Origin of the sequence: Pseudomonas gessardii (assembly GCF_001983165.1) — a bacterium.
Taxonomy (GTDB): Bacteria; Pseudomonadota; Gammaproteobacteria; order Pseudomonadales; family Pseudomonadaceae; genus Aquipseudomonas; species Aquipseudomonas gessardii.
Genome location: NZ_MNPU01000006.1, coordinates 1 through 54,689 on the forward strand (window position 1 = coordinate 1; position 54,689 = coordinate 54,689).

The following is a 54,689-nucleotide window of genomic DNA, read 5'->3' on the forward strand; positions in this document are numbered from 1 at the left end:
GCCTCGGGCTGGTCTCGATACTGGATACGATAAACCGACTTAACCGTATAACCTGAACCGCCGTATACGGAACCGTACGTACGGTGGTGTGAGAGGACGGCGGATGTGAATCCGCCTCCTACTCGATTCTGGCGTAAACCTTTTGGGAGGTCGACTGAGCATTTCCCTAATGAGCGGTGTAAGCATTCGCTTACTTTTTCGTAAGTGTTTGGTTTTTTAGCCGGCCCAGGACGACTCGAATCACTCGGACATATTTCTATGTTATTGAAATAAAAGATTTATTTATTTTTATTCGGGCGCTATGGCAAGGCGCGCTTGGGAATGGATCCCGTTGAACTTGTCCGGGAAGTCTCTACTATCAGCCCTGTGTCCACGGATTGACACGGTCATCAAGGAACGATGACTCAGGGAACTTCGCAGGATGCGATTCATCAGGACGATGAAAAGGAACACAGGGACTAGGGAAAAAATGTGGGCGGGTCAAACCGCCCCTTTTTTTTGCCTGCAGAAAAGTAAACGACCGGCCTCCAGAAACGCAAAAAGGCCCGCAAGGGGCCTTTTGGAGGGGCGCGACGCTGTTAGCGTTCGAGGTCTTTGATCTTGCCCTTCACGCCATCCCACTCTTCTGCGCCTGGCAGCGATTCTTTCTTTTCAGTGATGTTGGGCCAGATTTCCGCCAGCTCGACATTCAACTGAATAAATTCCTGCATGTCCTCCGGGACTTCATCCTCGGAGAAAATCGCAACGGCCGGGCATTCTGGTTCACACAGGGCGCAGTCAATGCACTCGTCCGGGTGGATGACCAGGAAGTTCGGGCCTTCGTAAAAGCAGTCCACCGGACACACTTCTACGCAGTCGGTGTACTTGCACTTGATGCAGTTGTCGGTGACGACGAAGGTCATTTCTAGTTTTCTCCTCAGGCGGCGGCAGCGAAACCCCTTCTGGCAGGGTTCGCGAGGTTTGGGAGCGATAGTCTGCAGGCCAGGCTAAAAGCCCGCAGCATCCCAAACCGCGCGAGAGTCTACCAGCTTGCAAGCGTCTGCGTTATATCCGAGTCTTCAGTGCATATAACATTTCGAGCGCTTTACGCGGTGTCAAGTCATCCAGGTCAAGCTTTGCCAACTCATCCAATACCGGGTGGGGCAGGCTGGCGAACATATCGCTCTGCATGGGCACCCCGGGTTTGCTGGCGGCCTTGGCTGGGCTGGCAACCACGGTCTCGTGGGGCAGGGCGGTGGTTTCCAGGCGGCTGAGGTGCTCGCGGGCGCGCAGGATCACGTCGTTCGGCACACCGGCCAACTGGGCCACGGCCAGGCCGTAACTCTGGCTGGCCGGCCCAGGCAGCACATGGTGCAGGAACACGATGCGCTCGTTGTGCTCGGTGGCATTGAGATGCACGTTGGCCACCAGCGGCTCGCTTTCCGGTAGCACGGTCAGTTCAAAGTAGTGGGTGGCAAATAGCGTATAGGCCCGCAGGTGGGCCAGGCGCTCGGCGGCGGCCCAGGCCAGGGACAGGCCGTCGAAGGTGCTGGTGCCGCGCCCCACTTCGTCCATCAGCACCAGGCTGCGGTCGCTGGCGTTGTGCAGGATATTGGCGGTTTCGCTCATTTCCACCATAAAGGTCGAACGGCCACCAGCCAGGTCATCGCTGGAGCCGATACGGGTAAAGATGCGGTCCACCAGGGACAACTCGCAACTGGCCGCCGGCACGAAACTGCCGATATGGGCCAGCAGCACGATCAATGCGGTCTGGCGCATGTAGGTGGATTTACCGCCCATGTTCGGACCGGTAATCACCAGCATGCGCGTGTCGTCGTCCAGGGACAGGTCGTTGGCCACGAACGGCGTGGTCAGTACTTGCTCCACCACCGGGTGGCGACCCTGGACGATGCGCATGCACGGCTCGCTGACAAAACGCGGGCAGTTCAGGTCAAGGTTCAGCGCACGTTCGGCAAGGTTGCTCAATACATCCAGCTCGGCCAGGGCCGCGGCGGTGTCCTGCAACGGCGCGAGCTTGCCGATCAGGTCTTCGAGCAAGGCCTCGTAGAGCATCTTTTCCCGGGCCAGGGCGCGGCTCTTGGCCGACAGCGCCTTGTCTTCAAAGGCTTTCAGCTCGGGTGTAATGAAGCGTTCGGCACCTTTGAGCGTCTGGCGGCGCTGGTAATCAATCGGGGCCTGCTCGGCCTGCTTGCTCGGCAACTCGATAAAGTAGCCGTGCACACGGTTGTAGCCGACCTTCAGGTTGGCCAGGCCGGTGCGGGCCTTTTCGCGGGCTTCCAGGTCGATCAGGAACTGCCCGGCGTTCTCGCTCAAGGCTTGCAGCTCGTCCAGCTCGCTGTCGTAACCGGTCTTGAGCACGCCGCCGTCGCGGATGATCGCGGGCGGGTTGTCGATAATGGCTTTTTCCAGCAGCGCAGCCAGTTCCGGGTAGGTACCGGCGGTGACGGCAAGTTGTTGCAGGTGCGGCGCTTCCAGCTCGGTCATCGCCTGTTGCAACTCGGGCAGTACGCCCAGGGCGTCACGCAGGCGCGCCAGGTCGCGCGGGCGGGCATTACGCAGGCCGATTCGCGCCAGGATCCGCTCGATATCGCCGATTTCCTTGAGCTGCGGTTGCAGCTTTTCAAAGCGGTAGCCGTCCAGCAGGCAGGTAATGGACGACTGGCGCGCCTGCAGCACGCTCAAGTCGCGCAGCGGGCGGTTCAACCAGCGGGTCAGCAAGCGGCTGCCCATGGCGGTCTGGCAACGGTCCACCACCGACTGCAGGGTATTGTCGCGGCCACCGGCCAGGTTGGTGTCCAGTTCCAGGTTGCGCCGGCTGGCGCCATCGAGCACCACCGTATCGTCCAGGCGTTCATGGCGCAGGCTGCGCAAATGCGGCAGGGCGGTGCGCTGGGTTTCCTTGGCGTAATTGAGCAGGCAACCGGCGGCGCCGATGGCCAGGGTCAGGGTTTCGCAACCAAAACCCTTCAGATCCTGTACGGAGAACTGCTGGCACAGACTTTTCAGCGCCGAATCGCGTTCAAAATCCCACGGCGCACGTCGCTTGGCCCCACGGCGTTTTTCCGCCGGCAAATCCTTTGGCCAATCATCCGGGATCATCAACTCCACCGGATTGATGCGCTCCAACTCCGCCAGCAGGTTCTCCCAGCCCTTGATCTCCAGGACCGTGAAATTGCCACTGGTGATATCCAGCACCGCCAGGCCGAACAGCCGCTCATCCCCCAGCACCGCCGCGATCAGATTGTCGCGCCGCTCATCCAGCAGCGCCTCATCACTGACCGTCCCCGGCGTAATGATCCGCACCACCTGGCGCTCCACCGGCCCCTTGCTGGTCGCTGGGTCGCCGATCTGCTCGCAGATCACCACCGACTCACCGAGCTTGACCAGCTTGGCCAGGTAACCTTCCAGCGAATGGTAAGGAATCCCACACATCGGAATCGCCTGCCCAGCCGACTGCCCGCGGGCGGTCAGGGTAATGTCCAGCAGCTTGGCGGCCTTCTTCGCGTCTTCATAGAAGATCTCGTAGAAGTCGCCCATGCGATAGAACATCAACTGATCAGGGTGCTGGTTTTTCAGGCGCCAGTACTGCTGCATCATCGGGGTGTGGGAGGACAGATCTGAAATTGGCTTATTCATCAGTGGCTTAGCTGTAATCTTCAAAAAGTGTGGGGCAAAAATGGGGCTATTTGCCTTGCTTTTGGATGCCTGCCCAGATGCGTTGCAGCTCGGTCGGTGACTCGTCATCCATCCACTTGGCATAGACCTCGACCAGCATGGTGAAGTCTTTGTGGCCCATTTGCTTTGCAATGAACGCAAGGTTACCACGAGCAGTCAGGCACCAGCAGGCATAGGTGTGGCGAGTCTGGTAAGGTCGGCGCGAGCGGATGCCTGAGCGCTTCTGGACCGCTGCCCATTTGGTGTTCCAGGCGGTGGGGACATACTAGAAGTTGATGATCTTCTTGCGCGCCTGGGTGATGGGTGAGAGCAGTGGGGTGACCTTTTCCTGCCGACTCTCGTGCCTGTTGTGGAACACCTCGATGGATCGGGTGGGATGATCGACAACCAGCGACATTAGAACCCGGCAGGCCTCTAATGCTGGAGGCATGAGTAGTACTGAACGTGGCTTCCCTGTTTTAGGAACCTTGAACGTACCGTTGGCGGTAATGGCCCGGGTAATGTTGATTTGTCCGCCGTCCAGGTCAATGTCCTCAACAGCAAGGGCGCAGAGCTCACCTGGTCGAAGCCCGGTATATACCGCCAATGTGATCGCCGCCGAGTCCTGGGGGTGAAGGCACCCTTTATCGATCAGTAACTGAAACTCATCGCGAGTCAGCGGATCTGGCTCCTGACCTTGCATGGCGAATCTATTGCAGGCTTCCGACAGCCCCTTACGACAGTATCCGTTGGTCTTGCACCAGCCGAGGAACCCGGCGAATGTCGCCAGGTAGTGGTTGGCGGTGGACGGTGCTCGATCTGCGATCAGCACACCTGCAGTGTTTCAGTGCCAGTCACCACCGCCAACGGCTGCGTGGTTCATGGAGCCACAAGAGCTCAACTTGACCCAGCGCATGCTCAACGAATTATCGGCATCACAGATGCCGGCGACCAAGGATTGATCGCCCTGCGGGCCTGTCAGGCCTACGCAAAAGAAGTCTCTACACCGAAGTAAAAGGAGCGGCCGGGCAGGATGCGTCAACATCCAGGTCCGGCCACCTTCCCCGCAGAACGTCCCTGCAAGTCCAGCCAAGGCTCCTGCTTCGTGTACAAAGCGGAGCGAGCCTAGAACTGTTTATCCATACAGCAAAGGTCTTGCTTTTATATGTCCACACCCATCATCCCTTGGATGGGCGGCAAACGCCGCCTGACCGACCGCCTTATCCCGCTCTTCCCACCCCACGAATGCTACGTCGAAGTCTTTGCCGGCGACGCTGCGCTCTACTTCATGCGACCCCAGGCAGCGCCGGTTGAAGTTCTCAACGACATCAACGGCGACCTGGTGACGCTCTACCGCGTCGTGCAGAACCACCTGGAAGAATTCGTGCGCCAGTTCAAATGGGCGCTCAGTTCTCGGCAGGTGTTCGAGTGGCAGAAGATGACCCGCCCTGAAACCCTTACCGACATTCAGCGTGCTGCTCGATTTTTCTACCTGCAGCATCATGCCTTCGCCGGCAAGGTGACGGGGCAGACGTTTGGGACCGCGACGACTGGTCCGGCAATCAACCTGCTGCGGATTGAGGAAAACCTATCTGCAGCGTGGCAGCGTCTGTCCGGCACCTATGTTGAAAATCTGGGCTGGCTTGAGTGTGCCGAGCGTTACGACCGCCCCCATACCTTCCACTACATGGATCCGCCCTACTGGCAGACGGCCGGCTACGGGGTGGATTTTCCTTTTGAGAATTACGAGCGAATGGCTGACTTTATGAGGCGCTGCAAGGGGAAGGTCATGGTCAGCATCAACGATCACCCGGATATTCGCCGAGTGTTTGAAGGCTTCCATTTTGAAACAGTCGACATCCGTTACAGCACCACAAACCAACGGCAGGGAAAGGCCGATGTCAGCGGAGAGTTGGTGATCATGAACTGGGAACCCTCAGCACTTGGGGGACTGTTTTAATGGTCGCTATCGTCGATCTGATGGGCTTGCTATGTGTTTACGGTAGAGCGTTACTGTGGTCACGCAAACGAAGGATTAACCCCATGGAAACCGCTGACCACTATTTGAATGTCCTGCCTTCTGAGCTTCTCGCGGCGGCCTCGCGAGGTGAGATTGACCTTAATGAATTGGCTGCTGTTGTGTTGGCTGGCCGTGGGCTTGACCACAACACGACCTGGGTAGGCTTCCGAAGATAAAGGGAGCAATAGTTCTGCGCCCTGGCTCTTCAGATTCCTCCCCGCTTTGGTCGCTGACGGCGGTGATGATCACGAATCCGTGTTGCATCCTTAAATGAGCCCTCACCAGATCGAGATGTGATGGTACTAGCTAAAGCATAAAAACAATGATAAATAAGAACGAATGTCATTCGCGAGGAGTTATGCATTGATGCATATTTTTTGCTTGAGTTTTTTTGTGTATATACATACAGTTGTTTTGTGTCTTGGTTTCACCTTCTAAAGCCCACTTTGGCAGGAGGATTATTGGCACGGAAGACCGAAAGGTCCCTGTATTGAATGTTTAGATCCGATCTTATTGTCCCTAAATGAAAAGGAAATCGTTATGGAAGAAAAGAATATTATTGTTGACAGAGGTCGTCCTATGACCCCTCCTAGCTCAGGTGGTAGTGGTGGCACTGGGAGTAAAGAGCCAGTTTTTATCTCTAGTGGATATAATCCAGGCGCGCTGCAAGAACTTCTCTCAGACCCTTCAGAACCGCCTTTTGCTAGGCACAAAGCGGCACGATCCATGGTCCAGATGAGCAAAGAAGCGAAGAAGAAAATTGAAAGTGAGTATGTATCTAGGAGTAAAAATCTTACCTCTGAAGTGGACGAGGCCCTGAGGGAGTTGAGAGCCGCTGCGAATGAAAGTAATACTTTGCCTGTACTTTCAAAATTAGCCAGTGAAAGAGCCAGGATTGACTCGCTTCTCCAGGAAAAAATTAAGCTGCTTAATACTAAGCAGGCAGAGGCTAACGCATTCTTTGGTAGTGACCCGCTGACCAAAACCGACAGCGAGCTTAACCAAGTTTTCATGAAAAGACTAACTGCTGATCTGCGCGATCCAGGGTTTGAAGAGTGGGGGAAGTCATACACGGCAGCTTATTCGGCAAAGTCTATTGCAAATGTCATAAGTCTTTTAAAAGATAAATCAAATATACTTTCCCAGCAACAAGCACAAGAATTGATGCGTGATTCTGAATCGGCACGGTTAGCTCTCATTAATGCAAAGGAGTTGGCTTGGTTGAAATATTATCCTTACGCTCCACCAGATGTGTCTTTGGATAAAAACATGGAGGAAGCTAAAAGCCAAAGTAAGCTACCGTCAGCACTTCTTTTTTATGGTTGGTTTTATCTCAAGGTTCGAAATAAAGGTGATTGGGATTTCAAACAAGGCCAGTCACAGTACGAGAGTTTTGGGAATTTCCACTATGGTGCAGTTGGTACAGCAGCAGGAATTCCCGCAGAGGTGCTACTGAGGGCTGCTGGTGCAGCGCAGCGCGTAGCCGGCACGACATCGGAAAACTTCAATAATTGGTGGTCGGAGTCACCCTATGGTGATGATCCTGTTGACCAGGTGTGGATTACAGCGGGTATAGAGTATGCAAAGTCAAAAGGGTATTAAGTGGTCTGTCTGGGGGCTTTTGATTATATGTCTTGCGCAGATGTTATACATCTATATTTCGTCCCCGAGCAGGCCGGATCCGGAAAAAATCATGTCAACCACAAATGTTGGTGAAGGTGGGGCTATCTATGAGGTGTTGTATAACTCAGGTGGAGCAACCGTTCCGTACATTTATCGTTACTTTCTCATGCCCTTGCAGTCGAGCGATGAGGACGCACTTCAAAAATCAAAGGAGAGTTCTCCATTCCTTGTTACTAAAAGTCCTCAAGCGGTCCGTGAGGTTTTAGATGGTAAGGTAAGGCTAAAGACTGAAAGTACTATATATGAATTTCGTAATGTTTCTATATTTAAAGTGGATGGAGAGATTCATATTGTTTCGTTTGATCTAGATTCTACTGGTCCTTAGTGTACTTCAGTAAAAACACCGGCCAAGTGCCGGTGTTTTTACTTGGTGCGTCAGTCATTTTTTAGGCGCTCCACGAACCCCATATTCAAAGTCACGATTTGATACCTGATGCTGTGCTCTCGGTTTTTTCAGAAGTTAGCGGCCATGATGCGTCCCGATACCCGACTTGAAAAGGGTACCTCTTCCTAAAGCCGTAGATTTTTGAAAACTCATTGATGACCTAGTCGCACTGGTGGCGTTGGATATCAAAGTGATGGTGTTCGATCTGGTGTTTTCGGCTTCCCCAGCAAATCTTACAATCGAGTGAAGATTGGCCTCTACCTTTGGCTCAACTGAGGCTTACACCTTCAACGGGAGCCGGTATCGTTATCATGATCAATTCCATGAGGCTACCGATCGTGACAATCCACTATCACTTATACTGTTTTTAACCGCAGGTATTGAACTGCTCGGTGATGTTTCACACAGGCTGTGCCGAACGCAGTCCATCAGAAAAATTCATATTGCCATCATCAGGCTTGCCTAACGCGACCGTGAACTCTGGGCGTAGAGGCAGGTTGGCTGCGAGGTGATTGCTTAGGTCATCGTACTGCTTGGGCTGGCGGGAATCCTAGACCCTCGCATGGGGCAAAAATGGGGCAAACCATGCGCCAATCTATGCCATTCAATGCAAATTATGCATTTATGCAACCTGCTATGAATGAGTGCCGCAGCCAGCAACCACGGGCCTATCTCTCAAAATCTCCCACATATCCCTACACAATTGGGGTGTGGGAGGACAGATCGGACGTATTTTTACTCATTGGATAGTAGGCAATTTCGTTGAAAGTGATGGGGCAAAGGGGGCGCTTGGCCCAGTATTTTTGCGATGGGCGCAAGGTTAACACGCGAGGTCAGTGCTTCGCAGTTCACAAACGGGCAGGTACAACCGCAGACCCCATGCACAAAATATGCAAATTAGCATTTGCCAACCCCCAAAACTCCCGTCACTATCCCCGTTATGCAAAAACGCAACGTTTCAATCGTCTTAAGAGAGCTGCTCGATCGCGACGGGATCTCCCCCACGGAGCTTCACCGGCGTACCGGCGTGCCTCAATCCACTCTGTCCCGGATTCTCAGCGGCAAGATCGTTGATCCGTCGGACAAGCACATCTCGCGTATCGCCGATTATTTCCGCGTAAGCACCGACCAGTTGCGCGGGCGCGCGGGGGCGGCGTGGCAGGATGAGCGCGATCCGATGCATTCGGAGCTCAAGGATATAAGCCTGTGGGACGACGACACGCCCGTTAATGATGACGAGGTGTCGATCCCCTTTTTGCGCGAGGTTGAATTGGCTGCTGGATCAGGAAGATTCGTCATCGAGGAAAGCGAGAAGGCCAGCCTGCGTTTTGGTAAGCGCAGCCTGCGGCATAACGGTGTGCAGTTCGACCAGGCCAAGTGTGTGACGGTACGCGGCAACAGCATGCTGCCGGTGCTGCGCGATGGGGCGACGGTAGGGGTGAATGCCGGCAAGAGCGGGATCGGCGATATCGTGGATGGTGACTTGTATGCCATCAATCACAACGGTCAATTGCGGGTCAAACAGCTCTATCGCCTGCCTTCGGGGATCCGCCTGCGCAGCTTCAACCGGGATGAGCATCCCGATGAGGACTACAGCTTCCAGGAGATCCAGGAAGAGCAGATCAGCATCCTCGGTCACGTTTTTTGGTGGGGCATGTACGCCCGCTAACCCTTCTTTGTAAGAAGCAGCCCGCCCAAGAGCGGGCTTTTTTTCGTCTGTAGAAAACCGCCAAGTACCCACCCCGCAAGGCTTTTATGCGAATTCGCATAAGTTTTGCAAAATAAAATGCATTTATGCATTGACTGTATATGCATACATGCATATTCTCCATCTCAAGCCAGCCAACAAGGCCTGGTGGAGGCGGCAAGGATGCTGCCAAGGAAGACAAGGAAGGCACGTAACACTGGCATGGACGCCACCGAGTGATGGCAAGGACGCCAGGCAACACCGGCAAGGATGCCGACGCTCTTTAGTTTCACGGTTTTACAACAGGCAGCGATGAACCGGCCTTGACGGTTCAGAGGGTTGGCAACTGACCCGGGTGTGCAGCGTAAAGCACCAGAAGCAGTTATCCGGCAGACAGGGATCGTGGTCGGAAAAACATCAAGGAAGAATCCGTAACGCGCCAGTAGCGCCTAAGGACAGCATTACTGAAAAGCCTGGGCCACCGGGCTTTTTGGAATGCCTACCGACAACCCCATCCATCTATTGACCCAAGCACCGGCCACCTGCCGGTTTTACGCATTCCAGGAGGCGTGACATGACAAACGAGCAGCAAGCGTTGGCAGAAATGCCTATCTGGCTGGTGATTATTCTGGCCCTGATCGGCGGCGTGTCCGGGGAGATGTGGCGCGCCGACAAGGAGGGCGCCCGCGGTTGGTCGCTGGTCCGCCGCCTGGCCCTGCGTTCCGGGGCCTGCATGGTGTGCGGGGTTTCAGCGTTGATGTTGCTGTACGCCGCTGGCATGTCGATCTGGACGGCCGGCGCGCTCGGGTGCTTGACCGCCATGGCCGGCGCCGATGTTGCCATCGGCCTTTATGAGCGCTGGGCTGCCAGGCGCATCGGGGTCAACCCGCCCCCGGATTCAAAGTGATTGTTGCAAGGAAGCCACCCATGACCCTTATTGAAAAACCTTCACAGCTGCCGATTGCCGTCGGCCAGGCCCTGCGTGCAGCGTTCCCCGAGCTACGGGTGGGCAGCCCGCCGGGCATTCTGGCGGCGGATGAAACCGCCGTGGCGATCACGGTCGAGCGCAATGGCCCGGGCGTACGCTCCCTTGAAGGGCGCAAGGCCCATGTCTTGTCGATTTCGCTCAAGGTCATGGCCGCCCAGGGCGCGCAGCCCTTTGACGCCTGCGACCTGGCAAGCCGGCTGATGGACCTGGTGCTGGATAACCGTTGGCAGTTGCCGCCGGCCCAGTGCGATGTGCCGGTGAATATCGTTGCGCTGCCGTCGACCCCGGTGGGGGCCGAACCCAACTACGACAGTTGGACCGTGTCCTTCAGCCAGACCCTTTACCTCGGCCCGCCGCTGCTCGACGACCCCATCGGCAAGCCGCTGTTTGCCCGGACCTGGGAAGTGTCGGATATCGACGACCCCGATCAATACCGGCCATTGCAGGAGTAGCCCATGTTCGATGCATTGTTACGCCTGCAATTGGCGCCCATCGTCGAGCGCCTGGCACAGATGGAAACCCAGCTGGAAGACCTCTATCGGCGGGCCGAGAGCTTTTGCCGGATCGGCGTGTGCCAGGAAGTTGATGCGGCCAGCAACACCTGCAAGGTCAGCCATGGCGAGTTGCTGACCCCGGCGATTCGCTTTTTCAACCCCAGCGCCGGGGCGCAGACGGAAACGCGGATCCCCACAGTGGGTGAGCAATGCCTGTTGCTCAACTACGGCGGCGGCGAGGGTGGGGGGCAGTCGGTGGCGCTGTTTGGCCTGAACAGTGATCGCTTCCCACCGCTGTCCAGCGTGGCCAGCCTGACGAGCCGGCGTTACCCGGACGGGACGCAAAGTGCTTATGACGCCGCAGGCCATGTCATGAATTGGAGCAATGGCCCCACGGTCTTCAGCGGTTCTCGCGAGCAGGTGGAAATAAGCCTGGGCGCCGCCCGTTTGGTCATGACCGCCGCCGCCATCAGTGTGCAGGTCGGTGCAGTCGGCATGCTGCTGGATGCGTCCGGCGTTCACTTGAGTGGCCCGGTGGTGGATCACCAGGGCCGAGTTATCAGCACGGCATAAGGATTTGCCATGATCGGAATTGAGAGAAACACCGGGGCCGTGGTGGACGACTGGCCGCAATTTGTCCAGCGCGCCACCCGGGCCCTGACCACGCCGTTGGGCACACGGCAGAAACGCCCGCTGTACGGTTCGCTGATCCCGCAACTGCTGGGGCAGAACCTGGGCGACGATCTGCTGATCCTCGCCCAAAGCCACGCCGCCCAGGCTTTTTACAACCCGCAGAACGGCATCGGCGATTTTGTGCCGCAAGTCATCGTCGCCAATCGCCAGGGCGCAGGCCTGTTACTGCGGTTTGCCGGCACCTGGAAAAACCGCAAGCAATCCTTCGAGGTGGTGACATGAGCATGTTGATCCCCGGGCAGAACCAATTGGCACCGCCCGACCTGATTGCCGTCGACGAATTCGAGCCGCTGCTGGCGCAGTTCAAGGCGTTTGTCGTCGACTATGTGGCCGCCCGCGCCCCGCAAAGCGCGGCCAAGCTCAAGGTCAGCCTGGACAACGAAAGCGAGTTGCTGACCCTGGCCCTGGAGGCGTTTTGTGTGCGCCTGCAAACCCATGAGCGCAAGTACAACGCGCGGATCCAGCAGATGCTGGCGTGGTGGGCCACCGGCAGCAACCTGGACGCGCGCCTGGCCGATATGGGCCTGGAGCGCCAGGTGCTCGACCCCGGCGACCCGGCGGCGTTCCCGCCGGTGCCGCCGACCCTCGAAAGCGATGATGATGCCCGGCTGCGTTACTACCTGGCACCCCACGCGCCGGCCGCCGGTTCACGCATGCAGTATCGGCGCGAGGTGTTTACCCTCGGCGAGCGACCGGCGGTCAAAGTCCACAGTACCGCTGCGGGCGTGGTTACGGTTAGCTACACCTTCGACCCGGATGGTTATGCCGCCCAGGTCAAGGATGGCAACGCCCGGCGCACCGCGCCAGGAGAGGTGATGGTCACCGTGCTGTCCCGTGCCGGCAATGGCACACCGTCGGCAGATTTGCTTGACGGGGTGCGGCGCCATTTCGCCCGGCCCGATGTCCGCCCGGAAACCGATTGGGTGACGGTGCAGGGCGCGCAGATCGTGCCGTACAAGATCCGCGTAGTGGCCAAGATCAACGCCGGCCCCGACTCGGGGCTGACGCAAGTGGCGGCCCAGCAGTTACTGCAGACCTATGCTGAGTCCTGTCACTGCCTGGAAGGGCGCGTGGACCCGAGCTGGATCGACTACACCATCCACACCGCCGGGGCCGCGCAACTGGAGATTCTCGAACCGCTGGCGCCGATTATCACCACGGCGTTCCAGGCGCCGTATTGCACGGGTGTCGAGGTACAGGTGCGCAGCTTATGAATGAACAATCACCCAGCCTGTTGCCCGCCAACAGCTCACCGCTGGAGAAGGCGCTGGACCTGGGCTTTGGCCGCCTGCTCGAACGGGTCGTCCCGCCATTCCCGGCGCTGATGAACCCGCTGCAAACGCCAGCGCCATTCCTGCCTTACCTGGCCGCCGACCGTGGCGTCAGCGAATGGGATGCCTCTGCCGGCGAAACCGAAAAACGCCTGACGGTGGCACTGTCCTGGCAGATCCAGCGCCAGGCCGGGACGCCCAAGGCCTTGAGCCACGCGGTCGAGTCCCTGGGGTTCACCCCCAATATCCTGGCCTGGTACCAACAGCGCCCGCCGGCCCAGCCCTACACCTTTGACGTGCAGGCGATCATCGGCCGCAGTTGGTCCAGTGGCGACCACAACCGCCTGATCCGCCGCATCAACGCGGCCAAGAGCGAGCGCGACCTGGCCACCATCACCCTGGTGCACGAAGTGTTCGGTGGGCTGCCGATGACCGGCGCCGTCCACCGGGCGCTGAACGACGGCGAGCTGTCGCTGTGGGGCGCCTTGCCGGAACTTGCGTTGAGTTCAAGGCTTAACAGTGCGGGCGTGGCCCAGCACTACACCATTAACGACTACGACCTCAGGGCGCAGCCATGACCGATGACATTACGCGCCTGGTGCGCTTCACCTCCAAGGGTTTGGATGAAGTGCTGCAGGCAAAGAACCAAGGCTTGAAAGGCGAAATCACCCACATCGCCGCCGGCACCGGCCGCTACCACCCCACCGGCAACGAAACCGCCCTGCGCGATGAGCGCCAGCGCGTGGCAATTGTGGATTACGAAGACCTGGGCCAGCACCAACTGCGCATGGCCGCGCTGTTTGATGGCGATGGCGAGTACGAGATTGGCGAGTTTGGGTTTTATCTCGCCAGTGGCACGTTGTTGGCCGTGTATTCGGTGGCGGGGCAGTTGCTGACGTATAAGGCGGCGGCTGCGCGGGTGCTGCAGAAGTTTACGTTGGATATTTCGCCGTTGCCGGTCGATAGCGTCACCGTGATCGTGGGCTCGGAAAACCTCAACATCCTGATGGTGGATGAGTTGGCGTCGCTCTCGACGGCCAGCATCGACAACATGGCGCGGGGAGTCGGAGTTTTATTTCGATTGATGGCGCTTGAAGCGAAGGCTTAACACAAGATCAATGCACTACAAGGAGTTTAAACATTGAGTACTGAACAGCAATTGGCCGCGGTTGTCAGCGCGGCAAATAATCTGACGGGTGTTGTAACGGGCAAGATCGGTGAGATTGATCGAGCGCTTGAAGCGGCACAACGAACCTACCGCGAACAGCTTGCGAGTTTGGATCAGCGTTTGCCCAGGCTGGCGCTTACGCAAAATTTTAGTATGGCGCCGGATGCCACAGGCAATCTGATTGAGGGGTGGGATATCCATCAGCAGGTAACTACAACGAAGCTGCGGACGGTTACCAATACTTCTCAAAAAACTGGCCGACCCTCGGCAGATGTTGATTTTATGCGACAAGTTCAAGCTGATGTTCGGGAGCAGTTTCCTGACTTTGATATTAGGGCGTCTGAATATTGGAGAAATGGTATTCACGTCTGGCAAATGAAATGGACGGATAATGCCGTAAGTGCCTGGCTCGCTTATCCAAAGTCTGTCGATGACGGAAAGTTAAGTGGTGGTCGCCCGTTACTTATGAACTCGACCGTGACTATAGGTGCTTTTGTTCGGCTAGTTGACGGGGAGATCGGTGGTGCGTGGAGTACAGGGGCCGAGAAGGGCAAGTGGCGCTGGTGTTCAGTGGTCATGCAACCGACTCGTATGTTTGGTCATTACTGGGTGATCCACCCAATGTGTGTTACAGCAAATGGGGTGGTGGAAGTCATGCTTGCCGGTGCGTGCACAGGTGTAGTCACTCATCCTGCTGATTGGTCATGCATGTTGGCATTGGATTAAGGAGAACGTTAATGAAACCTATTTTTGCACTTGCTGAACTGCATCCTCTGATTAAGTGGGCGGAAATCCGAGCATCCCGCGACGCCGATCTGGCCGCCAGCGATTACGCAGCAATGCCCGATTACCCCATGGCCGATAAAGACCGCCCGGTATTCGTCGCCTACCGCAAGGCACTGCGCGATATCCCCGACCAGGGCGCCGACCCGGACACCGTGATCTGGCCTGAAAAACCGGCCTTCCTGAAGTAACTCACCCCACCGCGACAGCGGTTTTTTTTCGCCCGCCCAAAGCCCCTCCCGCAGGGGCTTTGCGCTTTTTGCACCCGGAGAATTCTCCCCATGGCCAACCGCCAAACCTACACCGTCCTCATCCCATTCCCCACCGGAGCCGGCCACTGGTCCGCCGTCGGCGAGGAGTTGGACCTGCTGGACGTCGAAGCAACCGCCCTGCGTACCGCCGGCCGCCTGGAACTGACCAGCGTGCTGGCTGCCGCCCAAGACACCCCACCGGCCAAGAAGGCCGTTACCAAGAAGGCTGAATAATCATGGCTGAGGTTTTGAACTTCGAGCATAACGGCATCACCGTCAATGCCAGCGAATCCCCCGAGGCCATGGGTGGCCTGGGTGACAACGTGATCGGCCTGGTCGGCACCGCGCCCAATGCGCACTTGTCGATCCCGAAAAACGCCCCGTTTCGCATCAACAGCTTCACCGCCCAGGCGCTGCTGGACCCGACCGGCGCCGAGTCGGGTACGTTGTTTCATGCGGTGTACCAGATCCTCAAAGTGGTCAAGGTGCCGGTCTATGTAGTGATCGTCGAAGAAGGCGCCACCCCGGCCGATACCCTCAATAACGTGATCGGCGGCAATGAGCCGGTGACCGGTCGCAAACTGGGCCTCGCGGCGCTTGGCAGCGTCCCCGAAGACCTGACCATTATTGGTGCCCCGGGCTTTACCGGGACCAAGGCGGTGGCCGGTGAGTTTGCCGCGTTCGGCAAGCGCATCAAGGCCCGTGTAGTGCTGGACGGCAAAGACGCCAGCGTCGCCGACCAAGTGACCTACAGCGGCGAGCTGGGTGGCGCCGACCTGGGTTTCGACCGCTGCCTGCTGGTGCACAACATGCCGTCGGTGTACTCCAAGGCCGCGAAGAAAAACGTGTTCCTTGCGCCGTCGTCCCTGGCCATCGCCGCATTGGCCAAGGTCAAGCAATGGGAAAGCCCGGGCAACCAGGTGACCTTTGCCGAAGACGTGTCCCGCGTGGTCGAGTACAACATCCTCGACACCTCCACCGAAGGCGACCTGCTCAACCGCTACGGCGTGAGCTACTACGCGCGCACCATCCTCGGCGGTTTCTCGCTGCTGGGTAACCGCTCTGTCACCGGCAAATTCATCAGCTATGTCGGCCTGGAAGATGCCATCAGCCGCAAGCTGGTCAAGGCCGGGCAGAAAGCCATGGCGCACAACCTGACCAAGTCGTTCATGGACCAGGAGGTCAAGCGCATCAACGACTGGCTGCAAACCCTGGTGGCCGACGAAACCATCCCGGGCGGCAGTGTGTACCTGCACCCGGAACTCAACAGTGTCGAGAAGTACAAGAACGGCACCTGGTTCATCGTGATCGACTATGGCCGCTACGCGCCGAACGAACACATGGTTTATCAACTCAATGCCCGCGATGAAATCATCGAGCAGTTCCTGGAGGACGTTCTCTAATGTTTACCAACCGAGTCAGACAGGCCATTGCGGCCACCCTCCAGGGCCTGCCGCTGTCGGCGACCGTCGAGGAGTTCACCCCGCCGAAGATCGAGTTCGACATGGAAGCCATGTCCGGCGGGCGCTTTATCGCCGAGGAAATGGCCAAGAGCGCCAAGGTGCTGAGCGCCAAGCTGGTGCTGCAAGGCGCCGGTCCCGAAATCATGCTGGCCCTGGGTGTGCGCCTGGGCGAAGACATTCTGCTCAATGTGCGCGAAGCGGGCCAGGACCAGGACGGCAAGACCTACTTCACCTACCACACCGTCGGCGGCAAGCTTAAATCCCTGGAGGAAGCCAAGCTGAAGATGGGCGACAAGGCCATCACCACCCTGGAACTGTCCTGCCGCACCTACCATCGCCTGGACAACGGCGTGCCGGTGATCGACATCGACGTGCGTACCCAGAAGTTCGTGCTCAACGGCGTCGACATCCTCGGCGATGCCCGGCGTGCGGTGCTGATGCCGTAAGCCTTTCCACGGATCGAAAATAGGCACTGTCAGTGTGGGAGCTGGCTTGCCTGCGATAGCGGTCTAGCAGTGACAAATGAGGCTGCTGACACTGCGCGATCGCAGGCAAGCCAGCTCCCACATTGACCGTGCCCACGGCGGGTCCGTAGTGCCTTCAATATTTTTACTCAAGGAATTTCGCCCATGGCCTGGAAGCCACCCCTGCACATTCTGCTGGCGCCGATCACCGCCGACAGCGGTGCGAGCATCGAGCAGATCCAACTCAAACCCTTGTTCTACGCCGCGCAAAAACAGGCCCTGGCCCGTGCGGGCGACGACGAGGACGACCAGTTCTTCGAGCTGGCCAAACTGGCCACCGGCCTTTCGGAAAAGGAACTCGACCAACTCAAGCGCCCAGACTACGTGAGCATTGCCCAACACGTACACGACATGTCGACGCGCCCGGCCTCGTTCTTCCTGGAAGGTTCCGCCGAGCCGGGCGAGCAGGTGCAACTGCTGCTGCCGCTGGAAGTGGCCGGCCGCGTGTTGACCAGCGTCACCCTGGAAATGCCCGCCCTGCGCGCCACCAAAGTGATGAAAAAACTCTCCACCAACAAAGAGCGCGCCGAGTTCATCACCTCGCACTGCACCGGCCTGATGATCCCCGACCTGGATGGCCTGACCGTGCCCGACTGGACGGAATTGCAGGAGCGTATCGACGATTTTTTAAACAAACCGGCGGACTTCTTTCGCAGCGCGACATCGAAGTAATCCTCGACGTTGTACCGCTGGTTTATTCGGTAAACGAAGCGGAAATTCTCGAATGGAATGCCGCCAAAGCATTGCGCCGCTACGACATCGCGATCACTCGCCTTGGCGTCAAATAGGAGGAGAGCGAGATGCAAGACGCTCGATATACGCTCAAGCTCGCGGACGAAGACAAACGCTGGATGAGCTTTCCCGGGCTCGCCGAAAGCGGTGCCTCGCAACTGTCGGGCCTGCTAGGCGCGCAGGATGAACGCCTGGTTGGCCCATCCAGTGTGGATGTGGCGACAGCGCCACCGTCTGAACTGGGCCTGGCACTGGCACTGGCCAACGCCAGCCTGCACATCCATGTGTTGACCGAGGAACAGGTGCGGTTGCGCGAGAGTCTGGAAACCCTCAACAGCAGCCTGTTTATCGCCGGTGGCTCCCCGCTCGGTAGCGTCGCTGCAAGCCCCGCGCCTGTGGCTCAAGAGGCCGCCAAAGACAAGGAACCGACAGCGGATCCCTGGTACATCAAGGGGGCCAAGTGGTTGGGGGAGGGGTATCTTGATACGGCCAGGGGCCGGTTAACTGGCAAGGCTGTCGATGTGACGCTTGGCAAATTGCCCGGCGTGGGCAAACTGTTCCGCGACGATAGCAAGGACTGCTGCTGCCCAGGGGCCACCGAAACCTTGCAGGGGCGTGCGCGTTTTCTGCCGAAAAAAACGCTGCGTCAGAGACCCACGAAGCGGTCGTCGTCGAAAAAAACCACCCGCAGCGGTAGCCGCCTTGTTGGATCCATGGCAACGCTGCAGGGTGTTTTGGGGCGTGCCGGCCAGGTGTTTGACGGGCCCAAAATGGGTTTTCAGGGCGCGCCGCTTCAAGCTGATCGGCCCGCTCCGCGCCTGGGCGAACGTTCATCCGAGGCGCTTGTTTCACCCGTTCGTGGGCCAGTGTTGCTCAGCACTCCAGCGCCCGCTTTGCCCAAGGCTATCCCCTCCAGCCTGGTTTCAACGATGAGCAAGCTGGAGTCCGTCGGTACTCGATCCCTTGCGCCGCTGCGCTACGCCGACACCGCCATCAACCTCGTCCAGGGTGTGCGCAACGGCGACCTGCAAGCGGTCGGCAGTAGCCTCGGCACTGCCGGCGGTGCGTGGGCCGGCGCCACTGCCGGCGCGGCCCTCGGCACCCTGGTTTTGCCAGGCGTTGGCACTGCCGTCGGTGGCGTTATCGGCGGCCTGTTGGGTGGCGAGGCGGGCACCTGGTTGGGTGAAAAACTCTTCCCTTCCAGCAATCGCCTGCCAGCGCCCGAGGCCCTGAGCAAAGACCTCAACAGTGCCCGCTCGGACAACGTCCAGGTCACCCTGGCCCCGAGCATCCAGATCACCGGCGTCAACCCCGCAGACGCCCAGCAGGTGGTCGACCGGGTCCTGCAAACCCTGCAAAACCAATGCGTGCCGATGCTCACCGACTCTTTGGCGGTTCGGCGCAACGCGGCACTGACCGATGGAGGTGATTAATGCGACAGCAGATGGTACTGGGCGCCTTTATTTTCGGGCTGTCCCGAGGGTTCGCCTATTCCACGCTCCAGCGCAGCAGTGATGGCGGCTGGGGCGACCTGGAGATTATGGCCAGCAAGCCCCAGTCGCGGCAGAACGGCCAGAAGCTGGAAAAACTGACCTTCGCCGGTACCGCCACGGCGGCCGTTGGCATGCAGCGCCTGGACCAATTGCGCGCCCTGCAGGATGCACGGGCGCCGCTGCCGCTGGTCGATGGTATCGGCCGCAACTGGGGCCTGTGGCGCATTACGGCAGTCACGGAAAACCAGGCCAATGTGATCGATGACGGCACCGCCATGGTGATCAAGTGGTCGCTGGTGCTGGAGGAGTTCGTCAATGCGTAGAGTACGAAGTATTGCCGGCGATTCGGTCAACCTGCTGCTCTACCGCGAGCTGGGGCGTTGCGATGATGCGGCTGAAGAAACCCTGTGGCGCTTGAACCCCGGGCTTGCCGAACATGGCCCGGTGTTGCCGGCGGGCGTAGGGGTGATCGTGCCCGAGATGGACGCGCAACCGGGTGTTGCAACGCCGGTTTCGGCCTGGGATTAAGGAGGCAGCATGGTAATGGGATTTACCCCGGTCGTGGAGATCTATGGCGCCAACGCGGCCCTGATCAACCCACGGCTGATGCAGTGGAAACACACCGATGCGGCGGGGATCGAGTCTGACCGCCTGGAACTGACCATCAATATCGAGGGCCTGGAAGGCCTGCCGAGCCTGGGCGCGAAGATCGGTTTGCGTGTGGGTTATCGCGAGTCGGGGCTGGTGGAAAAAGGCGAGTTTGTGATTACCCAGCGCACGCCATACCTGTTCCCCATGCGCCTGGCGCTTGTGGCCACGGCGGCACCGTTCAGCGTGGCCGACCAGAGCGGCTACCGCCAGCGCCGCTCCGCCAGCCATGGCCCTACGACCCTTGGCGCGCTGTTTCGTCAACTGGCCACGCGGCATGGGTTTTCCCCCCGGGTGGCGCCGGCACTGGATGGGATTGCGATTGAGCATATCGACCAGTCCAACGAGACCGACATGGGCTTTATCACCCGCCTGGCCGGGCGCTACAACGCGGTGACCAAGCCGGTCAACGAGCTGTATGTACTGGCGCAAAGCGGCCAGGTCAAATCGCTCTCGGGCCAGCAACTGCCGGATGTGCGGTTGTCGGTGACCCATGACAACCGTCCCGGCGAGCAGGCCTTTATCAGCGCCCGGGTTGATGACAGCGCACGGGCCAAATACCAGGGATGTCGTGTCAGTTGGTGGGATGCCGCGGCCTCTCGCCAGCGGGTGGTCGAGGTGGGGATTGCGCCGTTCAAGACCTTGCGCCAGCGCTGCCAGAGTGAAACCGAAGCGCGCTCGGTGGCCGAGGGCGAGTTGCGCCGGGTGGGGCGGGAAGGGCTGAGCATCGCCATCGACTGCCCTGGTAACCCGTTGCTGTCTGCCGAAGGCCTGTTGTTGCTGGATGAAACCTGGCCGGGTTATATGCAGGGGCGCTGGTCGATTGACAAGGTGACCCACGCAGGCGACACGACGACCGGGTATCGCAGCTCGATCATAGCCAGTGGATTGGCGTCTTAGACGGTTGGAGATCAAGGATGATGACACTTACGCAACTGCAACAGATCCTGCCCAACGCCCGCGCCCAAGCGGGCGTTTTTATTTCGGCGCTGAACGCCGCCATGCTCCACCGCAACATCACCACCCCCAAACGCATGGCGGCCTTTATCGCCCAGGTCGGTCACGAGTCTGGTGAACTGCGTTACGTGCGTGAACTGGGCGGTGAGCGCTACCTGGGCAAATACGACACCGGCACCTTGGCCGCACGCCTGGGCAACACCCCCGCAGCCGACGGTGACGGCCAGAAGTATCGTGGCCGTGGCCTGATCCAGATTACCGGGCGGCGCAATTACCTGGCCTGTAGCCGGGCGCTGTTTGGCGATGAGCGCCTGCTGCATTTCCCCGAACTGCTGGAGCAGCCACAATGGGCGGCCGAATCCGCCGCCTGGTTCTGGCACAGCAATGGCTTGAATGAGTTGGCGGACCAGGACCAATTCACCACCATCACCCGCCGGATCAATGGTGGCTTCAATGGGTTGGAGCATCGCCAGCAATTGTGGGCGAAGGCGAGGGCGGTGTTATGCCGTTGAGCGGGCGCCTGTTGGCGGTTGCCCTGCTGATGGCTATCTCGGCGGCAGCCAGCTGGCAGGTCCAGGCCTGGCGTCATGGCCTGGCCTTTGAACGCCAGGCCGCACGGCATTCAGCACTGCTCAACCGGCAAAGCCAGGAAGCACTGGGCCAATACCGGGCCGAACAGGACAGGCGCCGGGCGTTGGAGCAACAGCTTCACGCCAGCGATCAACAACATACACGGGAGTTGAGCGATGCACAGCGTTACCAGGGTTCTCTGCGCGACCGGCTGGCCACTGCTGATGTGCGCTTGTCAGTCCTTCTCGACGCCGCCGACCCCGCCAATGGCCACGCAATGCCATCCGCCGCCACCGGCAGCGTGGTTCATGGAGCCCCGCGAGGCCGACTTGACCCGGCGCATGCTCAACGAATTATCGGCATCACCGATGCCGGCGATCATGGATTGATCGCGTTGCGGGCCTGCCAGGCCTATGTTCGGGCCATCACCCGGTAATCTGTTGAAGCCCTCTGTCACTTGCGTGGTCGATGGGCTCCTGTAGGGTAGGCAGACCCCCGCACTTTCCTGGAGACGATCGTGAAGGAAATTACCCAGCTCGCCGCCGAACTTGGCCGACGCTTGCAGGCGCTCAATGCCCACGTCACTACCGCCGAATCCTGCACCGGTGGCGGCATCGCCGAAGCCATTACACGGATTCCCGGGAGTTCGGCCTGGTTCGAGGCCGGGTATGTGACCTATTCCAATCGGCAGAAGACCCGCCAGCTCAATGTGCCGCAAGACTTGTTCCCCAAAGTCGGCGCGGTGAGCCGTGAAGTGGTCGAGGCCATGGCCCGGGGCGCCCAGGAACAAAGCCGGGCGCGGTTTGCCGTGGCGGTCAGCGGCGTGGCAGGCCCCGATGGCGGCTCGCCGGACAAACCGGTGGGCACCGTATGGCTGGCCTGGGGCGTAGGTGATGACATTACGGCCGAGCGCCAGCATTTCCCCGGCAACCGCGACGAGGTCCGCCGACAAACGGTAAAGGCCGCGCTAGAGGGGCTATTACGACGAGCTGCAGCAGAAATAGAAAATCAGGGGTAGGCGATCCCCGATCTTTATGGAACAATACTGTCTACTTATACAGGTGTTGGCCGTCAGGCCTTATTGATTACGTGAGGACTTTAATGGACGACAACAAGAAGAAAGCCTTGGCTGCGGCCCTGGGTCAGATCGAACGTCAATTCGGCAAGGGTGCCGTAATGCGTATGGGCGATCACGACCGTCAGGCGATCCCGGCTATTTCCACGGGCTCTCTGGGTCTGGACATCGCGCTCGGCATTGGCGGCCTGCCAAAAGGCCGTATCGTTGAAATCTACGGTCCGGAGTCTTCTGGTAAAACCACCCTGACCCTGTCGGTGATTGCCCAGGCCCAAAAAATGGGCGCCACCTGCGCGTTCGTCGATGCCGAGCACGCCCTGGATCCTGAATACGCGGGCAAGCTGGGCGTCAATGTAGACGACTTGCTGGTTTCGCAGCCGGACACTGGCGAACAAGCCCTGGAAATCACCGACATGCTGGTGCGCTCCAACGCCATCGACGTGATCGTGGTCGACTCCGTGGCGGCCCTGGTGCCCAAGGCCGAGATCGAAGGCGAAATGGGCGACATGCACGTCGGCCTGCAAGCCCGCCTGATGTCCCAGGCCCTGCGTAAAATCACCGGTAACATCAAGAACGCCAACTGCCTGGTGATCTTCATCAACCAGATCCGCATGAAGATCGGCGTGATGTTCGGCAGCCCGGAAACCACCACCGGTGGTAACGCGCTGAAATTCTACGCTTCGGTCCGTCTGGACATCCGTCGTACTGGCGCGGTGAAGGAAGGTGACGAGGTTGTCGGTAGCGAAACCCGCGTCAAGGTTGTGAAGAACAAAGTGGCCCCGCCATTCCGTCAAGCCGAGTTCCAGATTCTCTACGGCAAGGGTATCTACCTGAATGGCGAGATGATCGACCTGGGCGTGCTGCACGGTTTTGTCGAGAAGTCCGGTGCCTGGTATGCCTACAACGGCAGCAAGATCGGTCAGGGCAAGGCCAATTCGGCCAAGTTCCTGCAGGACAACCCGGATATCGCGGCGACCCTTGAGAAGCAGATCCGCGACAAGCTGCTGACCCCGGCGCCAGACGTCAAGGCTGCGGCCAACCGTGAACCTGTTGATGACCTGGCAGAAGCCGACGCCGATATCTGAGTCCAACGATGACAGTTGTACTCGATACTCTGGTTGCCGTACGGCGTACGGCAATGGACCTGCTCGCACGACGCGAGCATGGTCGTGTCGAGCTGACGCGTAAACTGCGTCAGCGTGGCGCCCCTCCCGAAATGATCGAAACAGCCCTCGACCGCCTGATGGAAGAGGGGCTACTTTGCGAAGCCCGTTATCTTGAAAGTTTTGTTTCCTACCGGGCACGCTCGGGCTACGGCCCTGCGCGGATTCGTGAGGAGCTGAGCCAGCGGGGCTTGCAGCGCGCCGATATTGAACTGGCGTTGCGTGAGTGTGGTATCAGTTGGCAAACGCAACTGGAAGACACCTGGCGCCGCAAGTTTGCCGGCCATCTGCCGATTGATGCGCGTGAGCGTGCCAAGCAAGGGCGCTTTTTGAGCTATCGCGGGTTTTCAATGGAGATGATCAGCCGCTTGTTGAGCGGTCGAGAATTGGATGACTGATTCTTAGGCGAGTGACGATCAAAAGTGGGAGCTGTCGAGCCCCTGCGAGGCTGCGATGGCGGCGGGTCTGGCAATACAGTATTCGCTGTGAGGCTACGATCGTGGCCCCGCTGGGCTCGACAACTCCCACAAAAAACAGCCCCAAAACAAAAGGCCCGCTATGAAAATAGCGGGCCTTTTTTGCGTTTTACGGTATCACGCCAGTTCCGGTGCCACCCGTTGCTGTGCTTTACCCTGGGCTTGGGCCCAGTTCTCCGGCAGGTTGATGTAGTCCACCAGCTCCCGCAGCCGCCCCTGGTTGCGCCCGGTGAAGTTGAACACCAGTCGCGTCAGGTGGCTGAAGCGTGCTTCATCGTGCTCTTCACCCCCATAGGCCAGTTGCTGGAAGTCCTCACTCAGCCGCAGGTCAGCGAACGCCGTCTGCATATGTGCCAAGGCATGCTCGCTGAGCGGGTGGTTCATGCGTACCACAAACTGGCGCTTCAGCCAGCGGGTGGAGTGGAAGTTGGCATAGAACTGGTTGATTTCATGCACCGCCTCTTCGGCACTGTGTACCAGGCGCACGAGCTTGAGGTCGGTGGGCAAGATGTAGCGGTTGGCCTCCAGCTGGTTGCGGATAAAGTCCAGGGCCCCTTGCCAGAAACCACCACCGGGCTCGTCCAGCAGCACCACTGGCACCAGCGGGCTCTTGCCGGTCTGGATCAGGGTCAAGACTTCCAAGGCTTCATCCAGGGTGCCGAAGCCGCCTGGGCACAGCACCAGCCCATCGGCTTCCTTGACGAAAAACAGTTTGCGGGTAAAGAAGAAGTGGAACGACAGCAGGTTGTCCGTGCCATCAATGGTCGGGTTGGCATGCTGTTCAAAAGGCAGGGTGATATTGAACCCCAGGCTGTGCGCCAGGCCGGCGCCTTCGTGGGCGGCGGCCATGATACCGCCACCGCCGCCGGTGATGACCATCAGGTCTGAGCGGGCCAGGGCCGCGCCCACTTCCCGGGCCAAGGCATACAGCGGGCTTTCGACTGGGGTGCGGGCCGAGCCGAAGACGGTGACCTTGCGCCGGCCCTTGAACTGTTCGAGCACGCGAAACGCATGGTCCAGCTCATTTATCGCCTTCAAGGTGATCTTGGCGTTCCAGCGGTCGCGGTCGTCCTGGGCCATGCGCAGCACGGTGAAGATCATGTCGCGATACAGCGCAATATTCGGGCTGCTGGGGGCAATCAGGTTGAGTTGCGCTTCGACCTGCTGTGTGAGGTCGGGACGGACCGGCAGGTCGTTCGGTTGATCAGGCATTCAGCTTCTCCTTCGTTACAGAGCCCCGGCGTCTTATTGCAGGCTGCTGACGGCGACGAAACAGGCTCTGTCTGTTCCTTGTGATTAAAAACCTTTGCACTGCAAGTCACGCGAGGGCAACCTTTTTTGCCCTGTAAATGTTACCGGATCGCTCGATCATGAGCCCCTAAAGTCTTGTCTGGCAATAACTTAATAGGCGTTGATGAAGGTTTTGCAGAAGGGGGCTGTCGCGCCGTTGACGAACGGCGCGTGGAGAGGGGCCTTACTTTTTCTTCTTGGCCGGGGCCGGGCAATCAGCCTCGACAAACTTGACCGACGCCACTGGGCGGTTGGTCTTGTTTTCGGTGATTTCGTAGCGCATCACGGCACCCTTGGCCATCAATTCGCGATAGCCTTTGTTCAGGCAAACGCTTTGTCCCAGCTGGAAATACACGGCCTTGGGGTTGGCGCGCATTTGCTCGGCACGGTCGGGCATCACGCTCAGGTGGTCAATCAGCTGCATGCCTTCGACGGTGTAGGCCACTTCCAGGGTTTTTTCATCAATCTCCCTGGGCAGGTCCTTGTTGCTTTCCGCCGCGACGCTTTGCAGCTTCTTGTTCATTTGCAGCTCCACCAGGGAGGCTGCCTGGGCACCCAGGGGCAATACCAGCGCCAGGGCGATGGTCGGGGCGGCAAGACGCAACATAAGACGCAGCATGAAACTCTCCTGATTCGGTTACTGGTCCATAGACCTGTCACTGCGCTGTGCGTTCAGTGGCGCGGGATTATAGGTGACCTGTAGTCGCGACGGCCAGGCGTATTGGCTGGGCGGCTCTGGTAAACTGCCGGCACTTTTGCCTGCCCCCGAGTTTTGTCCGTGTCGATTTTCATCGCTTCACAGCGGCACCCGCTATGAGCCACGCGGTGTTCCGCCTGCGTACCCAGCGCCTGGCCCGTGCCGTCAGCCCCTTTGTTGCGCGGGGCTCGCGTGCCGAACGTTGCCCCAGGTGCCGGGTCATCCCCGAATACTGCCTATGTGCCTGGCGCCCAAAAGTTGCGGCCAGGTCGGCCATGTGCCTGTTGATGCATGACGTGGAGCCGATGAAACCGAGCAATACCGGTTGGCTGATAGCCGATGTCATCGACGACACCAGTGCCTTCCCCTGGGCGCGCACGGCCGTCGAGCCTGAGCTGCTGGCGCTGCTGGCCGACCCGCAATGGCAGCCCTATATCGTCTTCCCTGGCGAGTTTGTGGCGCCGCAGCGGGTGGTCAACGAGGTCAAGGTGGCGGATGGCAAGCGCCCGTTGTTTGTCCTGCTGGACGGCACCTGGAGCGAGGCACGCAAGATGTTCCGCAAGAGTCCTTACCTGGAACACCTGCCGGTACTGAGCCTGGAGCCGGAGCAGCTCTCGCGCTACAAATTGCGCCGCTCCAAGCGCGATGATCACTTCTGCACCGCCGAAGTGGCCGCCTTGTGCCTGGAGCTGGCCGAGGACCAGCAGGCCAGCGAAGTGCTGGATGCCTACCTGGATGTGTTCAGTACCCATTACCTGGCGGCCAAGTTCCAGTTGGCGCTGGACCCGACGGACAGCGTCCATATGCGCCTTGCACCTTATCTGTAGGCGTTCGAGGCCAGATGCCCTTTGCATGATGGCACTGCAACGCCTGAGCCGGCTAAAATGCCATCAAGCGTAACTGTTCGTGACAGCCGCTGGCTGGCACCTTGTACGTTGGTGAGCACCGAACCCATCGGCGCTCCCATAAAAAACAGGATCATTTAACCAATGGCCACATACGAAATCCTGATTGCCGATGACCACCCGCTTTTCCGCAGCGCACTGCACCAGGCGGTCACACTGGGCCTGGGCCCGGATGTACGCCTGGTGGAAGTGGGCAGCATCGCTGAACTGGAAACCCGCCTGACGGACAAGACCGATTGGGACCTGGTGCTGCTGGACCTGAATATGCCCGGCGCCTATGGGTTTTCCGGCCTGGTGCTGTTGCGCGGGCAATATCCGCAGATCCCGGTGGTGATGGTGTCGGCCCAGGAAGAAGCAGACGTGGTGGTGCGTTCCCGCGAGTTCGGGGCCAGTGGCTTTATCCCCAAGTCCAGCTCCATGGAGCAGATTCAAGCGGCGGTGCGGACGGTGCTGGACGGTGATGTCTCATGGCCGCCCCAGGCATTTGAAGAGATCAACGTGTCCGCCGAAGCCAAGGCTGCCCAGGCAGGGCTTGCCAGCCTGACGCCCCAGCAGTTTCGCGTGTTGACCATGGTCTGCGAAGGCTTGCTGAACAAGCAGATCGCCTATGAGTTGAGTGTGTCCGAGGCGACCATCAAGGCCCACGTTACCGCGATTTTCCGTAAGCTGGGCGTGCGCACCCGTACCCAGGCGGCGCTGCTCTTGCAACAACTTGAGTCAATTTCCCACCCATAGGTCGGCTCGATTCACGCTTTTTTGACTTGGCGTGTTCTAGCTTCCTCCCATCTTTTTTGCTCAGTTGCCTACCTATGTCGCCGTTCAAGGGTCAAACCGGTATCAAACGTATCTTCAACGCAGGGGGCTATTCCCTCGATGGCCTGCGGGCGGCTTTCACCGGCGAGGCGGCTTTTCGCCAGTTGGTGTTGCTCAACGTGATCCTGATTCCGTTGAGCTTCTTCCTCAACGTCAGCCGCGTAGAGCGCGCACTGCTGATTGCCGTCTGCCTGCTGGCGTTGATTGTCGAGTTGCTCAACTCGGCCGTGGAAGCGGCGATCGACCGGATTTCCCTGGACCGCCACCCCTTGTCGAAAAACGCCAAGGACATGGGCAGCGCCGCGCAATTCGTGGCATTGACCATGATTACCGCGGTGTGGGCCGTGATCCTGATCTAGGCGATATTCGGCAACACGATCTCGTCGCTGCGCTGCACCCCGGCGGTAAAGGCGCGGCACAGTTCGAGGAACTCGCGCATGGCCGAGGTCTGGTACTTCTGTTTATGCCAGATAAAGTAGAACTGCCGGGCCAGGTCCAGGTCCGGGGTCTCTACCGGCACCAGGCTGCCGCGCCGGAACGCATCCCGCAGCGCCAGGCGCGAAATACAACCAATCCCCAACCCCGACTCCACAGCGCGCTTGATCGCCTCGGTGTGCTCCAGTTCCAGGCGGATGTTCAACGCACTGCGATGATGGCGCATGGCCTGGTCAAAGGTCAGGCGCGTTCCCGAGCCCTGTTCCCGCAAGATCCAGGCCTCATGGGTCAACTGCTCCATGGTCGCCTGGCCGCGCTGGGCCAGGGGGTGCTGCGGCGCGCAGAACACCACCAATTCGTCCTCGACCCAGGTTTGTACTTCGATATCCGGGTGGCTGCAGTCACCTTCGATTAGACCCAGATCAATTTCGTAATGCGCAACCTGATGCACGATATGCGCAGTGTTCTGTACATGCAGCTTCACCTGGCTCTCGGGATGCTGCTGCATGAAACTGCCGATCAGCAGCGTGGCCAGGTAATTGCCGATGGTCAGGGTCGCGCCGACTGCCAGGGAACCGAAGCCGGACTTGCCGTTGAGCAGGTCTTCGATTTCCTTGGCCTGGTCCAGCAGCGCCACCGCCTGGGGCAGCAACTGATGGCCGAGGGCGTTGAGGCTCAGGCGTTTACCGGCGCGGTCGAACAATTGGCAGCTGGATTGGCGCTCCAGCTCGGTGATCGAGGTGCTGGCGGCGGATTGAGATAAGGCCAGAAGGCCAGCAGCGCGTGACACACTTTCCTGCTGGGCGACGGCGACGAAGACTTGCAGTTGACGGAGAGTAAATCGCATATCGATATAACCGATAACCCTTATCTTAATAATCCAGTTAACAGATATTGTCGCCGCCATTAGAATACTGTGCAATTGCGCACCTATCATTTTGGCGTAGACCCATTTCCAGGAGTTCCCCGTACATGAGCAACATGAACCACGAGCGTGTCCTCAGTGTTCATCACTGGAACGACACTCTGTTCAGCTTCAAGTGCACCCGCGACCCGGGCTTGCGCTTCGAGAACGGTCAGTTCGTGATGATCGGCCTGCAGCAGCCCAACGGCCGCCCGCTCATGCGCGCTTACTCCATTGCCAGCCCGAACTGGGAAGAGCATCTGGAGTTCTTCAGCATCAAGGTCCCGGATGGCCCGCTGACTTCCCAATTGCAGCATTTGAAGGAAGGCGACGAGATCATCATCAGCAAAAAACCGACAGGCACCCTGGTGCTCGACGATTTGAAGCCGGGCAAGCACCTGTACCTGCTTAGCACGGGCACTGGCCTCGCCCCCTTCATGAGCGTGATCCAGGACCCGGAAACCTACGAGCGCTTTGAAAAAGTGATCCTGTGCCACGGCGTGCGTTACGTCAACGAAGTCGCCTATCGCGAGTTCATCACCGAGCACCTGCCGCAGAACGAGTTCTTCGGCGAGGCGCTGCGTGAAAAGTTGATTTACTACCCAACCGTGACTCGCGAGCCGTTTGAAAACGAAGGCCGCCTCACCGACCTGATGCGCAGTGGCAAACTGTTCAGCGATATCGGCCTGCCGCCGATCAATCCTGAAGACGACCGCGCCATGCTGTGTGGCAGCCCAAGCATGCTCGACGAGACCAGCGAAGTGCTGAACAGCTTCGGCCTGAAGGTTTCGCCACGCATGCGTGAGCCGGGTGATTACCTGATCGAGCGTGCCTTCGTCGAGAAGTAAGCACGACTCTAAAAATGTGGGGGCCTGCTTGTGTGGGAGCTGGCTTGCCTGCGATACAGGCACCGCGGTGTATCAGCTACATCACGGTGATGCCATCGCAGGCAAGCCAGCTCCCACACAAGCCCCCTCCCACATTTGGTTTCCGGTTTAGCCAGCCGCAACCACTTCAAGCACACAAATCACCCCAGCCTCTGGATAGTGCCAGTGCACATCCACATCCCAGAACCGCACACCATATTCGCGCTCCGGCCCAGGCGTCTGATACGCCGGCCGTGGATCCTGCGCCAGGCATTGCTCAATCAGCTCCACCAGCGGCTCGCCCAGGCGCTGGGCGTGGGTGTGGGCCTGGTGCAGGGCGGTCTTGAGCCATTGCACGGGAATCAGCGGCGGCGCGCTGCTTGCGATGCTGTTGGTGGCCGTGTCGATGATATCGGCATAAGGCACATACGGTTTGATATCCAAGACCGGCGTGCCATCGAGCAAGTCGATCCCGGAAATCCACAGCCGGCCCGGTTCTACCTTGTCCAGCTTTACCACTGACTGGCCAATGCCATTGGGGCGATGGGTCGCGCGGGTGGCGAATACGCCCATGGACGTATTGCCGCCCAGGCGCGGCGGGCGCACTTTCAGGCGTGGCTTGTCTTCCAGGGCATGATGAAACAGGAACAGCAGCCATATATGGCTGACCTGCTCCAGGCCCTGCACGGCCTCACCCTGGTCGAACGGCGCCACCAGTTCCAGCACACCCCGGGCGGCAGGTGCCAGTTGCGGCTGGCGTGGGATGGCGAACTTCTCCTTGAAGCAGGAGCGTACGAAGCCCACGGGCGAGACGTTGTAACTCATGGCTTACGCGCGAACCCGCAGCGTCAGGCCCTTGAGGAAATTGCGCAGCAACTGGTCGCCACATGTGCGGTAGTTGGTGTGGCCGAACTTGCGGAACAGCGCGCTCAACTCAGGCTTGGATACCGGGAACTCGGCGGCCTTGAGGATGGCGTGCATGTCGTCTTCCTTGAGCTCGAAGGCCACGCGCAGCTTCTTGAGGATGATGTTGTTGGTCACCGGGGTTTCGATCGGCTGCGGTGGACGACTTTCGTCCTTGCCGCGCTTGAAGATCACCAGGCCATCGAGGAAATGCGCCATGACCTCGTCCGGGCAGAACACAAAGCCTTCTTCCTCATCTTTCTTGAGGTACGTCAGCAGGTCTTCCTTGGTCACGTCCATGCCGCCGAGCTTGGTGATCTCGACCATCTTGTTGTCGCTGATGTCGAGCATGTAGCGCACGCTGCGCAGTACGTCGTTGTGAATCATGGTGGGCAATCCTGGTCTTCGACTGTAGACATCGCCCGGGCGGGCGATGTCGAGAGATAGGGCGGCTTAGAACTTTTCTTTGCCGGACATATAGCGCCATTGGCCGACCGGCACCTTGCCGATGGACACGCCGCCAATGCGGATGCGACGAATGGCGACAACTTTCAAGCCAATGGCTTCGCAGAACAGGGCGATGACGCCGGGCTGCGGGTTTTTCAGGGCAAAGCGCAGACGGTTCTCGTTCTGCCAGCTGGCTTTGACCGCAGGCAATTCCTTGCCTTTGTACATCAGACCGTGGGCGAGACGGTTCAGGCCGTGCTCTGCCACGTCGCCTGCAACTTCAACCACATATTCCTGCTCGATCTTGGCGGCGTCGGCCGTCAGCTTGCGCAGGATCTTCCAGTCCTGGGTAAACACCAACAGGCCGCTGGCCTTGGCTTGCAGGTCGGCGCTGGCGGTCAGGCGCAGGAAGTGGCCTTTGAGCGGGCGCTTGCTGAAGCGGTGTTCTTCGGACAGGGTCTCGGCGCTCAGGGACTGCATCGCGCTGTCGACATCCACGCCGGCCGGTGCATGAAACAGGATAGTCACAGGCTCTGGAGCCGTGGCCTTGGCCTCGGGATCAAGTTCGACTTTTTGTGTCGTGACCTTGAACTGCGGCTCATCGATCACTTCGCCATCCACCGAGACCCAGCCGCCTTCGATGAACAGCTCGGCCTCCCGACGGGAGCAACCGACCAGTTCGATAAGGCGTTTGGAGAGGCGTATGGGGTCAGTCATGACAAGAGCCGTAACAAAAGGGGGCCGCTATTGTACCTGCCTGGAGCCGGTTAATCCCGGCCCCATTTCAGTGCCGGGGCTTTTTGTGGGAGCAGGCTTGCCTGCGATGGCATCACCTCGGCATAGCTGATGCGCCAAGTTGCCAGTATCGCAGGCAAGCCAGCGTCTACAGGGTCAGCCGCTGCGTGTTTGCTGGACCTGGCGCAAACGCATATGCAGCAAAGGGTAGGGCTGCCCCATACCGTCATGCTCGGTGCGCCCGATCACTTCAAAACCCTGCTTGAGGTAGAAGCCCAGGGCCTGGGGGTTTTGTTCGTTGACGTCCAGTTTATCGGCATTCATCGACGCAACCGCATAGTGCAGCAATTGCCGCCCCAGGCCCTGGCCCCGGTGTTGCGGGTCGATGAACAGCATCTCTACCTTGCCTGCCGCGACGCCGGCAAACCCGGTGATCCGTTGGCGCGCGTCCTTGGTACAGATCAGCATCACCGCGTCGAGGTAGCGCGTCAGCACCAGGTGTCCCAGGCGCTGGATGTAACTTTCCGGCAAAAAGTCATGGGTGGCCCGCACCGATGCCTCCCAGATCCGGGCCAGCTCCGGGTAGTCGCTGGTTTTCGGGGTGTGGATAACCGAGTGCTGGCCCATGCCCGCTGCTCCTTGCTGCTTGTTGGCGGTGATGGGGCAAACGATAGACCTAAAAAAGCCCCGCATCTTGTCCAGAAGCAGGGCTTTTTCAATTTTTTACAGCTTAGTCGCGTTTTTGCGCCCAGAGGTCGTACTCGTCGGCGTCGGTGACCGTGCACCAGACTTTGTCGCCAGGCTTGAGCCCGCTGGCATCGTCGATAAATACATTACCGTCGATTTCCGGTGCGTCGAAGAAGCAGCGGCCGACCGCGCCTTGCTCGTCCACTTCGTCGATCAGCACTTCGATTTCCTTGCCGATGCGCAGTTGCAGGCGGGCCGAGCTGATGGCCTGTTGATGGGCCATGAAGCGCTCCCAACGGTCCTGCTTGACGTCATCCGGGACCACTGCCAGGTCCAGCAGGTTGGCCGGGGCACCTTCCACCGGCGAGTACTGGAAGCAGCCGACGCGGTCCAGCTGGGCTTCGGTCAGCCAGTCCAGCAGGTACTGGAAGTCTTCTTCGGTTTCGCCGGGGAAGCCGACGATAAAGGTCGAGCGGATGATCAGCTCGGGGCAGATCTGGCGCCAGTTCTTGATGCGTGCCAGGGTCTTGTCTTCAAAGGCTGGGCGTTTCATGGCCTTGAGCACTTTGGGGCTGGCGTGTTGGAACGGGATGTCCAGGTACGGCAGGATCTTGCCGGCGGCCATCAAGGGGATCAGCTCGTCAACGTGCGGGTACGGGTACACGTAGTGCAGGCGCACCCACACCCCCAGGCTGCTCAAGGCTTCGCACAGTTCGGTCATGCGGGTTTTCACCGGCGCGCCGTTCCAGAAGCCGGTGCGGTATTTCACGTCGACACCGTAGGCGCTGGTGTCCTGGGAGATCACCAGCAGCTCTTTGACGCCGGACTTGACCAGGCGCTGGGCCTCGTCCAGTACATCGCCCACCGGGCGGCTGACCAGCTTGCCGCGCATCGACGGGATGATGCAGAAGCTGCAGCTATGGTTGCAGCCTTCGGAAATCTTCAGGTACGCATAGTGGCGTGGGGTCAGCTTGATGCCCTGGGGTGGCACCAGGTCGATCAGCGGGTTGTGGTCCTGGCGCGGCGGCACCACGTCGTGCACGGCGTTGACTACCTGCTCGTACTGCTGCGGACCGGTCACGGCCAGCACGCTGGGGTGCACGTTGCGGATATTGCCTTCTTCCACACCCATGCAGCCGGTGACGATGACCTTGCCGTTTTCCTTGATGGCTTCGCCGATCACTTCCAGGGACTCTGCCTTGGCCGAGTCAATAAAGCCGCAGGTGTTGACCACCACCACGTCGGCGTCCTGGTAGGTGGACACGACGTCGTAGCCTTCCATGCGCAGTTGCGTGAGGATGCGCTCGGAGTCGACGAGCGCCTTCGGGCAACCCAGGGAAACAAAGCCAACCTTGGGGTTGGCTTTTGCGATGGTGGTGGACATGTCTAACCTCGGTATTGAATGACGCCGCCAGTCGGGTACGACAGGGCAGCGGATGGGCACTTGATGTGCCTCTGATCAAAAAGTGCGCAATTCTAGCGACGGGAAACGCGCTTGACCAGCTTTATGCAGGGAAATACGACGAGTGCTGCGCGCCGTTGCGCCTTGGTAAACCCAGTGATCAACAAAGTATCTGTTACTAAGAGGGATAGTGGCGGTTGGCTATCTTTCTGTCTTAAAAATAGCTACGCCGCCGACAGCTCAGCTATAGAGGATCTTTCTGTCTTCGGTCGCACGTAAGACTGCCCGGCAACACAGGCAAGGGGGCACAAGGGCTTCAAACCCAAAACCCTGATGGTCACGCTGATGATTCCATTTTTTGACCTGGTGCAACTCGCGACCTGATGTGCCAGGTGATGTTCACCGAAGGCGTGAGGCCCGGGAGGACGACAGCCTGCGCGCCTGGCTAATCCAGTTCACCCTGACCCAAAAGCTGTCCAACCCTGAGAAAGTCGAAGGTCGGTGCTCGGCTAACAAGGTGACAGCCTGGCCCGGGTATTCAACATCCCCGACTTCATCTGGCAGCAGCAGGGTGATGGGGAGGTGTTCGTGGGCCGTTGGGCTGACAGCTTCTTTGGCGCTCGCCCGCTGCTGCAGCTGCTGGCGGAACTGTTCGACGACTACCAGGGCAACCAAAGCGCGATGATTGCAGCCCTTCCCGGGTTGCGACCAGATGCAACGATCAACCACGGCGAGCGCATCACCAGTGTGGCCCTCGTCGATAACCAGATGGCCATCCGATGGACGACGCAATCAAGCGCAGCGTAGAACGACAATTCCCCGAACTGACCGGCGGATATCACCTACCGCGCTTCGCCCGGGTTGTAGGCGTGGCCGACGCCCCGGCCGGCGCCGGGATCTGTGACGACTTCCGGCCGCGCTATGCGGTTGATATCGAGGTCCTGGGGCCAGATGGCGAGCCAGACAGCAAGTTGCCGATCCTGGCCGGCGTGCCGTTGCCGCTGCCTACCGGAGGCGAGGAGATGGGTATCTATGCCTTTCCCGAGGAAGGCACCCAGGTGGTGGTGTGCTTTGCCTACGGCCTGCCGCACAAGCCCTATATCCAAACTTCCTGCCCCACGGACCGAGCATGCCCTGCGTGCCGAAGGGGATCAGGTGTGGCAGCAAAGCGAAGCCTGTCAGCAGCGTGTCGACGCGGACGGCAACTGGCTGCGCCAGACTGACGGCAAGATCCGCGATATTGTGATTGAGCGGGAAGTGGAGGCGATGGGGAACAAGGAGACGTTTCAGAACCACACCAGGACGGTGGACGACCACTCCACCGAGTCGGTGGGGGGCATCAAGACGCTTGAAGCCCTGGGCGCACTCAAGCTGCTGTCGGGTGGTTCTGCCAGCCTGGCGGCGATGGATGACCTGCACCAGGCGACCGGACGCGACTTGAACCTGGTGGTGGGGCAGAAGCACAACGCCACGGTGGGTGGCGATATGCAGGAAAGGATCGAGGGGCTGCGCCAGAGCGTGGCGGGGGGTCAGTCAGCGGATCGTGGCTCCCAAGACATGGTTGGGATCCGAGGGGGTTAACGTGCTGCAGGTTCTGTGTGATCTCATAGACTTGGTCGACCAGATGAATATCAATCTGGCCACCCATGTCCACGCCTCAAGTCCGCCGCCGAACAATGCAGCTATCTTTGCTTCTGCGCATATAAAAGCAAACCTACTATCAACTATAACCAAAGGTATAATGATTTAGTCAAGTGTTGGTTGGCCTTTTTCAGATGGGTCACAACTAACACTTATAAGCGGTCTATATTTGATGGTCTTCGTCTCCGCATCATGGTACGCCTGATAGAACTGAAATCCATCTCTCTTGTTTTTATCGCAAAGAGCTTCAACTGTTTTAAGGACTTTATACTTGTCTTCGGGGGACGTTTTAATGCCAAATATAATTCCCTCCAGGCTACTAAACTCGTATTTCAAACACCTATCTTTTTCACTATCAAAAATAGAAAGGCTGCTATCTAAAATGAGTCTATATTCATTTTCATTTATCCAGTCAGGCATTTTAGTTGTAATGCTTTCTTGACGTCTATCCCAGTAATTTTTCCTCCAGTTTACGTCATCACGAAGCACGTCAGCGCACGAACTCAAATTGCCATTGCCATCGGAATACCAATTTTTTTCTAGCTCTGGTCGTGAAAAAATACCTATTGTTCTGAAAAAGTCTAGTTCAGGGGCATTGCCCTCATACTTTACCTTGTGAAAATGAAGAACGCTGTCACCCCATAATTTCCCATTGTTTCCGATGCCAATGGGTATGTGAAAGGGCAATAGTTTCATTTCATTACTTGTGCTCGGTTTGAATTTCATGCATACGCCTGCATGATTGTCCCCGTATGAGCCCCATATAGAAGAATTGGAGCAGGAGTCCATAAAACAAGCCGTATACCATTTCTCGTGAGTAAGTTCTTTAAGCCCTTCTATAAAATCATCAGCAAAATTCAAACTTATCTTATGCCAGTTCGAGCTGTCTCCGCTTTTATAGATTGCGTAATTTCGCAGAAACTGCTTGCCATCGGCGGCATATACTGCAAGTTCATATTCAGAACCATCGAGATTTTTTGTTGCTGCAAGAAGGCCGGTAGAGGATCGTAAGCACTCTTCTTCAGTTAGCTCCAAAATTTTGGTGTCATGTGGGACTAGACCAATTTCCGCGAAAATCTTCGTGACCAAGTGAAAAGCATATAAGTGCAGAGATCTAAGGTGAACAAGAAGCTCGTGTTTTGTTACTCGTCTTTCCGAGCTAGACAAATTGTCTATAAATTTAATTACGTTTTCATTGTTCAGAAATATTTCTATGGTTTTATCTAGTTTCTCGGGGATTTCAGCTGGCACGTTCTCCTGTGCACGAATAATTGGAAAAGGAATTGCTGAAATATCTTGGCCCGTAAGATACTGAACGCTCCTGAATGCCAAGCAACGAATATAATACTTAAAAAGACTCGACCATACGATGTTGTCTCCTGAGAAAAAAAGCTCGCGATAACCTTCAAGTGGGTCATTTAACTGCTCTGGGGAAGCAAAGTAAATATATTGACCTTCGAGTTCTCCGGTACGCTCGTTGTCGCCTAGAAGCCGCTCCACTGATCTGAAACGGTATAGAAAATCTGTCATGTCATCTTTCCATAGAACATGTAAATATTGACTAGTTAATTAGGGTTTCAAATGACAAAGGACGCAAATATGCGCCCTTTGTATTGCATATTTTAAACTATCTAGCGTTGCTCAAGAGCCGCTAACACATGCTGGGGGTCATTGTTGATAGCGCGCAGGAGTGCCCGTGCTGGACCTTCCGGCTCCCGTCGGCCCTGCTCCCAGTTCTGGAGTGTGCCCACCGCGACATCAATCGCTTTGGCAAAACGTGCCTGGGAAAGTCCTGTGGCCTTGCGGATCATTTTGACCTTCACCGCATCCACATGGAACTCACGGGACGGCGGGCGTTCGCCACGGTCAATCTCGTCCATCTGGGTCATGCTTTCGACCAGGCGGTTGAACAGATTCTTTTCCATCATTTCCACCCTTTGTTTAACTCTGCCAGTACTTTCTTTTCCGCTGGGGATAGATCGTCTTTTATCCCCTTACGGTAGATCAGGATCAGCCTGATCTGGTAAGCCGCCGATAGGTGGAAGTAGATCACCCGAACCCCACCGCTCTTACCTTTCCCGTTCGCGCTCCAGCGGACCTTCCTCAGTCCGTTGGTGCCTTGGATCACATCACCAGCCGTTGGGTTTTCGGCTAGGTATTCCTGAAATTCGCGGTAGCTTTCATCGCTCAGAAGCTCGCCAAGATCTTCCGTGAAGATGGGGGACTCAATGAATATCATCTTAATGCGCTATCCGTCATTGGCGTACTGCTGAGAGTAGCGGCTCATGATCCGCGATGCAACATCTGTTCGCGAATGGAGGGCCGGGGGCCATTAGTCCCGTGGAGCATCCCTAAGATGCTCAGGGAGCTTTGCTTGAGCGACGAGACGTTTGTGCTCTTTGGTAACCAACGGGAGTAGCAGATCGCTGAGGATACTAGCCAACCTAATGGCCGTGGCCTCGTCCAGCCTGTTAACTGTTCCTGTCCGGCCGGAAGCGCAACTGACCTGTTTTTCTGTGATGCCCATTCCGACCAGAACGCCGTCAATGAACGTGGTTAAGTGGTCGTTTTCACGGAGTAACACCCTGCTTTCGGGCGCTTCCTGAAAGTCCCAATCGACTTTAAAACGCTTGCCTACTTTGATGACTTCAATTTTAGGGAGTGCCGGCTTGCTCTTCATGTTTTGCCCATGACCTGGTGATGGTTGTGTCCGAACCTTACACCTGGTGCTGGCCAGGGTGAAATTCTCGGCGATACAAGCGGTCGCCGAAAAAAATCGTCACAACAAGAAAAAAACAGATGAAAAAGCACTTATCCCCCTCCCGCCGACGGGCTTCGTGTCGTTTTTTTGTGCAAACGGGAGGGGGGGTAATCAGTGTTGCCGACTAGGCCCGTTGCGGGCTCTAGGGGCCGTTACACGTTTTCACGGTGTGTAAGGCTGTGCAACAAAATGCAATGGCTTCGCACTGCGTCAGATAAAAGAGGTGAATCGGATAGATCGCTGAGGCGCCCGGAATACGGGGGCAATCGTTAGAAAAAGTCCATAGTGGAGGCGTTTTGTGATTTTGAATGGCTCTGTCCGCCTTTTTTCAAACGGATCAGAGTCTATGAAACTGTCAGTCCCTGAGAAATTTCCTGAATGCAGCGACTGACTCCGGCGAGCAGCGAAGTATGAGACGATCTGCCGCAGTACTCGCGATAGGAAGACTCTTAATCTTGACTGCCATAACTGATTTTAAGGAATTGGGTCGTATGTAAATGTACCTGATTCGATTGTTATGCCCTCGAATTTTTTCCACTTTTCTAATTGTCGTTCATAGTAGTCAGTCCCCGGGATTAGTGTTGAACCCATGGAGTTCAATTCAAGATCCCTTATTTTTACGGCTCTTGAGGATCTGCAAATTTCGGTCTCTTGAAAAAGAAAATCGAAAACGTAGTTTTTTTGTCGGAGGTACCAAGTTTGGAAAAGCGTTTTCGTAGTTTGGCATTGATGATATCTCGAATTTTTTGTTTTTCGCTCTCTGCCATCCTTGCGCCGAATATAATCCCTACAACTTGGCTGAAGTCGTAGTGAAAAAGTCTTTGCAGGCTGCTGTAGTCTGAAACCCCAGATATAAATCTAGTTGGTTGCGGCAGTAGTAAGCGACACTCTTTTTCATATTCCCAGCACTTGTTTTTAGTTAGAAGTTGTCTTTGGATATTGGAGTGATGCAGCAGTCTTGTGCTCTCGGGAAAAAAACTCATGCCCAGTTTTCTGTCAGGGGAGCAACGTGAAAGCGTCAATTGCTTCAAGTTGATCGTCGTAATGTATATCTTCGATTTTAAATTTTGGCCCGATACTGCATGAATGTCCCTGCGAGACGTCTAATGAATCCTTTTTACGATCAGGACATTGATAAAGATATCCATCAATGGGGCGATAGACTAGGCAGTAGCCTTCATGGCTGCTTGCATAGTGGGACCACATGAGCATGTCCGTGTGGGATTTCGATAAAGAAATTGTGTAGCCAGAACCTGGCGCATGAAGTGAAAGAAGTGAATGTAGCGCGTCTAGTTTTTCACGAAAGGCGACTATCTCGCTCATCGTTATCGATTTGTCGTTGAAGACAAGTCTCAATATTTTCTGTTTGTGCTCTTCGAAGCAAAACAGTAAATGTTCATACGATATTGGCCCCAGGTCCGACAGATAGGTGGAGATTATGCTGATTTGCTCGTCGTCATTCCAAAATGATAGTGATATCTGACGCCAAATCTCAGCTGACTGATCTGAAAATTCAAATTTCGACTGCATGTCAATAGGGTCATTCAACTCCTCACGTGACGCAAAGTACCACTCATCGTAGAGCAAGCCTTTTTGTGATAGGAGTCCGGAGGATCTATATCGATAAACATGCATGCTGAGCTTTCCCTGTCGCGTGTAGGTGTGGTGGCTTCACGCCAGTTAGCCATCATAAATCCAACGCGCATCCACGAGCGAGGGCTGTTCATCCTCAATCATGGGGAGGGTGGATTCCTAGCAATTGTGACTGAAACTGCCACCAGTCGCGATTGGGCGTCCTTAGACTACGCTGGAGGCCTTGAGGCCTTGAAAATAGTGGAGCGGGTGAAGAATCAACCCTTATTTTCAGCTTGGGAAGCTCTTCAATGTCCACTCTTGTTTAGTATATTTTCATAATCGCTAGGGCAACCCAGGGGGTTGGCTTTTGCGATGGTGGTGGACATGTCTAACCTCGGTATTGAATGACGCCGCCAGTCGGGCACGACAGGGCAGCGGATGGGCACTTGATGTGCCTCTGATCAAAAAGTGCGCAATTCTAGCGACGGGAAACGCGCTTGACCAGCTTTATGCAGGGAAATACGACGAGTGCTGCGCTATGCTTCGCGCCAGTTGCACTGGGGCTAAGCCAGCAGTCAACAAATAATCTGTTACTAAAAGTACAGCGGCACATGCTGTGTATAGCTTAGCGTCGGGCTTAAGTGTATAGCTGTGCGGTTTATATAAGACCTCAGGTCAAAAGGGCAGGAGTGGTTGATGGGTCAGGCAAATAGTCAGGCGGCAAGTGCAGGGCATTCCAGCGCAAAGCCAATCGGCATGTTGGTGGCGGCAGTCGGGGTGGTCTACGGCGATATCGGCACCAGCCCGCTCTACACCCTTAAAGAGGTGTTTTCCGGCAGCTACGGGGTGCAGGTCAATCATGACGGGGTGCTGGGGATTCTGGCGCTGATTTTCTGGTCGCTGATTTGGGTGGTGTCCATCAAGTACATGCTGTTTGTGCTGCGCGCCGACAACCAGGGCGAGGGCGGCATCATGGCCCTGACGGCGCTGGCCCGACGGGCGGCAGGCAATCACCCGCGGCTGCGCAGTTTCCTGGTGGTGTGCGGGCTGTGTGGCGCGGCGCTGTTCTATGGCGACAGCATGATCACCCCGGCGATTTCCGTGTTGTCGGCCATCGAGGGCCTGGAGTTGGCGTTCGACGGCCTGGAGCATTGGGTTGTGCCTGTGTCGCTGGTGGTGCTGGTGGCTTTGTTCCTGATCCAGAAGCATGGCACCGATCGCATCGGCAAGCTGTTCGGGCCGGTGATGGTCACCTGGTTTTTAGTGCTGGGCGGCCTGGGTATCTATGGCATCGTCCAGCACCCCGAAGTGCTTAATGCGATGAACCCGGTGTGGGGCGTGCGCTTCTTCATGGTCCATCCGGGCATCGGCGTGGCGATCCTCGGCGCCGTGGTGCTGGCCTTGACCGGGGCCGAGGCGTTGTATGCCGACATGGGGCATTTCGGCCGCAAACCCATTGCCCGCGCCTGGTTTATCCTGGTGCTGCCGGCCCTGGTGCTCAACTATTTCGGCCAGGGTGCGATACTGCTGGGCGACCCCGAGGCCGCGCGCAACCCGTTCTATCTGCTGGCGCCAAGCTGGGCGCTGCTGCCCCTGGTGGGCTTGTCCACCCTGGCCACGGTGATTGCTTCCCAGGCGGTGATTTCCGGTGCGTTCTCGTTGACGCGCCAGGCGATCCAGCTCGGCTACATCCCGCGCATGCATATCCAGCACACCTCCAGCGCCGAGCAGGGCCAGATCTATATTGGCGCGGTGAACTGGTCGCTGATGGTCGGCGTGATCCTGCTGGTGCTGGGCTTCGAGTCCTCGGGCGCCCTGGCCTCGGCTTACGGGGTGGCGGTGACCGGGACCATGCTGATGACCACCATCCTTGTCTCCGCCGTGATGCTGTTGCTGTGGAAATGGCCGCCGGTCCTGGCTGTGCCGGTGTTGCTGGGCTTTTTGCTGGTGGATGGCCTGTTCTTTGCGGCCAACGTGCCGAAGGTGGTGCAGGGCGGTGCGTTCCCGGTATTGGCGGGGATCGTGCTGTTTGTGCTGATGACCACCTGGAAGCGTGGCAAGCAATTGCTGGTCGAGCGCCTGGACGAGGGCGGGTTGCCGCTGCCGATCTTTATCGGCAGCATCCGCGTGCAGCCGCCCCATCGCGTGCAGGGCACGGCGGTGTTCCTGACTGCCCGCCCGGACGCGGTGCCCCACGCCTTGCTGCATAACCTGTTGCATAACCAGGTGCTGCACGAGCAGGTGGTGCTGCTGACGGTGGTCTATGAAGACATCCCGCGCGTGCCGGCCCAGCGCCGCTTCGAGGTGGACTCTTATGGCGACGGCTTCTTCCGGGTGATCCTGCACTTCGGCTTTACCGATGAGCCAGACGTGCCCGAGGCGCTGAAGCTGTGCCATTTGGACGACCTGGACTTCAGCCCCATGCGCACCACCTACTTCCTCAGCCGCGAGACGGTCATCGCCTCCAAGCTCGAAGGCATGGCGCGCTGGCGCGAAGGGCTGTTTGCTTTCATGCTCAAGAATGCCAACGGCAACCTGCGTTTCTTCAAGCTGCCGGTGAACCGGGTGATTGAGCTGGGGACCCAGGTAGAAATGTAGGCCCTGTTAAACATAAAACCGCGATGGGCTGTATGCCATCGCGGTTTTTTTTGGCCTGCCGATCTGTGGCGGACTCATTGCCTTTTAAAGCCCGGGGGTGTGCTAACGTCTTTTTATCCAAGTTTGTCGTCTGGCCCATGAGGATCCACTGTTAGGGAAAACCAAAGATGAAACGCGCACTCTCAGGATTGCTGTCAGGCATCACGCTTTTAGTCGTAGGTTGTTCGTCCAGCACCATGGAGACACCGCCTGTCGTCCCCCAGGCACTGCAGTTCGCCGACTCACACTTCCATCCTTCCAACTACGCCTATCAGGGCATTTCACTGAAGTCATTGTTGTCGGATTATTTATCGGCCAGCGTGGTCCGTTCGGTGGTGATGCCGCTGCCGTTGCAGCAGCGCTGGGACAGTTTTGAAAATTATCAGGTGACGGACCCTTCCGGCCGTTTGTATGGCGCCAATTACTACATCGGTCCCAGGGCGGACTTGTACTACTACGCCTTCGCGGACGCGATGTATGCCAGGGAGTACCTGCAGCTGTCCCCGGCGGAGCAGGGTCGGCTGGACCTTATGATTACCGGCTTCAACCCCATGGATCGCTATGGGGCCCAGCACATCAAGCGGGTGCTGCTGACCTTCCCGGGGGCGTTTGCCGGTATTGGGGAGTTCACGGTGCATAAGGAGCTGGTGTCACGCAAGATCGCCGGCGAGACCATCCGCAGCACAGCCACCGTGCCGCTGCCCCCCGACCTCGATAAGAAAGGCACGATGTCGCTGTATGCGCAGTCCCTGGCCGACCTGCTGAAGGTGGCCGAAGAGACCGGCCTGGTGGTGACGCTGCACAACGACTTGTACCAGACCGAAGTCAACTACGACGGCACTGTGGAAGCGATTTACCCTGACAGGACCTACGAGGCGGCTCTCAAGCATTTGTGCAGCACCGCGCCCCAGGCCTCGGTGATCTGGGCGCACACCGGGCTGGGCCGTTATGTAAAGCCGACGTCCAGCCACTTGAAGACCGTTGCCCGCATCCTGGACAGCTGCCCGGCATGGGTGGTGGATATTTCCTGGGATCTGGTCCAGGAGAGCATCATCCACCCGGGGCCTGGCATGCCGCCGGTCAATGAGTGGATCGGTTTTTTCAATCAATACAGCAGTCGGGTGTTATGGGGCTCCGATACGGTGATGTTCAGCAAAAACACACTGGAACTGCCGGATAAGGTGGTGCCTGGCCAGCGCCTCACGGTCGAACAGTACCTGGCGCTTCCCGAGCTGATTCGGCCACTGTTCAGTCGACTGCCGCCTGATGTTGCAGAAAAAATCAGCCATGGCAACTACGTGCGCCTGTTTGATGAGGCGCGGCGCAAGGTGCGAGCCTGGGAGGCCAGTCACGCGCAGGATGATGTATGGGATCTTGCCGGGCCGTCGGCAGCGGTGCGCTGAGGCCTGCAAAAAAGCCCCCGTTGCCGGTGGCAGCGGGGGCTTTTTTATGGGTGACCGATTACATCAGGCGTTACTCAGCCTTGGCCTGGCGCTTCTCGATGATCTCTACCAGGCGCTTGGCCAGCGCCGGATAGTTCTCGTCGAAGTGATGGCCACCCGGGAGCTTCATGGCTTGGCCCACAGCGCTCTTGTCGGTACAGCCGCTCTCGTCCACCTCTTCCTCGCCATAGATGCACACCACCTTGGCGGCAGGCAGCCGGGCCATTTCCGGGCCGGTGGCGGCTTCCTTGCCGGCATTGCCCAGCCAGCCTTCCACTTCGATCTCGAAGCTGCCGGTGCGGGCAAAGGCCAGCAGGATTATGGCGTCTACCCGCTGCTGCTCGGCTTCCGGCAGGCGGTTATAGATGGCTGGCAATACATCGGCGCCGAACGAATACCCGGTCAGCACAAAACGCTTGGAGCCCCATTTCTGCCGATAGTGCTGCATCAGCTCGGTCAGGTCCTTGGCGCTCTGTTCCGGGCTTTTGTGCTGCCAGTAGTAGCGCAGGGTATCGATGCCTACCACCGGGTAGCCGATCTTCGCCATCTCGCCGGCCACGTCGCGGTCCAGGTCGCGCCAGCCGCCGTCGCCGGAGAGGAACAGGGTCACGGTGTCCTTGGCCTGGCCGGCTGGCACTTCGACCACCGGGATCGCCAGGCCGCCATTGTCCGAACCCACCAGCTGCTTGCGCAGTTCGTTGTTCAGCACCTGTGGGTAGTTGATGTCGTAGTCGCTGATGCTGGTGGTGGCGCGCGGGGTGTCGCGTACGAAGCTGGCGCTTTCGTCGTCAGGGTTATCGTTCCAGGCCACCAGCCAGTTGCCGTGCGCAGCGGTCTTGGGCAGCGGGTCCTTGCAGCCTTCCTGGACCAGGGCAAAGCCTACGGAGATGGCGTTGGCCTTGTCGTCGTTCTGCGTTGCCAGCCAGCGCCAGGCCAGTGCCGCGCCAGGGCCGATGCCGCTGACCAGGGTGGCCGGGCCCTTGAGCTGGCCCAGGGCCGCTTGCAGGGCTTGCTCCTGCAGTTTGCAGTCGTCCTTGGGCAGGATCACTTGCACGATCTGTGCGCCGCCGCCCTGGCTCAAGGCAATCAGCTGGTTGTCGGTAAGGCTGGCGTCGGCCAGCACGGCGACCGCTACGCGGGCCTTGATCGTGGTGCCAGGGGTCACCCGGGTCAGGGTCGAACCGTCGGCCTGGGGCAGTTGCTCCAGGGTCGGTAGGGGAGCGGGGCGGTTCCAGTACCAGTAGCCGCCACCCAGGATCAGGGCCAGCGCCACCAGACTTACCAATACATATCGCCAGGAGCGTCGAATCATCAGCGTTTCACCAATCCAGTCAAGCCGCCCGCGATCAGGGCGGCGGTATCGGCCAGTGCCACCAGCGGATCAAGTCCTGCGGGCACGGCCATGTAACGAGGTTCCCAGTCAGGCTGGAACTTGTCTTTGAAGCGGCGCAAACCTTGGAAGTTATACAGTTGCTCGCCACGGCGGAACACCATCGAGCCCAGGCGCTGGGTCAGCGGTGCGCCACGGCGTGGCTGCAGGCCCGACAACGGCACCATGCCGAGGCTAAAGCGTGCATAGTTGTGGCTCTTATAGTGCTGGATCAAGCCGATCATCATGAACTCCATGGTCAGCTTTGGCGCCTCGGGGTGCGCGCGCATCAGGTCGAGGCTGGCCAGGTCATGGCTGTAGGTCTCCAGCAGGTTGGCGAAGGCCACCGGCTGCCCCTCAAAGCGAATCACCGCAATGCGAAAATGCTTGAGGTACTCGTCGCTGAAACGCCCCAGGGAGAAGCCCTTTTCCCGCACGTTCTTGCCGGTCAGCCAGGCATCGGAAATGACTTTCAATGCCGCCATCGGCGCCTGGCCCGGCTCGAAGATTTCCAGGGACAGGCCGTCCCGGGTCCCGCGGTTCCAGGTGTAGCGCAAATCCTTCATCTCTTTGCCCTTGGCTTCCAGGTCAAAGCGCTTGAGATCGACCCGGGCTTCTTCGCCCAGCTTGATCGCGGTCAGGCCGATGTCCATATAGAAGGGCAGGTTCTCGGCGCGCACCTGGTAGAACACCGGGCGGGCGTGATGAATGTCGCACAGGTCGCGGAACTGCCAGATCATTTCGGCCCGTGGCTGGGTCGGGCCGATCGGGTCGTACAGCGCCACCAGGCTGCGGCCGCGCCGGGCGTACATCAGGAAGGCTTCGTCGTTGGGGTGGAACAGCAGGGCCTTGTCGCCGGTCAGGGCCAGGCCGCCATCGGGCTGCGACGAAGCCATCAGGATCTTGGTGGCGCGCTCCAGCTCATCGGCGGTCGGCAGGTGGATCACCGGGCGAGCGGTGCGCAACAGCCAGGTCAGCGACACAATCACCAGCAGGATGGCGGCGCCCAGCAGCGAGCGCAGGCCACGCGGGGCGTTGGCGTCGAGGGTGAACTGCCACCACAGTTGATGGCTATAAGGCACGTCCTGATAGGCAAATAGCAGCAGCCAGATCGACGCGCCGAGCACGCAGACGCTGGCGACCAGGTACAGCGGCGAGAAGGGCAGCTCGGTCAGGCGGCTGGCGCGGTAGAACGAGCGGCGGAAGATCGCCAGCAGCACGGCGGTTGTGGTCATCAGGCTGGCTTCTTCCCAGTCGAAGCCTTTGAGCAGTGAAAGCAGGGCGCCTACCAGCAATAGCACCATGGTCAGCATCCAGGCTGCCGACAGGCGCCGACGCAGGCCCTGGGCCAGTAGCAGGCACAGCACGCCGATCAGGCTGGCGCCAAAGTGCGAGGCGTCAATCAGGCGGTGGGGAATCAGGAAGCCGATGTTTTCCAGGCGCGAGTCGATTTCCGGGGTGGCGCCGGAGAACAGCAGCACCACCCCGGACAAAAAAACCAGCACGGCCAACACCGGTGCCGCGAGGCCCGATGCCACCCGCAGGCTCTGTTGGGTCTGGAACAGACGCTGGGCTTCGCTGATCAGCAGGAAGATGCACGCGATCAACAGCGGCAACACCACGTAAATCATGCGGTACAGCAGCAAGGCGGCGGCCAGCGGCGCGGCGCCGAGTTTGTCGGCAAACGCGGCCAGCAGGATCGCCTCGAACACACCGACCCCGCCAGGCACATGGCTGAGCACACCCGCCGCGAGCGCCAGCAGGTACACCAGCAGGAACGGGCCAAACGGCGGGGCTTCCGGCAGCAACAGATAGAGAACGGTAGCAGCGGCGGCGACGTCCAGCGCGGTGATGATCAGTTGCAGGAAGGTCAGGCGGCGCCCGGGCAGGCGCAAGGTGCGGCGGCCGACCCTGACCAGCAGGTTGTCAGGGTAGGGCTGTTCTGGCAGGCGGCGGCGATAAATCCCGATGCACAGCACGGTCGAGAGCAGCAGCACCGCCCCCGCGATCCCACCGAGCAGCGCGGCGGGCAGATGCAGGGCGTTGGAGGCGGCCGGCAGGTTGCTCAAGGTCGCCAGGGCGGCGAGCGGCGGCAGGGCGCAACCCAGGGCCAGGCTGGCAAACACGGTCATATGGGCCACTTCCGAGGCCCCGATGCCATGCCGTGCATAGAGACGGTAGCGCACCGAGCCGCCGGACAGCATCGACAGGCCAATCGCATTGCCAATGGCGAACGCGGTAAAGCCGCCGTAGGCCAGGGTCTTGGCCGGCAGTTTTACCCCGGCGTAGCGTGCGCCGGAAAATTCGTAGCCCAATAGAATGATGAAGCCGGCGATCGCGGCGGCAAAGGCGCCCAGCAGGGAGGGCTTCGGCACTTCCAGGATCGAGTCGTGGAGGGCGTACAGATCCAGCTCAAGCAGCAAGTGGCGGCAGGCGATCAAGGCAATGGCAAACAGCAGCAGGGTGACCGCCAGCCCAATGGGTTGGCGATACTTGCTCAACAGATCCAGCCAGCGCAGGCGGGTGGGGGCGATCGGTTGAGTGGCTGTGACGGTGTCTTGTGGTTCAGACGAATTGGCGCGCATCAATCACCTCGTGGATTGTGCGCGACAGGATGGGGGTATCCAGCCAAGTTACCAATCCCTATGTACAAAATAATTACAAATAGTAACGCGGATCGCCAGGGTCGGCGACAGCATCTATTGGTCGCGCAAAGATGGGCTCGACACTTGAGCATAGCCTGCAAACGGATGGACTCCGAAACCCATGAGCGGTTTCATGAAAGATGCCATGCCATTGTTTCAAAAGAACTTTTTCTTCAGACACAAAAAAGGCCACTCTTTCGAGTAGCCTTTTTTGATGTTTGGTTGCGGGAGCCGGATTTGAACCGACGACCTTCGGGTTATGAGCCCGACGAGCTACCAGACTGCTCCATCCCGCGTCTGTGGGCGGCATTCTACAGTGCAGCGACGAGGTGTCAACCGTTAATGACATAAAGGGCAAAATAACTGCCAATTAGCCTAAGTGCTCGATTGAAAACGACTTTTCACGCCACCGGCACATCGCCAGGGGCCGCAGGGCAAAAACCTGCGTGCACAAAAAAGGCCACTCTTTCGAGTAGCCTTTCTTGATGTTTGGTTGCGGGAGCCGGATTTGAACCGACGACCTTCGGGTTATGAGCCCGACGAGCTACCAGACTGCTCCATCCCGCGTCTGTGTGTCGGCATTCTACAGAGGAATGCCGGGGTGTCAACCGCTGATTTCAAGAAAAGCGCTTGTGCTTCAATCGCTTAGCTCTCCAAGTCGGTGGCTGAAAGGGGTTGGGGCCAGTCTGGCCGTGGCCTCCAGCTCTATTGGGGCGTAGTCTTCGATTGAAAAAATGAATTCATCCAGGGTTTTTCCTAGCGCTTTGTCAGATGATTCAAAGTACTGGTGCTATATACAGGTGTGAGTGCGATACTGGCGATCTGTCCACTTTATCTCCTGATCACGCCTCTCTTTATATGACGCAGCGCAAAATCATCCATGTCGACTGTGATTGCTTCTACGCTGCCATCGAAATGCGGGATAACCCGAGCCTGGCGCAAAAGCCCCTGGCGGTAGGAGGCTCGGCGGACCGGCGCGGGGTGATCGCCACCTGCAACTACGAGGCGCGGGCCTACGGTGTGCGTTCGGCCATGTCTTCGCGCCATGCATTGAAGCTGTGTCCCGACCTGACCATCGTCAAGCCGCGCATGGATGCCTATAAAGAAGCGTCGAAGGAAATCCAGACGATTTTCCGTGACTACACCGACCTGATCGAGCCGCTGTCGCTGGATGAAGCCTATTTGGATGTTTCTGATTGCGCACATTTCGGCGGCAGTGCCACGCGCATTGCCCAGGATATCCGCCGGCGGGTCTCCAACCAGTTACACATCACCGTTTCGGCGGGGGTGGCGCCCAACAAGTTTTTGGCCAAGATCGCCAGCGACTGGAAAAAGCCCAATGGGCTGTTTGTGGTCACCCCGGACCAGGTGGAAGACTTCGTATCGCAGCTGCCGGTGAGCAAGTTGCATGGCGTCGGCAAGGTCACCGCCGACAAGCTGGCACGGCTGGGGATCGAGGACTGCCTGCAATTGCGCGAGTGGAGCAAGCTGGCGCTGGTGCGGGAGTTCGGCAGTTTCGGCGAGCGGTTATGGAGTTTGGCGCGTGGGATTGATGAACGTGCGGTGCACAACGACAGCCGCCGGCAATCGATCAGTGTAGAGAACACCTACGATGTCGATTTGCCGGACCTGCCCAGTTGCCTGGCAAAACTCCCGGAACTGATGGAGACCCTGGCCGGGCGCATGCAGCGTATCGACAGCAGCTATCGGCCGGGCAAGCCCTTTGTCAAAGTGAAGTTCCATGACTTTACCCAGACCACCCTGGAACAGGCGGGGGCGGGGCGGGACCTGGAGAGTTACCAGCAGTTGTTGACCCAGGCGTTCAATCGGGGGGGCAAACCAGTGCGGTTGCTGGGGATTGGTGTGCGCTTGCTCGACTTGAGCGGGGGGAATGAACAGCTGGAGCTGTCCTGGTAGACGGCTGGAGGTGGGCTTTATGTGGGCGCGGGCTTGCCCTAATGCCGTTCAGTTAAGTGAACGCAATGCTCAAAGCAACGAAGATCAAATGTGGGAGCGGGCTTGCTCGCGATGACGGTGTGTCAGTCAGAGTTGCATTAACTGACCCGCCGCTATCGCGAGCAAGCCCGCTCCCACACAAGCCCGCTCTCATATTTTGATATTTGCCAGAGCTCAGCGGGTACCGGGATCCGCCACCAGCCGGCCGCCATCCTGGGTCAGCGCCTTGAGAAATTCCTGCTGCAACTCGGGGTCGTTGCGGGTCAGTTCAATCAGGCTCTGTTCCAGTTCGCTGGCTTCTTCTTCCAGGCCCAGCTCCGACAAGCGCTTGACCCGATGCACCCATTGGCTGACTTCGTCATCCTCCAGGTCGTCGTAGATCAAGGCATGGGCTTCCAGCAGCTTGCCGCGCAGGGTGCTGCTGATGGCCAGGGATGAGTCCGAATGCACATCGTCCTGGGCATCTTCAATGCTGATTCGCAACGTACGCACCTGGCTCAGGTCCTGCTCGGCAAACGGGCTGTCCAACAGGTTCAGGCGCAGGACGCCGTTGCGGTCGGTGGTCATCTCGTGGGTCTGCTTGCCGGCCTTTACCTGCACCGGTCGCTCGCTCCACGGCAGGCTGGTGTATTCCAGGCGGCGGTCGCGCTGGATTTCATCAATGCCTGCCAGGTTCTGTTGCGCCCGGCCATGGGACTGCACGTTCATGAACGGGTTGAGCCCGGCCACGCCGTAACTGATCCAGTCATGGGTCATGCTGTCGGGCAGGTTGCCCAGGGCAAAGATGTTGGCCACGTTGGCCCCGGCGCCCGCCACGACAGCCACGGCGCCCAGCGGGATCTCATAGAGTTCGCGCCAGGGTTGGTAGGGCGTGTAGCGATCATAGCGGCGCGTGACTTCAAACTCAGTGACTTCAAAAGTCCGCTGTTCATGAATACGCACACGGCGTTGCGGCAGCTCAAGCACTTTGGGTTCGCCGACATCGATCTGCAGGCTGTGGTCGAGCAATTTGCGCTCGATCCGTTCCTCGTGCTCGCTACGCTGCGACATGTGATTGGCGCAGCCGCTGACCAGTAGGGCGCCGCACAAGGCGACGCCCCCCAGGGCTTTGGTGTTTCGCTTGAACATGACTTCTCTTGATCTGGTTTTCAGCGACGAATACGCGCCTGAAGGAAGGGCAGCACGTCAGCCACCGGCAACGGTTGGGCCTGCGCTTCGGTCCGGCTCTTGTATTCCAGATTGCCATCGGCCAGGCCGCGGTCACTGACCACGATCCGGTGGGGGATGCCAATCAGTTCCATGTCGGCAAACTTGATGCCTGGGCTGGTCTTCTTGTCACGATCATCGAGCAGCACTTCAAAACCGGCGGCCGTCAGTTCGGCATACAGTTTGTCGGTGGCTTCGCGAACCTGCTCGGTTTCGTAGCGCAGCGGCACCAGGGCGATCTGGAACGGCGCCAGGGTGTCGCTCCAGATAATGCCTTTGTCGTCGTGGTTCTGCTCGATGGCAGCTGCCACCACGCGGGAAACGCCAATGCCATAGCAGCCCATTTCCAGGGTCACCGGCTTGCCGTTTTCGCCCAGCACTTCGCACTTCATCGCCTGGCTGTACTTGTTGCCCAGCTGGAAGATGTGCCCCACTTCGATGCCGCGCTTGATTTCCAGGGTGCCTTTGCCATCCGGGCTTGGATCACCGGCCACCACGTTGCGCAGGTCGGCCACGGTTGGCACCGGCAGGTCACGCTCCCAGTTGACGCCAAAGTAGTGCTTGTCGTCGATATTGGCACCGATGCCGAAGTCGCTCATCAGCTCGACCGAACGGTCGATGATGATCGGCAATGGCAGGTTCAGCGGGCCCAGGGAGCCGGCGCCGGCGCCAATGGCGTCACGCAGTTCGGCGTCCGAGGCCATGACCAGCGGGCTGGCCACGCCAGGTTGCTGGGCTGCCTTGATTTCGTTGAGTTCGTGGTCGCCACGGATAACCAGTGCGATCAACTTGCCTTCTTCCTCGGCATGCACGATCAGGGTCTTGATGGTCTTTTCAATCGGCAGATTGAATTTCTCGACCAGGGCCGCGATGGTCTTGGTGTCTGGGGTGTCGACCAGGCGCAGCTCTTCAGCCGGCGCCGCACGGGACGTTTCCCGTGGCACGGCTTCGGCCTTCTCGATGTTGGCCGCGTAGTCGGAGCCGTTGCTGAAGACAATGTCGTCTTCGCCGGACTCGGCCAGCACGTGGAACTCATGGGAGCCCGCGCCGCCGATGGAGCCGTTGTCCGCCTCAACCGGGCGGAACTTCAGGCCCAGGCGGGTGAACACGTTGCAATAGGCCTGGTGCATGCGGTCATAGGTGACCTGCAACGAAGGCTGGTCGGCGTGGAACGAATAGGCGTCCTTCATGATGAATTCGCGGCCACGCATCAAGCCGAAGCGCGGGCGGATTTCGTCACGGAATTTGGTCTGGATCTGAAACAGGTTGAGGGGCAGCTGTTTGTAGCTGCTCAACTCGTTGCGCATCAGGTCGGTGATCACTTCTTCATGGGTCGGGCCTGCGCAGAAGTCGCGGCCATGACGATCCTTGAAGCGCAGCAATTCGGGGCCGTACTCTTCCCAGCGCCCGGATTCTTGCCACAGTTCAGCCGGCTGAGTGCTCGGCATCAATACTTCCAGAGAGCCGGCGGCGTTCATTTCTTCACGAACGATCGCTTCGACCTTGCGCATCACCTTCAAGCCCATGGGCAGCCAGGTGTACAGGCCAGAGGCCAGTTTGCGGATCATGCCGGCGCGCAGCATCAGCTGGTGGCTGATCACGACCGCGTCGGAAGGCGTTTCTTTCTGTGTGGCGAGCAAATATTGACTGGTGCGCATGGTAGGCCGTTGTCGGTTGCTTGGACTTGAAGTGACCTGGGATTGTACGGGCGGTCGCCGCCAGAGTACAGGCATCAGGTGCTGACTGGATTTCTGTGGGGAGCTGGCTTTATGTGGGAGCGGGCTTGCCCGCGATGGCATCACTGCGGTTTGCCTGATACACCGAGGCGCTAGCATCGCGGGCAAGCCCGCTCCCACACAAGCCCGCTCCCACAGGGATCAGCTTTCTTCGGGTGGGCTCAAACGGATCCGCCGGCTTTCCTGGTACCAATGCAAGGCAATCAGCAGCAACGTCGGCACGCCGAGCAGCGCGGTGATCAGGAAGAAGTTGTGATAGCCGAACTTTTCCACCATGACCCCCGAGTAACCGCCGATCAGCCGTGGCAACAGCAACATGATCGAGCTGAGCAGGGCGTACTGGGTGGCGGAGAACTTCAGGTTGGTCAGGCTCGACAGATAGGCGACGAACGCCGAGGTCGCCAGGCCCGAGCTGAAGTTATCCAGGGAGATGGTAAAGATCAGCATCTGCAGGTCGGCGCCCATGTCGGCGAGCATCAGGAACAGCAGGTTGGTGCCGGCCGAGGTGATGCCACCGATAAACAGGATCGGCAGGATGCCGAACCGCACGATCAGCAGGCCACCCATGCCGGCGCCGACCAGGGTCATGATCAGGCCGAAGATCTTGCTGACACTGGCGATCTGGTCCTTGGTGAACCCCTGGTCGATATAGAACACGTTGGCCATCACGCCCATCACCGTGTCCGACATACGGTAGGTGGCAATCAGCCCCAGCAGCAACAGGGCCTGCCAGCGGTAGCGCAGGATAAAGTCGTTGACCGGCGTGAGCACCGGCGCCAGGCCCCGGCGGCCCATGGCCGAGAGGCACAGGGCGGTGAGGGTGATATAGAGGATGGCGCGCAGGAACGCGCGGTCTTCCAGCAGCAGGTCGAGCAGGCTTACGCCCTCGAACAGCACACTGGCAAAGTCGGTGTTGTACAGCTGGGTGAACATGGCCGGGACCGACACCAGCAGGATGATCAGCACGAATACCGACATCAGTTGGTGGGCAAACGTGTAGCGCCCGGCCTGCAACTGGGTGCGCAATGGCACATCGGGTTCACGCATGAAAAAGCTAGTGAGCAGGGCGGGGATCATCAGCACGCCGAACAGCACGTAGGTGCCGGTCCATGCCGAGTGCTTATAGTTGAACCCGGTGGAGCCAAAGCCTTCGGCAAAAAACAGCGCGCCGGCGGTGGCCAGCAGGGCGGCGATACGGTAGCCAGACATATAACTGGCGGCCAGGGCGGCCTGGCGGCTGTCTTCGGCGATTTCCAGGCGATAGGCATCCACCGCGATATCCTGGGTTGCCGAGGCAAACGCCACGATCACGGCAATGGCGATCAGCCAGGACAGGTGCTTCTGCGGGTCGCAGAAGCCCATGCCGATCAAGCCGAGAATCACCAGGGATTGGGACAGCACCAGCCAGGAACGACGCCGCCCCAGCTTGCCCAACAGCGGCAGGCGCCATTGGTCCAGC

Annotated in this window: 58 protein-coding genes, 2 tRNA genes and 4 pseudogenes (1 of these 64 running past the window's edge); 39 read left to right on the forward strand and 25 right to left on the reverse strand. The window is 58.6% G+C overall.

What is annotated here, in order from left to right; translation table 11 throughout:
• Positions 1-578 precede the first annotated feature (578 nt).
• The 4 genes from fdxA to BLL38_RS31830 all read right to left on the reverse strand — a co-directional run bounded on the left by fdxA (position 579) and on the right by BLL38_RS31830 (position 4,486).
• Positions 579-902 carry a ferredoxin FdxA gene (gene fdxA / locus BLL38_RS06390; protein WP_076961792.1) on the reverse strand — a complete coding sequence of 108 codons (324 nt, stop codon included), beginning with the start codon at positions 900-902 and terminating at the stop codon, positions 579-581.
• Positions 903-1,044: 142 nt separating this feature from the next.
• The gene (mutS, locus tag BLL38_RS06395) at positions 1,045-3,624 is read right to left on the reverse strand and encodes a DNA mismatch repair protein MutS (RefSeq protein ID WP_162493912.1); all 2,580 of its coding nucleotides are present in this window, start codon (positions 3,622-3,624) and stop codon (positions 1,045-1,047) included.
• A 58-nt stretch (positions 3,625-3,682) separates the two neighbouring features.
• Positions 3,683-3,775, reverse strand: a complete 93-nt coding sequence (locus BLL38_RS31825; RefSeq protein ID WP_242627605.1) for an integrase — start codon at positions 3,773-3,775, stop codon at positions 3,683-3,685.
• A 165-nt stretch (positions 3,776-3,940) separates the two neighbouring features.
• Positions 3,941-4,486 carry a tyrosine-type recombinase/integrase gene (locus tag BLL38_RS31830; protein ID WP_415640238.1) on the reverse strand — a complete coding sequence of 182 codons (546 nt, stop codon included), beginning with the start codon at positions 4,484-4,486 and terminating at the stop codon, positions 3,941-3,943.
• A 6-nt stretch (positions 4,487-4,492) separates the two neighbouring features.
• Here BLL38_RS31830 and BLL38_RS31365 point away from each other — a divergent pair.
• The 28 genes and pseudogenes from BLL38_RS31365 to recX form a co-directional block, all read left to right on the forward strand.
• Positions 4,493-4,669 (forward strand): annotated as a pseudogene (locus tag BLL38_RS31365) (lysis protein); the annotation flags it as partial.
• A gap of 150 nt (positions 4,670-4,819) precedes the next feature.
• Positions 4,820-5,614, forward strand: coding sequence for a DNA adenine methylase (locus BLL38_RS06410; protein ID WP_076961794.1), 795 nt, complete (start codon positions 4,820-4,822; stop codon positions 5,612-5,614).
• A gap of 83 nt (positions 5,615-5,697) precedes the next feature.
• Entirely contained in the window at positions 5,698-5,850 is a 153-nt protein-coding gene (locus tag BLL38_RS31085) for a hypothetical protein (RefSeq protein WP_154220438.1), read from the forward strand.
• Between the two features lie 364 nt (positions 5,851-6,214).
• Positions 6,215-7,276: a polymorphic toxin type 44 domain-containing protein gene (locus BLL38_RS31730; RefSeq protein WP_338124490.1), complete on the forward strand. Its 1,062-nt coding sequence runs from the start codon at positions 6,215-6,217 to the stop codon at positions 7,274-7,276.
• Between the two features lie 91 nt (positions 7,277-7,367).
• Positions 7,368-7,682, forward strand: coding sequence for a hypothetical protein (locus BLL38_RS30370; RefSeq protein WP_130898200.1), 315 nt, complete (start codon positions 7,368-7,370; stop codon positions 7,680-7,682).
• Positions 7,683-8,682: 1,000 nt separating this feature from the next.
• On the forward strand, positions 8,683-9,411 hold the full coding sequence (locus tag BLL38_RS06425) for a LexA family transcriptional regulator (RefSeq protein WP_076961796.1): 729 nt from the start codon (positions 8,683-8,685) through the stop codon (positions 9,409-9,411).
• A 592-nt stretch (positions 9,412-10,003) separates the two neighbouring features.
• On the forward strand, positions 10,004-10,336 hold the full coding sequence (locus BLL38_RS06430) for a phage holin family protein (protein ID WP_076961797.1): 333 nt from the start codon (positions 10,004-10,006) through the stop codon (positions 10,334-10,336).
• A gap of 20 nt (positions 10,337-10,356) precedes the next feature.
• Positions 10,357-10,869, forward strand: coding sequence for a hypothetical protein (locus BLL38_RS06435; protein WP_076961798.1), 513 nt, complete (start codon positions 10,357-10,359; stop codon positions 10,867-10,869).
• A gap of 3 nt (positions 10,870-10,872) precedes the next feature.
• A complete protein-coding gene (locus BLL38_RS06440; RefSeq protein ID WP_076961799.1) occupies positions 10,873-11,484 on the forward strand; it encodes a phage baseplate assembly protein V in 612 nt (203 codons plus the stop codon).
• 9 nt (positions 11,485-11,493) lie between these two features.
• Complete coding sequence (locus BLL38_RS06445; RefSeq protein ID WP_029295280.1) at positions 11,494-11,826, forward strand: phage baseplate protein; 333 nt, start codon at positions 11,494-11,496, stop codon at positions 11,824-11,826.
• Positions 11,823-12,818 carry a baseplate J/gp47 family protein gene (locus tag BLL38_RS06450; RefSeq protein WP_076961800.1) on the forward strand — a complete coding sequence of 332 codons (996 nt, stop codon included), beginning with the start codon at positions 11,823-11,825 and terminating at the stop codon, positions 12,816-12,818. The genes BLL38_RS06445 and BLL38_RS06450 overlap by 4 nt, the downstream gene beginning before the upstream one ends.
• The gene (locus tag BLL38_RS06455; RefSeq protein ID WP_076961801.1) at positions 12,815-13,453 is read left to right on the forward strand and encodes a phage tail protein I; all 639 of its coding nucleotides are present in this window, start codon (positions 12,815-12,817) and stop codon (positions 13,451-13,453) included. The genes BLL38_RS06450 and BLL38_RS06455 overlap by 4 nt, the downstream gene beginning before the upstream one ends.
• Positions 13,450-13,983: a phage tail-collar fiber domain-containing protein gene (locus BLL38_RS06460; protein WP_076961802.1), complete on the forward strand. Its 534-nt coding sequence runs from the start codon at positions 13,450-13,452 to the stop codon at positions 13,981-13,983. Before BLL38_RS06455 ends, BLL38_RS06460 begins: the two co-directional genes overlap by 4 nt.
• A 33-nt stretch (positions 13,984-14,016) precedes the next feature.
• A complete protein-coding gene (locus tag BLL38_RS06465; RefSeq protein WP_076961803.1) occupies positions 14,017-14,769 on the forward strand; it encodes a hypothetical protein in 753 nt (250 codons plus the stop codon).
• 11 nt (positions 14,770-14,780) lie between these two features.
• On the forward strand, positions 14,781-15,017 hold the full coding sequence (locus BLL38_RS06470; RefSeq protein ID WP_076961804.1) for a tail fiber assembly protein: 237 nt from the start codon (positions 14,781-14,783) through the stop codon (positions 15,015-15,017).
• Between the two features lie 90 nt (positions 15,018-15,107).
• A complete protein-coding gene (locus BLL38_RS06475; protein WP_076961805.1) occupies positions 15,108-15,311 on the forward strand; it encodes a hypothetical protein in 204 nt (67 codons plus the stop codon).
• Between the two features lie 2 nt (positions 15,312-15,313).
• Positions 15,314-16,480: a phage tail sheath protein gene (locus BLL38_RS06480; protein ID WP_076961806.1), complete on the forward strand. Its 1,167-nt coding sequence runs from the start codon at positions 15,314-15,316 to the stop codon at positions 16,478-16,480.
• Positions 16,480-16,986, forward strand: a complete 507-nt coding sequence (locus BLL38_RS06485; RefSeq protein ID WP_076961807.1) for a phage major tail tube protein — start codon at positions 16,480-16,482, stop codon at positions 16,984-16,986. The genes BLL38_RS06480 and BLL38_RS06485 overlap by 1 nt, the downstream gene beginning before the upstream one ends.
• Positions 16,987-17,169: 183 nt before the next feature.
• Positions 17,170-17,736: a phage tail assembly protein gene (locus BLL38_RS06490; RefSeq protein ID WP_076961808.1), complete on the forward strand. Its 567-nt coding sequence runs from the start codon at positions 17,170-17,172 to the stop codon at positions 17,734-17,736.
• Between the two features lie 128 nt (positions 17,737-17,864).
• Positions 17,865-19,229 carry a hypothetical protein gene (locus BLL38_RS06495; RefSeq protein ID WP_090412934.1) on the forward strand — a complete coding sequence of 455 codons (1,365 nt, stop codon included), beginning with the start codon at positions 17,865-17,867 and terminating at the stop codon, positions 19,227-19,229.
• On the forward strand, positions 19,229-19,612 hold the full coding sequence (locus BLL38_RS06500) for a phage tail protein (RefSeq protein ID WP_076961809.1): 384 nt from the start codon (positions 19,229-19,231) through the stop codon (positions 19,610-19,612). The genes BLL38_RS06495 and BLL38_RS06500 overlap by 1 nt, the downstream gene beginning before the upstream one ends.
• The gene (locus BLL38_RS06505) at positions 19,605-19,817 is read left to right on the forward strand and encodes a tail protein X (protein WP_076961810.1); all 213 of its coding nucleotides are present in this window, start codon (positions 19,605-19,607) and stop codon (positions 19,815-19,817) included. The genes BLL38_RS06500 and BLL38_RS06505 overlap by 8 nt, the downstream gene beginning before the upstream one ends.
• Positions 19,818-19,826: 9 nt before the next feature.
• On the forward strand, positions 19,827-20,837 hold the full coding sequence (locus tag BLL38_RS06510; protein ID WP_076961811.1) for a contractile injection system protein, VgrG/Pvc8 family: 1,011 nt from the start codon (positions 19,827-19,829) through the stop codon (positions 20,835-20,837).
• 20 nt (positions 20,838-20,857) lie between these two features.
• Positions 20,858-21,406 (forward strand): glycoside hydrolase family 19 protein, encoded by a 549-nt coding sequence (locus BLL38_RS06515; protein ID WP_076961949.1) that lies wholly within the window; start codon positions 20,858-20,860, stop codon positions 21,404-21,406.
• Positions 21,397-21,900 (forward strand): lysis system i-spanin subunit Rz, encoded by a 504-nt coding sequence (locus tag BLL38_RS06520; protein WP_076961812.1) that lies wholly within the window; start codon positions 21,397-21,399, stop codon positions 21,898-21,900. Before BLL38_RS06515 ends, BLL38_RS06520 begins: the two co-directional genes overlap by 10 nt.
• An 81-nt stretch (positions 21,901-21,981) precedes the next feature.
• Positions 21,982-22,482 carry a CinA family protein gene (locus tag BLL38_RS06525; protein ID WP_076961813.1) on the forward strand — a complete coding sequence of 167 codons (501 nt, stop codon included), beginning with the start codon at positions 21,982-21,984 and terminating at the stop codon, positions 22,480-22,482.
• Positions 22,483-22,565: 83 nt separating this feature from the next.
• A complete protein-coding gene (gene recA / locus BLL38_RS06530; RefSeq protein ID WP_076961814.1) occupies positions 22,566-23,624 on the forward strand; it encodes a recombinase RecA in 1,059 nt (352 codons plus the stop codon).
• Between the two features lie 8 nt (positions 23,625-23,632).
• Positions 23,633-24,100 (forward strand): recombination regulator RecX, encoded by a 468-nt coding sequence (recX, locus tag BLL38_RS06535; protein WP_076961815.1) that lies wholly within the window; start codon positions 23,633-23,635, stop codon positions 24,098-24,100.
• Positions 24,101-24,295: 195 nt separating this feature from the next.
• On the opposite strand, the gene BLL38_RS06540 is transcribed toward recX, so the two are convergent.
• Positions 24,296-25,390: an LOG family protein gene (locus tag BLL38_RS06540; RefSeq protein ID WP_076961816.1), complete on the reverse strand. Its 1,095-nt coding sequence runs from the start codon at positions 25,388-25,390 to the stop codon at positions 24,296-24,298.
• A 262-nt stretch (positions 25,391-25,652) separates the two neighbouring features.
• Positions 25,653-26,087 (reverse strand): PA3611 family quorum-sensing-regulated virulence factor, encoded by a 435-nt coding sequence (locus tag BLL38_RS06545; RefSeq protein WP_076961817.1) that lies wholly within the window; start codon positions 26,085-26,087, stop codon positions 25,653-25,655.
• Between the two features lie 194 nt (positions 26,088-26,281).
• Here BLL38_RS06545 and BLL38_RS06550 point away from each other — a divergent pair, with 194 nt between their 5' ends.
• From BLL38_RS06550 to BLL38_RS06560, 3 genes are all read left to right on the forward strand, one after another.
• Positions 26,282-26,992, forward strand: a complete 711-nt coding sequence (locus BLL38_RS06550; RefSeq protein WP_076961818.1) for a tRNA-uridine aminocarboxypropyltransferase — start codon at positions 26,282-26,284, stop codon at positions 26,990-26,992.
• Positions 26,993-27,154: 162 nt separating this feature from the next.
• Positions 27,155-27,805, forward strand: a complete 651-nt coding sequence (gene erdR, locus BLL38_RS06555) for a response regulator transcription factor ErdR (protein ID WP_076961819.1) — start codon at positions 27,155-27,157, stop codon at positions 27,803-27,805.
• 74 nt (positions 27,806-27,879) lie between these two features.
• A complete protein-coding gene (locus tag BLL38_RS06560; RefSeq protein WP_038442940.1) occupies positions 27,880-28,242 on the forward strand; it encodes a diacylglycerol kinase in 363 nt (120 codons plus the stop codon).
• Here the strand turns inward: BLL38_RS06560 and BLL38_RS06565 are convergent.
• Positions 28,239-29,165, reverse strand: coding sequence for a LysR family transcriptional regulator (locus BLL38_RS06565; protein ID WP_029295328.1), 927 nt, complete (start codon positions 29,163-29,165; stop codon positions 28,239-28,241). The two genes, BLL38_RS06560 and BLL38_RS06565, sit on opposite strands and share 4 nt — an antisense overlap.
• A 125-nt stretch (positions 29,166-29,290) precedes the next feature.
• On the opposite strand from BLL38_RS06565, the gene fpr reads away from it, so the two are divergent.
• Positions 29,291-30,070: a ferredoxin-NADP reductase gene (gene fpr / locus BLL38_RS06570; RefSeq protein WP_003172178.1), complete on the forward strand. Its 780-nt coding sequence runs from the start codon at positions 29,291-29,293 to the stop codon at positions 30,068-30,070.
• 147 nt (positions 30,071-30,217) lie between these two features.
• Here fpr and tsaA read toward each other — a convergent pair whose 3' ends face one another.
• From tsaA to rimO, 5 genes are all read right to left on the reverse strand, one after another.
• Positions 30,218-30,913, reverse strand: a complete 696-nt coding sequence (gene tsaA / locus BLL38_RS06575) for a tRNA (N6-threonylcarbamoyladenosine(37)-N6)-methyltransferase TrmO (RefSeq protein ID WP_076961820.1) — start codon at positions 30,911-30,913, stop codon at positions 30,218-30,220.
• 3 nt (positions 30,914-30,916) lie between these two features.
• Positions 30,917-31,378 carry a YehS family protein gene (locus tag BLL38_RS06580; RefSeq protein ID WP_076961821.1) on the reverse strand — a complete coding sequence of 154 codons (462 nt, stop codon included), beginning with the start codon at positions 31,376-31,378 and terminating at the stop codon, positions 30,917-30,919.
• Positions 31,379-31,444: 66 nt separating this feature from the next.
• Positions 31,445-32,155, reverse strand: coding sequence for an rRNA pseudouridine synthase (locus BLL38_RS06585; RefSeq protein ID WP_076961822.1), 711 nt, complete (start codon positions 32,153-32,155; stop codon positions 31,445-31,447).
• Between the two features lie 174 nt (positions 32,156-32,329).
• Positions 32,330-32,800 carry a GNAT family N-acetyltransferase gene (locus tag BLL38_RS06590; protein ID WP_076961823.1) on the reverse strand — a complete coding sequence of 157 codons (471 nt, stop codon included), beginning with the start codon at positions 32,798-32,800 and terminating at the stop codon, positions 32,330-32,332.
• A 103-nt stretch (positions 32,801-32,903) separates the two neighbouring features.
• Positions 32,904-34,244: a 30S ribosomal protein S12 methylthiotransferase RimO gene (gene rimO / locus BLL38_RS06595; protein ID WP_076961824.1), complete on the reverse strand. Its 1,341-nt coding sequence runs from the start codon at positions 34,242-34,244 to the stop codon at positions 32,904-32,906.
• Positions 34,245-34,595: 351 nt separating this feature from the next.
• Between rimO and BLL38_RS32100 the strand changes: the two genes are divergently transcribed.
• The 4 genes and pseudogenes from BLL38_RS32100 (at position 34,596) to BLL38_RS30100 (ending at position 36,012) form a co-directional block, all read left to right on the forward strand.
• A complete protein-coding gene (locus tag BLL38_RS32100; protein ID WP_461505524.1) occupies positions 34,596-34,646 on the forward strand; it encodes a hypothetical protein in 51 nt (16 codons plus the stop codon).
• 1 nt (position 34,647) lies between these two features.
• A pseudogene (locus BLL38_RS32105) lies at positions 34,648-34,734 on the forward strand (hypothetical protein); the annotation flags it as partial.
• A gap of 47 nt (positions 34,735-34,781) precedes the next feature.
• A pseudogene (locus BLL38_RS06605) lies at positions 34,782-35,069 on the forward strand (hypothetical protein); the annotation flags it as partial.
• A pseudogene (locus BLL38_RS30100) lies at positions 35,042-36,012 on the forward strand (hypothetical protein). The pseudogenes BLL38_RS06605 and BLL38_RS30100, both read left to right, overlap by 28 nt.
• On the opposite strand, the gene BLL38_RS06615 reads toward BLL38_RS30100, so the two are convergent.
• From BLL38_RS06615 to BLL38_RS06635, 6 genes are all read right to left on the reverse strand, one after another.
• Entirely contained in the window at positions 36,009-37,433 is a 1,425-nt protein-coding gene (locus BLL38_RS06615; protein WP_076961826.1) for a DUF2971 domain-containing protein, read from the reverse strand. The pseudogene BLL38_RS30100 and the gene BLL38_RS06615 overlap by 4 nt on opposite strands.
• Positions 37,434-37,534: 101 nt before the next feature.
• Positions 37,535-37,828: a helix-turn-helix domain-containing protein gene (locus BLL38_RS06620; protein WP_076961827.1), complete on the reverse strand. Its 294-nt coding sequence runs from the start codon at positions 37,826-37,828 to the stop codon at positions 37,535-37,537.
• Entirely contained in the window at positions 37,828-38,142 is a 315-nt protein-coding gene (locus BLL38_RS06625; RefSeq protein WP_076961828.1) for a hypothetical protein, read from the reverse strand. Before BLL38_RS06625 ends, BLL38_RS06620 begins: the two co-directional genes overlap by 1 nt.
• A 93-nt stretch (positions 38,143-38,235) precedes the next feature.
• A complete protein-coding gene (locus BLL38_RS06630) occupies positions 38,236-38,583 on the reverse strand; it encodes a hypothetical protein (protein WP_076961829.1) in 348 nt (115 codons plus the stop codon).
• A 698-nt stretch (positions 38,584-39,281) separates the two neighbouring features.
• On the reverse strand, positions 39,282-39,647 hold the full coding sequence (locus tag BLL38_RS30380) for a DUF2971 domain-containing protein (RefSeq protein ID WP_130898201.1): 366 nt from the start codon (positions 39,645-39,647) through the stop codon (positions 39,282-39,284).
• 13 nt (positions 39,648-39,660) lie between these two features.
• Positions 39,661-40,299 (reverse strand): hypothetical protein, encoded by a 639-nt coding sequence (locus tag BLL38_RS06635; RefSeq protein ID WP_076961830.1) that lies wholly within the window; start codon positions 40,297-40,299, stop codon positions 39,661-39,663.
• A gap of 636 nt (positions 40,300-40,935) precedes the next feature.
• On the opposite strand from BLL38_RS06635, the gene BLL38_RS06645 reads away from it, so the two are divergent.
• Both BLL38_RS06645 and BLL38_RS06650 read left to right on the forward strand, forming a co-directional pair.
• Positions 40,936-42,837, forward strand: coding sequence for a potassium transporter Kup (locus BLL38_RS06645; RefSeq protein ID WP_076961832.1), 1,902 nt, complete (start codon positions 40,936-40,938; stop codon positions 42,835-42,837).
• 167 nt (positions 42,838-43,004) lie between these two features.
• Positions 43,005-44,279, forward strand: coding sequence for an amidohydrolase family protein (locus tag BLL38_RS06650; RefSeq protein WP_130898202.1), 1,275 nt, complete (start codon positions 43,005-43,007; stop codon positions 44,277-44,279).
• A gap of 70 nt (positions 44,280-44,349) precedes the next feature.
• Here BLL38_RS06650 and BLL38_RS06655 read toward each other — a convergent pair whose 3' ends face one another.
• From BLL38_RS06655 to BLL38_RS06670, 4 genes are all read right to left on the reverse strand, one after another.
• Positions 44,350-45,630 (reverse strand): virulence factor family protein, encoded by a 1,281-nt coding sequence (locus BLL38_RS06655; RefSeq protein ID WP_076961834.1) that lies wholly within the window; start codon positions 45,628-45,630, stop codon positions 44,350-44,352.
• On the reverse strand, positions 45,630-48,272 hold the full coding sequence (mprF, locus tag BLL38_RS06660) for a bifunctional lysylphosphatidylglycerol flippase/synthetase MprF (RefSeq protein WP_076961835.1): 2,643 nt from the start codon (positions 48,270-48,272) through the stop codon (positions 45,630-45,632). Before mprF ends, BLL38_RS06655 begins: the two co-directional genes overlap by 1 nt.
• 279 nt (positions 48,273-48,551) lie before the next feature.
• Positions 48,552-48,628: transfer RNA gene (locus BLL38_RS06665), tRNA-Met, on the reverse strand.
• Between the two features lie 194 nt (positions 48,629-48,822).
• Positions 48,823-48,899: transfer RNA gene (locus BLL38_RS06670), tRNA-Met, on the reverse strand.
• Positions 48,900-49,190: 291 nt separating this feature from the next.
• Here BLL38_RS06670 and dinB point away from each other — a divergent pair.
• Entirely contained in the window at positions 49,191-50,249 is a 1,059-nt protein-coding gene (dinB, locus tag BLL38_RS06675; protein ID WP_076961836.1) for a DNA polymerase IV, read from the forward strand.
• A gap of 213 nt (positions 50,250-50,462) precedes the next feature.
• Here dinB and BLL38_RS06680 read toward each other — a convergent pair whose 3' ends face one another.
• From BLL38_RS06680 to BLL38_RS06690, 3 genes are all read right to left on the reverse strand, one after another.
• A complete protein-coding gene (locus BLL38_RS06680; protein WP_076961837.1) occupies positions 50,463-51,416 on the reverse strand; it encodes a hypothetical protein in 954 nt (317 codons plus the stop codon).
• A gap of 20 nt (positions 51,417-51,436) precedes the next feature.
• A complete protein-coding gene (locus tag BLL38_RS06685) occupies positions 51,437-53,152 on the reverse strand; it encodes a proline--tRNA ligase (protein WP_076961838.1) in 1,716 nt (571 codons plus the stop codon).
• Between the two features lie 219 nt (positions 53,153-53,371).
• A protein-coding gene (locus BLL38_RS06690) for an AmpG family muropeptide MFS transporter (RefSeq protein WP_076961839.1) crosses the window boundary here: on the reverse strand, positions 53,372-54,689 show its 3' portion. Its footprint extends 215 nt past the window's final position; the window shows 1,318 of its 1,533 coding nt (coding positions 216-1,533); its start codon lies off the right edge, out of view — the gene reads right to left on this strand; its stop codon occupies positions 53,372-53,374.

Excerpts from the sequence above, each read along its gene's own strand:
- BLL38_RS30380 (WP_130898201.1), bottom strand. The coding sequence starts at position 39,647 with ATGAGTTTTTTTCCCGAGAGCACAAGACTGCTGCATCACTCCAATATC.
- BLL38_RS06625 (WP_076961828.1), bottom strand. The coding sequence starts at position 38,142 with ATGATATTCATTGAGTCCCCCATCTTCACGGAAGATCTTGGCGAGCTT.
- BLL38_RS06460 (WP_076961802.1), top strand. The coding sequence starts at position 13,450 with ATGACCGATGACATTACGCGCCTGGTGCGCTTCACCTCCAAGGGTTTG.
- BLL38_RS06550 (WP_076961818.1), top strand. The coding sequence starts at position 26,282 with ATGAGCCACGCGGTGTTCCGCCTGCGTACCCAGCGCCTGGCCCGTGCC.
- dinB (WP_076961836.1), top strand. The coding sequence starts at position 49,191 with ATGACGCAGCGCAAAATCATCCATGTCGACTGTGATTGCTTCTACGCT.
- BLL38_RS06540 (WP_076961816.1), bottom strand. The coding sequence starts at position 25,390 with ATGCCTGATCAACCGAACGACCTGCCGGTCCGTCCCGACCTCACACAG.
- BLL38_RS06560 (WP_038442940.1), top strand. The coding sequence starts at position 27,880 with ATGTCGCCGTTCAAGGGTCAAACCGGTATCAAACGTATCTTCAACGCA.
- fdxA (WP_076961792.1), bottom strand. The coding sequence starts at position 902 with ATGACCTTCGTCGTCACCGACAACTGCATCAAGTGCAAGTACACCGAC.
- BLL38_RS06450 (WP_076961800.1), top strand. The coding sequence starts at position 11,823 with ATGAGCATGTTGATCCCCGGGCAGAACCAATTGGCACCGCCCGACCTG.
- rimO (WP_076961824.1), bottom strand. The coding sequence starts at position 34,244 with ATGTCCACCACCATCGCAAAAGCCAACCCCAAGGTTGGCTTTGTTTCC.
- BLL38_RS06485 (WP_076961807.1), top strand. The coding sequence starts at position 16,480 with ATGTTTACCAACCGAGTCAGACAGGCCATTGCGGCCACCCTCCAGGGC.
- BLL38_RS06585 (WP_076961822.1), bottom strand. The coding sequence starts at position 32,155 with ATGACTGACCCCATACGCCTCTCCAAACGCCTTATCGAACTGGTCGGT.
- BLL38_RS06435 (WP_076961798.1), top strand. The coding sequence starts at position 10,357 with ATGACCCTTATTGAAAAACCTTCACAGCTGCCGATTGCCGTCGGCCAG.
- BLL38_RS06620 (WP_076961827.1), bottom strand. The coding sequence starts at position 37,828 with ATGGAAAAGAATCTGTTCAACCGCCTGGTCGAAAGCATGACCCAGATG.
- BLL38_RS06440 (WP_076961799.1), top strand. The coding sequence starts at position 10,873 with ATGTTCGATGCATTGTTACGCCTGCAATTGGCGCCCATCGTCGAGCGC.
- BLL38_RS06635 (WP_076961830.1), bottom strand. The coding sequence starts at position 40,299 with ATGCATGTTTATCGATATAGATCCTCCGGACTCCTATCACAAAAAGGC.
- BLL38_RS06495 (WP_090412934.1), top strand. The coding sequence starts at position 17,865 with ATGCAAGACGCTCGATATACGCTCAAGCTCGCGGACGAAGACAAACGC.
- BLL38_RS31085 (WP_154220438.1), top strand. The coding sequence starts at position 5,698 with ATGGAAACCGCTGACCACTATTTGAATGTCCTGCCTTCTGAGCTTCTC.
- BLL38_RS06510 (WP_076961811.1), top strand. The coding sequence starts at position 19,827 with ATGGTAATGGGATTTACCCCGGTCGTGGAGATCTATGGCGCCAACGCG.
- BLL38_RS06470 (WP_076961804.1), top strand. The coding sequence starts at position 14,781 with ATGAAACCTATTTTTGCACTTGCTGAACTGCATCCTCTGATTAAGTGG.
- BLL38_RS06515 (WP_076961949.1), top strand. The coding sequence starts at position 20,858 with ATGACACTTACGCAACTGCAACAGATCCTGCCCAACGCCCGCGCCCAA.
- BLL38_RS06445 (WP_029295280.1), top strand. The coding sequence starts at position 11,494 with ATGATCGGAATTGAGAGAAACACCGGGGCCGTGGTGGACGACTGGCCG.
- BLL38_RS06500 (WP_076961809.1), top strand. The coding sequence starts at position 19,229 with ATGCGACAGCAGATGGTACTGGGCGCCTTTATTTTCGGGCTGTCCCGA.
- BLL38_RS06505 (WP_076961810.1), top strand. The coding sequence starts at position 19,605 with ATGCGTAGAGTACGAAGTATTGCCGGCGATTCGGTCAACCTGCTGCTC.
- BLL38_RS31825 (WP_242627605.1), bottom strand. The coding sequence starts at position 3,775 with ATGCTGGTCGAGGTCTATGCCAAGTGGATGGATGACGAGTCACCGACC.
- BLL38_RS06650 (WP_130898202.1), top strand. The coding sequence starts at position 43,005 with ATGAAACGCGCACTCTCAGGATTGCTGTCAGGCATCACGCTTTTAGTC.
- BLL38_RS06580 (WP_076961821.1), bottom strand. The coding sequence starts at position 31,378 with ATGATTCACAACGACGTACTGCGCAGCGTGCGCTACATGCTCGACATC.
- erdR (WP_076961819.1), top strand. The coding sequence starts at position 27,155 with ATGGCCACATACGAAATCCTGATTGCCGATGACCACCCGCTTTTCCGC.
- recA (WP_076961814.1), top strand. The coding sequence starts at position 22,566 with ATGGACGACAACAAGAAGAAAGCCTTGGCTGCGGCCCTGGGTCAGATC.
- BLL38_RS06490 (WP_076961808.1), top strand. The coding sequence starts at position 17,170 with ATGGCCTGGAAGCCACCCCTGCACATTCTGCTGGCGCCGATCACCGCC.
- BLL38_RS06425 (WP_076961796.1), top strand. The coding sequence starts at position 8,683 with ATGCAAAAACGCAACGTTTCAATCGTCTTAAGAGAGCTGCTCGATCGC.
- BLL38_RS06455 (WP_076961801.1), top strand. The coding sequence starts at position 12,815 with ATGAATGAACAATCACCCAGCCTGTTGCCCGCCAACAGCTCACCGCTG.
- BLL38_RS06630 (WP_076961829.1), bottom strand. The coding sequence starts at position 38,583 with ATGAAGAGCAAGCCGGCACTCCCTAAAATTGAAGTCATCAAAGTAGGC.
- BLL38_RS06680 (WP_076961837.1), bottom strand. The coding sequence starts at position 51,416 with ATGTTCAAGCGAAACACCAAAGCCCTGGGGGGCGTCGCCTTGTGCGGC.
- BLL38_RS06590 (WP_076961823.1), bottom strand. The coding sequence starts at position 32,800 with ATGGGCCAGCACTCGGTTATCCACACCCCGAAAACCAGCGACTACCCG.
- BLL38_RS31730 (WP_338124490.1), top strand. The coding sequence starts at position 6,215 with ATGGAAGAAAAGAATATTATTGTTGACAGAGGTCGTCCTATGACCCCT.
- mprF (WP_076961835.1), bottom strand. The coding sequence starts at position 48,272 with ATGCGCGCCAATTCGTCTGAACCACAAGACACCGTCACAGCCACTCAA.
- BLL38_RS06685 (WP_076961838.1), bottom strand. The coding sequence starts at position 53,152 with ATGCGCACCAGTCAATATTTGCTCGCCACACAGAAAGAAACGCCTTCC.
- BLL38_RS06475 (WP_076961805.1), top strand. The coding sequence starts at position 15,108 with ATGGCCAACCGCCAAACCTACACCGTCCTCATCCCATTCCCCACCGGA.
- BLL38_RS06615 (WP_076961826.1), bottom strand. The coding sequence starts at position 37,433 with ATGACAGATTTTCTATACCGTTTCAGATCAGTGGAGCGGCTTCTAGGC.
- BLL38_RS30370 (WP_130898200.1), top strand. The coding sequence starts at position 7,368 with ATGTCAACCACAAATGTTGGTGAAGGTGGGGCTATCTATGAGGTGTTG.
- BLL38_RS06520 (WP_076961812.1), top strand. The coding sequence starts at position 21,397 with ATGCCGTTGAGCGGGCGCCTGTTGGCGGTTGCCCTGCTGATGGCTATC.
- BLL38_RS06430 (WP_076961797.1), top strand. The coding sequence starts at position 10,004 with ATGACAAACGAGCAGCAAGCGTTGGCAGAAATGCCTATCTGGCTGGTG.
- BLL38_RS06545 (WP_076961817.1), bottom strand. The coding sequence starts at position 26,087 with ATGCTGCGTCTTATGTTGCGTCTTGCCGCCCCGACCATCGCCCTGGCG.
- BLL38_RS06480 (WP_076961806.1), top strand. The coding sequence starts at position 15,314 with ATGGCTGAGGTTTTGAACTTCGAGCATAACGGCATCACCGTCAATGCC.
- recX (WP_076961815.1), top strand. The coding sequence starts at position 23,633 with ATGACAGTTGTACTCGATACTCTGGTTGCCGTACGGCGTACGGCAATG.
- BLL38_RS06655 (WP_076961834.1), bottom strand. The coding sequence starts at position 45,630 with ATGATTCGACGCTCCTGGCGATATGTATTGGTAAGTCTGGTGGCGCTG.
- BLL38_RS06645 (WP_076961832.1), top strand. The coding sequence starts at position 40,936 with ATGGGTCAGGCAAATAGTCAGGCGGCAAGTGCAGGGCATTCCAGCGCA.
- tsaA (WP_076961820.1), bottom strand. The coding sequence starts at position 30,913 with ATGAGTTACAACGTCTCGCCCGTGGGCTTCGTACGCTCCTGCTTCAAG.
- fpr (WP_003172178.1), top strand. The coding sequence starts at position 29,291 with ATGAGCAACATGAACCACGAGCGTGTCCTCAGTGTTCATCACTGGAAC.
- BLL38_RS06565 (WP_029295328.1), bottom strand. The coding sequence starts at position 29,165 with ATGCGATTTACTCTCCGTCAACTGCAAGTCTTCGTCGCCGTCGCCCAG.
- BLL38_RS06410 (WP_076961794.1), top strand. The coding sequence starts at position 4,820 with ATGTCCACACCCATCATCCCTTGGATGGGCGGCAAACGCCGCCTGACC.